The sequence below is a fragment of the Oceanobacillus saliphilus genome, from assembly GCF_023522835.1.
GTDB classification, from domain to species: Bacteria; Bacillota; Bacilli; order Bacillales; family Amphibacillaceae; genus Oceanobacillus; species Oceanobacillus saliphilus.
The window spans coordinates 1-57,671 of record NZ_JALCZU010000010.1 but is presented as its reverse complement, the minus strand read 5'-3'; the positions used below and the strand labels follow the sequence as shown (position 1 = coordinate 57,671).

Below are 57,671 nucleotides of genomic sequence, written 5' to 3'. Positions count from 1 at the left end.
TTGCATTCCATCACTCCTTACTCCATTAAATAGAGAATCATGCTTGTTATTGTTTCCATTCACAAGGAAAACATAAGCCGTTCGCCATAATCCTCTAAAATTCGGGGAGTGACAGGCATACTTCGTACCAGTGCTAGCTTCAGTGTATGGCATAACATATCTGGACCACTTATAGCAACATGATGGGGAAAGAGAAATGGAGATGGCAAGGAAGAAAACACATCGAAATGGAAAACAAAACGAAGCTGAGTTCAAGAATATATGGACTTTTGTCATAAAAGATCCTGTAGAGCAATAGGATAACAATTGCGATACAGGATTTTTTGTTTCATACCTATTACTACTATTCGACAAAATTCGGGAAGTGACAGGCACTAAAGAAAGGGGTATACTACTGCTAGTGAGGTGCAGAGAAAATGGAATTTAATATTGGGCCGCGTATGGTGAAGACTGGCCTTGCGGTTGCTCTAACTTTAGTAATCACAGGAATGATTGGACTTGAGTTGGAACTTGTAGCCGCGATTGCTGCGGTGCTGGCAATGCAGCCTTCGATTATGCGCTCGTTCAACTATATTAAAGAAGTTATCATTTCAAATGGAGTAGGACTTGCATTTGCATTGCTTGGTATATTTTTGGTTGGAAACAATCCAATTTCTGTTGGTGCAGTTGTAATTATATCCATTGCGATCAATGTAAGTCTTGGTTTGAATAAAACCGTTAGTTTGACAGTACTTACAATTGTTACGATAATGCTTGCTAGTGGTGATGGTGTAAATATCATCTACATCATAGAAAGGTTATCGCTTGTAGCTATTGGAGTATTTTCAGCGTTTATCGTCAATGTGCTAGTCTATCCGCCGGACCATCAGAAAATCCTGTTTGGCATGATTAAAAAAGCGAGTGAAAAGACAAATTTCCTTCTTCGCGTCATACCGAATAAAACGATGAGCGTCCCGCAGATGAAGGGCGATGACAGGGAAATTGAAAAACTGATCAATAAAGTCAGAGATTATTTTGAAATTATTTCAGATGAAAGAACCAGTCTATTCATCCGAAACAGAAACGAATTTTTACGGAATATCATTATCTACAAGCACATGATCAGCGTCTTGCAAAAAAAACATACATTGATTTTGCAACTGGAGAAAAACCTGGACAATATCGAAGTAATTTCAAGTGGGAAGTCACATCTGATTAAAAAGCTTGTTAGTGAGATGAATACGTATAGTGAAAATGTCCTGTTATTGTACGAAAATCGAATTATTTTGGATAGTGACCTACAAAAAGAAACAAAGAATGCCATGAGAATTACAATCAATAACTTAATAGAAGCGCTACAGGGCTCTGATTTTGAAAAGTGGACATTTGTTTTTCCGATTGCAAATAGTATTATTGAATTATTTAACGAGCTTGATAAATTGGAAAGATTTGTCCGAATAAAAGAGCTACGTGATAAAAAGAAATAAGGAAAAGCCGATACTAAGAATAACTTGGTATCGGCATTTTTTTATAAAATAAAAACAGTACAAATGTAATTAGCTATTTAGCGCTAGTGCATGTGTAGTAATTGGCATCTAGTCGTTTTGCGCTTTTGTACGTAAGCAATCCTCTTTTTACTCCTCATCAAGAAAACTGATCCAACATCTAATTTTTAAAAGAATATCCTTAACATTCATCATTTCCTGGCCGATATTAAACGGGGGAGTTATTAGACACAGAATGGTATATATGAGGAGACCTTTTAAATGAAAAAAATAGTTAGAATGGATACTTTAAAGAATAAGCTGTTGTCACTATTTTTGGCACTGACGATTATACCGTTAGCAGTGACAATCATCGTTATCTTTTTTACTACGTCCAACGGTTTCAATAAACTGATTACAGATCAGCAGGAAGATATGGAGCATATCATCCAAACCGAGTTTGATAATGTTGCCTTGGATCTTCAGAGAATAACGGAAATCTATTCTCAAAATCTGGACTTCGTACAAGCTTTCGATGAACGTGACCGTGATACACTGCTTGATCTCGTAAATGAAATTTATTCACGGTTGTTTTCCGAACACGGAATTGACGTTATCGAATATGGAGATACAGATGGGATCGTTTTCCTACGTGGACATGAACCGATAGCGTACGGGGATGACAAAAGTGATGTGAACGCGATTCAATATGCTTTAAACGGCGAATCCATCTCAGGCTTTGAATTCGGTGATACAGGTTTGACTGTCCGTGCTTTTTCACCGATATACTTCAATCAGGAAGTAATTGGTACGTTGCAAATGGCAGTTGATGATACATTTCTTGTGCGAATGAATGAAAAATTGCAAGGAGTTACCATTGACCTGTACAATGCAAATGGCTCAATCGTACAATCCTCCGTTCCAGAGAATATCGGTACGGAGCTTACTGAGGCAACCGTATTGGCTTCGATTACAGAAGGAGAAAAAGTTTCTGTAAATAATGACCAAACGATGAATTCCTATTTACCAATGTTTGATCCGACCGGTGATGAAATCATAGGTGTCATCGGGGTTTCGCAAGATATTTCTGCGATACAGGAAACGAATAATCATATTATTTTAATTGCTGTACTCATTTCTGTTGCTGCAATCATTATCGTGATCTTTGTTTCGGTAACGTTCAGCAGATCTATCGCTAATCCTATTCGTATCATTTCTGAATTAATGGTCGAGCTGTCGAAGGGGAATTTGCGATTGGCAATCCCAAAAAGCAAGCGAAACGATGAAATTGGCCAGTTGACAAGTTCCATGCAATTAATGAAAGATAATTTGCATGATACGTTATCACAGGTTGCTGCAGCTTCAACAAATGTAGCATCACAAAGTGAAGAAATGACACAATCATCTGTAGAGGTGAAAAGTGGTTCCGAACAAATTGCAATGACAATGCAGGAAATTGCAGTAGGTACGGAGAAGCAGGCAAACAGTGCAACCACACTTGCCAGTACGATGGTGAATTTTACGACAAGCATTCAGGAAACAGATATCATGGGTGGGCAAATTAGAGAATCATCAATTGATGTTCTGCGTTTAACGGATGAGGGGAAGCAACTAATGGAATCGTCCGATAAACAAATGACAAAAATTGACGGAATTGTACAGGATGCCGTTTCGAAGATGGAAGTATTGGACAAACAATCCGAGGAGATTTCTAGGCTTGTGGAAGTTGTTCAAGGGATTGCTAATCAGACGAACCTTCTTGCACTAAATGCTGCAATTGAAGCTGCCAGAGCTGGAGAAGCAGGCAAGGGGTTTGCGGTTGTAGCCGATGAGGTTCGTAAATTGGCAGAGCAAGTTTCTGAGACAGTAACAGATATAACTGGATTTTCTTCCAATATTCAAGTGGAATCCAGTAATGTTGCAGATTCATTGAAGGCAGGATACAAGGAAGTGGAACAAGGGACAAACCAGATTAAAACAACTGGAGAAACGTTTGCTAAAATAAGCAATTCAGTAAGTGACATGGCTGATAATATCCGAAAAGTATCTGAGAACCTTTCTGAAATTTCAGCAGGAAGCCAGGAGATGAATGCTTCCATTGAAGAAATTGCTTCCGTTTCTGAAGAAGCAGCTGCCGGAGTCGAACAAGCAGCAGCTACTGCAGAACAATCTAGCAGTTCAATGGAAGAAGTGGCAGGAAGCTCCGAACAACTAGCAAAACTGGCAGAAGAAATGAACGAACTAGTTGGCAGATTCAAATTATAACGTGCAATCACGGTCACTCCCCGGATTTTGCCGATTAGAAAAAGAGGGTATTTGATTATGAGTTTGCGCAAATACCTTTGTTGCACTTGCAGCGTTAGGAAAGTTTTATACGTTTCTATCTGCAAATAAAGCCCTGTGAAAATTCGCAGGGCTTTATGATTCGTTTAATATTTTTTCAAGCTTGTCAACATCTTCTTTTGGAGCGAGAACATAGAGGAGGTCACCCTCCATTATTTTAATGCTGCCATTTGGGGAGAGTGTTTCCCCGTCACGAAGGATAAACGTAATGTTGGCATTAGCCGGTAATCCAAGATCTTTAATCTTCTCTCCGTCAACTTTAGAATTTTCATCAATAATAATCTCAACGATTTCAAGTGTGTTTTTTCCAACTGACAATAATTCCATATGATTGATTTCGGTGTTCGTCCCTGGTTTGACAAGTCCGAGCCTATTTGCAAACCATGACATTGTCGTACCCTGCAATAGGGTAGAAGTCAAAACGACAAAGAAGACGACATTGAAAAATAACTGACTGTGTTCAAGTCCGGATATCATAGGAAAGAGTGCCAATACAATAGGTACAGCACCTCGGAGGCCAGCCCAAGAAATCAGTAATTTTTCTCGAATCGTATAGTTCATGCCGATCACGGAGATGAATGAGGCAATCGGTCGGGCAACAAACATTAGAATGAATGATAAAAGCAAGGCTCTCCATATAATCTCCCACTGAAACAGATCACTTGGTATAACGAAAAGTCCAAGCGTAATAAACAGCACAATTTGAGCAATCCAGCTGAAACCTTCATTAAATTGGAGAATGGCGTTTCTTTGTTTCAGTCCGGTATTCCCTATGTAAATCGCCGCAGTATACACAGCTAAAAGTCCACTTGCATTGACCAATGAAGCGACGCTATAGGCAAGAAAAGCAAATGCCAGTGCGTGCAGTGGATAAAGCCCACTGGAAATCAATGTTATTCGGTGCAATGCCTTGCTTCCAAACCAACCGATTAGCAATCCAAGTAAGAGTCCTCCACCCATATTCCATATAAAGCTACCGATTAATCCTAAAAGCCCGCTGTTTTGCATCTCTACGAACGATATTAGTGTAACCGTAAGAAAAACTGCCATCGGATCATTCGCACCCGATTCGGCTTCAAGCGTTGCCTCTAGTCGATCATTGATATTTTTCCCTTGAAGCATAGCAAAAACCGCTGCCGCATCCGTTGAACCAACCAGTGCACCCAATAACAACGATTCTGGCCAGCTCAGATTGAAAAAGAACTTGGCTATCACACCTAAAATCAAGGAAGTGATGAGAACTCCAAGTGTTGCCAGTGATATGGAAGGAATTGCTACAGGTTTTATGCGATTCCAATTAGTCTTTATTCCCCCATCAAATAAAATGATAACCAATGCCATCATACCGATCAATTGTGCCAATTCTGCATCATAAAACTCAAATATATTAAAACCATCACTGCCTATAGCCATACCCAATGCAATGAAGAATAATAGGGAAGGGGTATTTACTTTCGATGTAAACTTCGTACCAAGGATGCTTATAATAAGAATGAGTGAAAAAATAAGTATTAAAAAATTTGAATCAATTAGTTCCGGTAACATGTAAAACCTCCGTCCTGACGATGACTTCACGTTTTGTAACTAGTAAGTCTATACCCATAATGTTGAAATATGACACTTACTACTATTGTCATTCCATGTTTGAATGGGCATAAGCATAATCCAGCCGAACTTATTGAGGTAACCCGATGCAGTTTCTGCATCTATTATTGTGGGCTAGTTAAAATGGACAAAAATCTCTTAAGTAGAGTTTTTGTCCATTTCTTTACGGATAAAAAGTATAAAGCTTTGGAAGACTTGTCAGTTAAAAATACTTTATCTTGCATGTTATTTGATTGCTTTTAGAGTTAATATATCTTTCTGAAATAGTTAATCATTCGTAATTGAAAATGGGAATTCTTCCAATAAAAATTCCAAGATAATTTCCTTTTTAATAATGAGTTTGAGAAGTCTGCTAAGCTGATCTGGTGTTACTGAACTTGAACTGGAATCTGCCGAGAGGGCATTTGCTAGAGCCATCTCCATGTTTGCCACTGCATGCAAAAAGTTTTCTTGAGGCAATTTTAGTCGTCCTTTCCTGCGGTTCTACACGATGTTACCTATTTACCATCTGGCTCAGCTCTTATCCTTATTACAATAACATAAGGTCAAGATAATGAATGAGTTTAGTTTGATTGAAGATAGTAAACTCTACTCGCAATGGCAAGTACATTTATGAGGAGGGCACTTTTTACATTTTTTCTTGTGATCTTTACAGGCTTTTATCGTTTCCTCTAATAGAAACTCCATAATGATTTCCTTTTTAATTGCCAATTTTATTATATTCTCTAGTTTTTCAGTAAATTTAATTGCTTCTTTAGGCGAAAAATCAAGTTTTTTCATTAAATGAACCTCTGCATTGATCGCTTGTGCCAATGAATTTTCAACCTCCGCTACAGATGCAATGAACTCGTTTAGACTTTCCTGACAGGATTTCTTGGGAGGGGGTTTTTTGTGTTCTTTTTTATCCTTGTGATGATGTCTATGATCACAATGACTGGGGGATTTGCAATGACATTTTCTGCTGCTTTTGTAGATAACCATTTTTCAATTGCCTCCTTTCTAGTGGCGTATAGTTTATCTTATGCACACTGAAAATTGGCTGTATAAGCAAACTACCTAAAGGTAAAACAACTTTCTCGGTAATAGAAGTGTAGCGTGTTTATAATTTAAAATTTTGCTAAATTATATCAAATTATTTCGTACATTTTGTAAAAAAGTATGTTCTGTTTCAAATCACGATAGTTTATAAATTCGTGGAATAGGACAAACTCATCTGCCAGTATACTGTAGATGGATATGTCTTTTTGGTAGGTGGGAAAGTGTAGAAATTTTCACATCTACAAATGCAACGAAGGCATTCGTTTTTAAGATTAGTCAAGTTTCTAAATAAAGGAGGTACGTTAATGAGTGAACAGCAGGAGCAGGAAAGAAATCTTCCCGGAAGTATGCCGCAAATGATTACCCATGTAGATCCGTATTTATATGAAATGCTGCGTGGCTGTACAGGTGCTTACGTAGTCATTCAAACAATCAAGGATACTGTTCGTGGAGAGCTGGCACATGTTACCCCTGACCATGTAGTTGTTGTTCATAGTGGTTATCGTTTTTATGTTCGTATTCAGCAGATAATCTGGGTGCTTCGCCATTAAGCGGCTTAAGTATACCAAGATTGGAGGGAAGTCATTTGATTGAACGGATGGATAGAATTGCCATCGAATTACCTCGTCCAAAAGAAGCTGATCCCAATGCTGCATCTGCTGTTCAGGAGTTATTGGGTGGAAGATATGGTGAGATGTCTACGCTAAATAATTACATGTACCAATCCTTTAATTTTAAAAATAAGAGGAAGCTTAAACCTTTTTATGACTTAGTAGCAAGTATTACAGCGGAAGAATTTGGGCATGTGGAACTTGTTGCACATACGATTAATATAATGATGGAAGGGAGTACTTTCACGGCAGACCCAAATGTTACTCCTATGCGAAATGCTAAAGATAAGAGGAGCACGTATCATTTTATTGATACGGCACAAAGTTCCAGACCAGGGGATTCTCATGGTAGGCCGTGGACGGGAGATAATGTCTTTAACAGTGGAAATTTGGTAACCGATTTACTTCATAATTATTTTCTGGAAATAGGTGCTAGAACCCATAAAATGCGTGTATATGAAATGACAGATCATCCGACTGCTCGAGAGATGATTGGATACTTACTTGTCAGAGGTGGCACACATATTATCGCCTACGCCAAAGCACTGGAAGTAGCAACAGGTGTTGATATGACAAAAATGCTCCCGGTACCAAACTTGGATAACCGTGTCTTTGATACTGCCCGTAAATATGAAGCGGAAGGAGTTCATACGAGACTGTATACATTCAGTCAAAAGGACTATAGAGATATTAATAAAATATGGAAAGGGGCACACCCGGAAACAGGTGAACAGTTGGAAGTGATTATCGGTTCTCCAAAAGGTGCACCAGTTCCAGATTATGAAGAGATACCAGAAGAATTTGCCCCGGGTGTAACCCATGAAGATTTTATGGAGATTGCTAAACGACTACAGCGTTCAGCAGGATTGTAGTATAAATATTGTGTTAACGGAGGAAAATATAAATAACAACTGAAGAAAGGAACATGAGCCTTGAATTTCTTTTTATCCTATGCAGAAACTGAAAATTTACGTCATATAATAGGCCAACATGATCAAATTGCAAATAGACTCGAGAGTCTTGCGCAAAATTGCGCTGATCGGGATATGCAAGTTAGATTACGGACAGATGCTGAAGCGGCAAAGCTTGCCCAGCAGCAGCTTTTAACATTCTTCAATTAAATACAGAAGGTAGCGCTTGAGAGAAGTAAGTCGAATTATTCCGGATATTGAATGAAAGAGGTTGCCCTGTCTTTTGACGGAGCAATTTCTTTCGTTATTGAGAACCATTTCCTGTTGTTCACTTCACCTTTCACATCAAATCCTCCAATTAAATAATATTTCTTCTTAGGATTCTCTCTGAAAACATCTCTTATAAAAAAGCCTGTATCACAGGATTTCACTGTAATACAGACTTTTTTAGTTATTAGTTATTGCGGTTGTTGTTATTATTATTGTTGTTGTTGTTGTTGTTACGATTTCTGTTGCGGTTGTTATTGTTGTTGTCATTATCGAAGTTATTGTCGATAAATTCGTTCGCAAATTCAACATTATCAACATTATTATTGTTGTTATTATTGTTGTTATTGTTGTTATTGCGATTTCTGTTGCGGTTGTTGTTGTTGTTGTTGTCCATGATTGTACCTCCATGTAGTTTAATTTTGCAAAACCGTTCTTCAAGTGAAGGATTGGCTTTTACACAATCTATTCTGTACTGAATTATGAAAAATACTCATGAAAATTGGTTTTTCCACAAAAAGTTTAAGGATGGTGGTGATCGCGCGTATCGATTTTCTTCATATGCAGCCAGACACAACGTTGAAACTTTTAAAAATACTTTGAAAAAGGGAGTGTTCATAACAATAAAAAGAATAAAAAGGCAGACACCGGAATCGGAGGTGTGACTGCCTATTTCGTATCTTTAGGTGGCATGCCATCATTTTCATTCATTTCAGAGCTGAATTCCGTTTGGTACTTCCGTGGGAAATATGCGATTTTACTTTCCAGATGCTTTTTATATTTGATTTCCTCCTCTTTCAAATATTTGTGGAAAATAGCCTCTCCAATCGTCAGGAGGACAGCAGAGATAAATGCGGCTGTACCTAACGCAATAATAGGCGTTTGGATAATCGTGTTGGCTACGATCCACACAGCTGCCCAAAAAAATACGAAGTCGGCAATGGAGGCGAAAACATTTCCAACTCTTGGCATGATAAACAAATCGCCAAGATAACCCAACAAAGTAACAATAAGACTTGTTGTTATGATATTTCCAAAGGACATATCAAAAAACAACCCAAGTACAATCCATAGTATTGCCGTTGTCATGAGAAATTTAATTGCTAAAGGACCTGTATGTTTCATAAAATTATATCTTCCTTCCATAACGTATATTATTTCATTAGCTTATCCATGTTTTACGGTAACCATTCATTATTTTACAAGATCAAAAGACTTGACGTGGCTGTTTCTGAAAGTGAATCAGCCTCTGTTATAATTTTATACTTTTGTATCTGTTAAAAACGTGGTTGATAAAAAGCGTTTCGGTGACAATCAAGTTGCACTTATGCAAATAAGAAAGGTATATACTTACCTATTTGTCAAAAAAAAAGCCCCTTTGTAAAAAGGGACTACCATAAAATATATAAGCAAATTCAACCTTATTTTGCGTTTTTTAATCCTTCTTTTATAGAGGATAAAAATTCATTTGCTTTAGCTTCCGGTGCGCGTGTAACGAAACTAACACCGATAAAGAGAATTGTTGAAAGGATAATCCCCCACAGACCGGATGCAAGACCCAGCGGTTTCATCTGGAGAAATTCCAATAGTATAACGACGATTCCTGAAATGATGACACTCGATAGGACACCAGCCGCAGTTCCCCGTTTCCAGTAGAACGTCCCTATGATCGCTGGTACGACAACAATAAGGCCGGCTGAAGAAGCTACCGATAGTACTGCAATCAAATTTAATTGCATTTCGGCAAAAAGATAAGCCAATATTGCAATAATCGGAATAACAATTTTACCAATGCGAAGCTGCATCTGATCGGTCGCATTCTTTTTGACATTGCCATATACATCCTTAGCAAAAAGTGAAGACAATGTTAGCAAAATCGAATCAATAGTAGATATAGCTGCAGCCATAATTCCTACCATCACAATTACGCCAAGCAATGGTGGTACGAGATCCGAGGACAATACCAATGGTGTTGCCATATCTGCATTTTCCAAGTCGGGAAACATGATCGAAGCAGAAAATCCCCATATAACCGCAACAAGTGTATAAATGAATCCAAAGACAAGAAAACCCATGAGCATTGTTTTCAAGCTTTTTAATGAAGCCGGCATATATAGACGTTGGCTTACTTGTGGATTAGATATACTGAAAAAGAACCAAGGGATTGTCAATCCTAGAAAAGTCAGGATGTTAAAATAACCGTTTCCAGGTACTGTTAATAATTCAGGCTGGCTCGTTTCTATTTTTTCAAAGAATCCGCCGAGTCCACCAAGACCATTTATGAGTACAATGACTACGATAGTGGAACTGATAATCATAAATATTGACTGTAGAGAATCTGTCCATGCAACAGATCGTATTCCAGCAATATAGGAAAATAATAGTGCAAGTACGGTCGCTAAAATAACACCGGTAGAATATGGAATCGCATTATTGGATACCCCTTGAAGCAAATATCCTACACCTGAGAGCTGTACCGCACTGTAAGGAATGAGGAATAGACAGTTTGTAATAGCTACTGCTACAGCAACCTTTTTATCATCATATCTGTCACCAAGCATTTGCGAAGGTGTCACATATCCATATTTTTTACCTGCGACCCAAAAACGAGGACCGAAAAAGGCAACAAGGGAAACACCCATTAAGTAAATAAGTTCAAATCCGAGAGCACCGACACCACCGTTATAGGTTAATCCAGCAAGGCCCACAAGCATAAAGGCACTGTATGTAGTTGCACTGTAACTAAGCGCAGATACAAATCCTCCTAATTTCCTGTCTCCAAGAAAATAGCTTTCCATATTATTCTGTTTTCCTTTTCTTGAAAGGTATGCAATAAATAGGGCAATGATGACATAGACTGCAATTGCCCACCAAACCAATGTAGTAGCCATAATTATTTACCCCAATTCTTTGTAAGCAGATAGTTTATGATAATCGTTATGATTGCAAGTACAGACCATACGAGGAAGCTTCCATACCATTTTGCTATATTGGTAAAGAGTGTATATGGAAGGATGTATGCTAGCAATATAATGACAAGAATGAGTAACGCCCATTTTAATTCGTTGGTTTTCATAAAAAACACCCCGCAATTTTAAGTTGTACATATCCGTTTATTTTGGCAAGTAAGGCATCTGGTCAAAGGCTTAGGCAGTTGCCAAGTTTTCTAATCTTTAGGAAGGCAATTCATTCTATAAATTTCAAGCAATTGTAGCTTAGATCGAATGATAAGTTGTGAAAAAATTCACAAAAATAATAATATGTCACAACTACTTTTAATTTTCCTCCTTATGTAAAATTTGTATAACAATTATCATAGCAAAATGTTTCAGTCTTTTCTATCATTTTGTACAGAAGATTTACATTTAACTCGACTTTCGAATCAATAAAATCTCCAACCCTCTTTATTCGACCATGGTTTATTTATTTATTTTTCTAAATCAATTTCATAAATGCTCTTTTTAAAAACACAAGACCAGCAGAATTTTAATAATGAATTTACTCATTTTTTTATTAATTCATCTTTTGTGCCTTCCCGATACCTTTTTTCTAGTTGACAAAGACCAATTCATTGCTCTAAAATAAAAGTGTAGTTTGTGAAATACTTCACAATATGTTTCCTGCGTTTATTTTAAGGGAATAACTACATAGGTATAATCACGATAATTCATTTTTTTTAAAACGAAAAAGGGGTGGATTTTAATGGAAAGATTTAATGACAAAGTAGTAATTATTACAGGTGGCGGTGCTGGTTTAGGTCAAGCAGCAGCATTACAAATTGCAAAAGAAGGTGCAAAACTAACGCTTGTTGACTTAAACGAAGAAGGGCTTGAAGAAACAAAACAACAAATTCTTGCTGAAAAACCAGAAGCAGAAGTGTTTATTGTTCCTGCAAACGTGGCAAATGAAGCAGAAGTGAAAAACTATGTTGACAAGACAGTTGAAAAATTTGGACGTATTGACGGATTCTTTAATAATGCCGGTATCGAAGGAAAGCAAAACTTAACAGGTGATTATGAAACAGAAGAATTCCAACGGGTCATTGATATTAACCTAAATGGTGTATTTTATGGAATGAAATATGTATTACAAGTCATGAAGGAACAAGGAAGTGGCTCTATCTGTAATGCAGCTTCTGTTGGTGGTATCCGTGGTGTTGGAAATCAATCAGGTTATTCTGCAAGTAAGCATGGTGTTGTCGGTTTAACAAGAAATTCAGGTATTGAATATGGTCAATTCGGGATTAACATTAATTCAATTGCTCCAGGCGCCATAATGACAGCCATGGTGGAAGGATCTTTACGCCAGATGGCAGGAGAAAATTGGGAGGAAGCCGGCCGTGAATTTGTTAGCGTGAACCCAATGAAACGCTTCGGCAAACCAGAAGAAGTTGCTAAATTAGTAGCGTTTTTACTGTCTGATGATGCAACATTTATTAATGCACAAGTTATTGCGATTGATGGTGGCCAGTCTTATAAATACTAATCATTAGTAAGGATAGTTTCGAGAAAGTTCGTTCTCTTACAAGCCATGGTATGTTATAAAAAGGGACTGTCTAAAAGAGTAGAGTATATACTTTTGGACAGTCCCTTATTTTCTAATAGTCAATCTTGTTTGCTTTTATTTATTGTCTGTTGTTTCTGTACACGGGAAATGACAGGATTCGAATAAATAAGTTAACATTCCTAATCAAATTCAACGTCGGATTGATAAAAAAACTTTTCAGAAGTACAGAAGTCGATATGCTCCATATGCAAGCGTGGCAAGTTTTTATTTATGAGGGAAGTTTCCAACGGCACAATTCCAGAAATGAAAAATTATGCTCCATTATCTGAGGCAGAAAAAAAGAAGCGCACAAAATCCAAAAAGAAAGGCGGATCGAAATGAAAGCAATGCTGAATAAGTGAAGGGTAGAAAAAAAGCAGGTATCATTTCTGATGCCTACTTTTTGTTATTCTTTCCATTGTTGTTCAACTTGCGAAATTGCCAGTTGCATCACTTCTTCTTCAGATGTGTCTCTGCTTGTTATGACGTTAGTACTGTATAACTTCCCATCATAAACAACTGTTAAATCGATTTGAATCAATTACTCCACCTCCTAAAAGTTATTTACCTCCCATGTCAAAGAAGGAAACATGGGGAATTGTATAAATATTACATTAATATTAATATGAATCTGGATATTTGTATAGGTAATTATATGTAATTTTACGAAAATTTAGTACTGGCTTCATATTGAAGTTTGCATAACATTCATTATTTGCTAAACTTGAGAGGGAATGAAAGGGGATGGGAGCATGGAAAAATTGAAAGTTGGGAGAGCAAGCCTGACATGGTTAAATGGTGGCGTTACTCATTTGGATGGCGGGGCAATGTTTGGTGTCGTCCCAAAGCCATTGTGGCAGAATAAATATCCACCTAATGAAAAGAACCAGATAGAATTGCGAACAGATCCAATTCTTCTAGAAATTGATGGGAAAAATTTTTTAATTGATTCTGGAATTGGCAAAGATAAATTAACAGATAAGCAAATAAGGAACTTTGGGGTTCTTGAGCAGTCAAAATTGGAACAGTCATTGAAGGAATTAGGTTTGACGGTTCATGATATTGATGTTGTATTGATGACACACCTTCACTATGACCATGCTTGTGGGTTAACGAAGAAGATTTCAGAGGATACATATGAATCCGTTTTCAAAAATGCCATCATCTATACATCTGAAGTGGAATGGAATGAAATGCGGAATCCGAATATTCGCTCCGTGAATTCATATTGGGAAATGAACTGGAAGCCTATCGTCAATCAGGTTGAGCCTTTTAAAAAGGAAATAAAGATAGCAGATGGATTACGGATGATACATACAAGTGGTCATAGTGATGGCCATTCCATCATCCTTTTTGAAGATGGAGATGAAACATTTATTCATATGGCCGATATTATGCCTACATATGCACACGAGAATAAGCTATGGGTGCTCGCATATGACGACTATCCAATCCGTTCTGTACATGAGAAAGAAAAATGGTTGGACCTCGGATTCCAAAAAGAGGCCTGGTACACGTTTTATCATGATGCCTATTATCGGGCAGTTAGATACAATAAATCCGGTGAGAAGACGAATGAGCTTAAAAGAGAAAGATATGAATATAGTTAAAAAGACTGGCTTAATAGCCAGTCTTTTTAACTGTTGAGCTAACGATTGCTGACAGCCACATTTTTGCGAAACGATTGCATAAGCTCTGTTGGTAACGCGACCATAAATGAAACAATGTAAGCTTATGCAGTTTCCCTTGTTTCAATAATTCCACCTGTTTCAATATCAACATAAAATTCATATTGTTTATTTTCTCCATCGATATTACGGGTAATTCCTCCACGATATGCACTGTAGAGAAGACCGTTTTTCTCAATTTCTTCAGGTTTCATATAAATCCATGAACCAGAGATTGGTCCTTTTCGTCTAAACATTTCTTTCGCGTTATTCAATGCTTTCTCCGGTGATACTTTTTGATAGTGATTGACTTGCTCTCTTGCCAAATATCCTATGGCAACGCCTACTGCAGCGGCAAGGAGTAATTTTCTTCTGCTCAAATGGTCCACCCCTTGAAAAAAGATTATTTGTATTTAGTAGTAGTATACAGGATTATATTTTAAATTGAAAATCATACATGCGTGATAAGTGGAAAGTTTTAGATATTTTCAGTTATACTGAAGAAGATGTTTTAAAGAATGGTAACATCACATATAATCGCATCATCATGCTCTTTTTGAACGAGAATAACTTTTCAGTTACAAAATTGGAGGGAACGAAATGAAACAGGATACACTAAATCTATTTAAGAATCTTACAGAACTTCAAGGTGCACCGGGAAATGAACATCTTGTCCGTTCTTTTATGAAAAATGAATTGGAAAAATATGCTGATGAAATCATACAGGATAATCTTGGAAGTGTATTTGGGGTAAAACATGGAAAAGGTCCGCGAGTTATGGTAGCAGGACACATGGATGAGGTTGGATTTATGGTAACGCAAATCACCGACAATGGGATGCTGCGCTTCCAGACGCTTGGTGGCTGGTGGAATCAGGTTATGCTGGCACAGCGTGTTCAGGTGATGACAGCGAATGGGCCAGTTATTGGTGTGATCGGTTCTATTCCACCGCATCTTTTGACAGATGCGCAACGCAGCAAGCCGATGGAAATCAAAAATATGCTAATTGATATCGGTGCTGATGACCGTGAAGATGCTGAAAAAATTGGAGTGAAACCTGGTGACAGCGTTGTTCCTGTAACACCGTTCGAACCAATGGCAAACAGCAAAAAGATTCTTGCGAAAGCTTGGGATAATCGTTATGGTTGTGGGCTGTCCATTGAATTATTGAAGGAATTGCAAAATGAAACATTACCGAATCAACTGTATTCAGGTGCTACTGTGCAGGAAGAAGTAGGGTTGCGTGGTTCAAAAGTTTCCGCCAATATGATAAAACCGGATATTTTTTATGCACTTGATGCATCCCCTGCAAATGATGCTTCTGGAGATAAAAAGGCATTTGGTCAATTGGGGAAAGGTGCCTTGTTGCGTATTTTTGACCGGACAATGATCACCCATCGCGGGATTCGTGAGTTCGTTCTGGATACGGCAGAATCCAATGATATTCCTTATCAATATTTTGTTTCACAGGGTGGGACAGATGCAGGAAGTGTGCATCTGTCCAATGAAGGCGTCCCGTCTGCAGTGATCGGTATTTGCTCACGCTATATCCATACATCTGCATCGATCATTCATGTGGATGACTATGCGGCAGCAAAAGAATTACTCGTAAAACTTGTTAAGGCAACAGATAAAAATACGGTCGAACAGATTAAAAAATATTAAGTAATATACAGCAGCTGCCTATTGGGGCAGCTGTTTTATGAGGTGAACGTTATGCATATTGTCGTTGGGTCTAAAAATCCGACCAAAATAGAGGCAGTCAAAGACATATTTCCGGAAGCTGAAGTGACATCATTGGAGGTCGAATCCGGTGTTCGTCCACAACCTTTTTCAGATGAAGAAACAAAGCAGGGGGCAATTAACAGAGCGATGGATTGTATGAAATCTGAGGAAAATGCAATTGGCATCGGACTTGAAGGTGGGGTCATGTACGTCGGTCAGCCATTATATTTATGTAATTGGGGAGCACTTGTCACTCCGGATGGCCATATTTTCACTGGGAGTGGAGCAAGAATTGTATTGCCTGCAGAAATTGAAGAAGGGCTTAAAGATGGGAAAGAACTCGGTGACCTGATGGATGGCTATGCGAAGAAACAAGAGGTCCGAAAAAACGAAGGGGCAATTGGAATTTTTACGAATGATCTTGTATCGCGACAGGAAATGTTTTCCCACGTCGTCAAATTGCTTCGTGGACAGTGGGAGTATTGGTATTGATTCCTAAGTTGCACTTTTACAAGTAAAGAAGTTTGTACTTTTTACTTGCAAAAAATAAGCTTGGGACAAACTAATCCCAAGCTTATTTTTTAGCTTCTTATTCAAAAATATATGCTAGAACATCCAAAGCCTGTTCAACGGTTTCAACGGTAACATTCGCTTTATTCGTCAGTTCCTTTAGAGGGTGAACAAGTGATTCTGGTCTTACGATAATGGTTGGTTTATTCATCGTTATCGCAGCACTTGCATCCATTGCGGTGTTCCATTGCTTGTATTTTTCGCCAAACAATGCAATGACAACATCCGATTTATTCATTAATACTTGTGTACGGAAATTATTCACACTTGATGCTGCATCATCTTTATAAACATCTCCTGGCTGTTCCCCTAAAATATCCTCTCCAACTTGATCAGATCTATCATGATTGGTTTGGGGTGCCACAAATTGAAGCGGAAGGTTTTTCTCTTTTGCAATTTGATAAATCTGATCCCGCCAGTTATCGTGGATTTGTCCAGCTAAATAAACCGTTAATTCCATGTAAATCCCTCCAAAATAAAATAATAGTATCCATCTTTAATAGTAAACAATTTTATAAATATTGCAAAGGAATGATACATATTTGACTAGTTCGTTGTTTAAAAAATTACCATTTCGTTGTATGATGGAAATTGGTAAAAAAGAACTAGTTAGGAGGGTCACGGTGAAATATCCTTTATATATACTTGCAGGAATAATGTTTATTGCGTTTGTACTGGCTGGTTGTACAATATCAGAGGAAGAAGCAACTTCTGAGGCAACGGCAGCTGCTGAACATATCTTCCATTATGAAACTGACATTGATACAAACTATAAAATTGACAAAAATTCTATTTATATACCTGCACATTTGAAAGTGGAAAGCAGTGATGACAGCAATATCATTTTGGTTGATGGTAGCCAAACGTATATTGCTTTCAATAATCTGATTGAACCAGCGGAAAGTGAGTTAAATTTTAACGCAGCAGCCACGGAAGATGCATTGGTGCTTGAATCATTTGCGGATGAGAATCATTTTGGATATATCCGCATCCTTCCTGATGAAGGAGAAGGCTATGAAATGCAGATTGGCGCTGGTGGGGCGAAGATAACAACATTTACTACTAAAGGGAAAATGGCTGCAGATGCAGAGGAACTAATGAAATTGGCGAAATCGATTGTAGATAAGGATTAAGTAAGCGAGCTAAGCGGTGCAGCTATAGCACCGCTTTTTATTTCGTTTGCGGAAATAATGATGGGATTCGCCATCACACCCGACCAATAACGACTTATCGAGACGAGCTTCAACCAACCAAATACATTATTTACCTTCTAAAAATCCAAGATAATTGAATCAATATGAAAACAAAGATATGATAGTGTTAGAAAGGACGTTGATTAATATGAAACATTTAGAATCAGTTGAGCAATTTAACGAGTTAAAAAATAATGAACAGGTTATATTCATTTTCTCTGCAGGGTGGTGTTCGGATTGTCGTGTCATCGAGCCGGTCTTACCGGAAATTGAGGAAGCATTCCCAGCGTATCAATTTGTTGAAGTAAATCGTGATGAATTTATTGAATTGTGCCAGGAACATGATATCTTCGGCATTCCTAGTTTTTTAGCGTTTACAGACGGTAAAGAAACAGGACGATTTGTCAGTAAGGATCGTAAAACGAAAGAGGAAATAGTACAGTTTATCGAAGGGTTATCTACATAATTTCCAAATGGTTTTAAGGAGGTAGCAACATGACAAAAATGACCAGTTTCAAATTGAAAAAAATGCTCGAAGAACGACTTGCAAACGAGAATTACAATACTTCTTTTAACCGTGATACGGACACGTTTCGAATCGAATGGAAGGACACAAAGCTCGGGATTAATATTACATTGCCGAACATGGTTGTAAAATACAACCAGCGTGGCGAAGAGGCAATTGATGAGCTGGAAGAGCATGTAAAAGAAGCGCTCAGAATCATGAATGAAGATCATCAGCTTTCAGGAATGGAGAAGAACATCTTCCCAGTCATGCGCTCTCCTTCCTTCCCAACAGAAACAAAGGCAGGAGCCAAACTTGTCTTTAAAGACCATACAGCGGAGACGAGAATTTTTTATGCCCTCGATTTAGGAAAATCCTATCGCCTCGTTGATGAAGAACTGCTCGAGAAAGAAGGATGGACGAAAGAACGAATTGATGAGATAGCGGCATTCAATGTGCGCTCGCTTTCGGTAGATTATAAACATGACAGTGTAGCAGACAATGACTTTTATTTTGTAGCTACACAGGACGGGTATGACGCCAGCCGGATATTGAATGAAGCGTTTTTGGAAGAAATGAAGGCAAATGCCAAAGGAGACCTTACCGTTTCCGTGCCACATCAGGATGTACTTATTTTTGCTGACATTCAGAATAAAATGGGTTATGATATTTTGGCACAGATGACAATGAAGTTTTTCGCAGAAGGCCGTATTCCGATAACTTCGCTGCCTTTTATCTATGAAGATAAAAAGCTGGAACCGATCTTTATACTTGCAAAAAACAGGCCTGAAAATAGCTAGGAGGATAAGAATGGATATATTTTACAATCCGGATGGTATTGGTGACGTGTTACTGATTCCTATTAAAGACGGGGACAGATACGAAATTACGCATGAAAAATTTGGAGATATTACAAAAATAACTACAAAAGATGGAGATGTTCTTGGCTATAATGTTTTTGAAGCTTCGAAGCATTTGAATAACCTTCAAAAAGGAAAAACGAAGCTTACGGAAGCATTTTTGCAGGAAATCAAACAATTGTTTGAAGCCAATCATTTAAACGACCCCCTTGAATTTGATTTGAGCCCGAAATTTGTAGTAGGGTATGTTACAAGTAAAGGGCCGCATGAAAATGCAGATAAACTAAGTGTTTGCCAAGTCGATGTAGGCGGTGAAACATTGCAAATCGTTTGCGGAGCACCAAATGTCGACGCAGACCAGAAAGTTGTAGTTGCCAAAGTTGGTGCTACAATGCCAAGTGGATTGAAAATCAAACCATCGGAGCTGAGGGGCGTTCCATCCAATGGCATGATATGTTCCCAAAAAGAACTCGGTCTGCCGAATACGCCACAAGAAAAAGGAATCTATGTACTTGATGATTCCTATACGGTGGGCGAAGAATTTGTAATATAACTAGAAAGCAGCCTCCTGAATTTTCGAGGCTGCTTTTTGTTCCATCGCAGGTGAGTATAACCTACCGGCGTTAGTCAAACAGCATTGCGCAGTCCATACGTATCTATTCGAGCGCTCAAAAGACGGAATTCGTAAACAGTAACCCGATTGCGGAACGCTTTTCTTCAGATACATTCCAAATACATCCAAAAACTGCTAAAATAGAGATTGAATGATTTTTAGGTAATAGAAATGAGTGAATGAAGATGTGGAATCAATGGAAGAAAAAAATAAAAAACATATTTACTGAAGAAGTGGAAGTTGAAGTGAAAGAAGTGGTCGAGTTAAGACCTCAGAAACAACAAAATAATGGAAAACAAAGCTTAAAAGCAAAAATGATTTATCAATATCCGGACCGCAATTCCTTTAGGTTTCCGGTAATACCGGATGAGCCGCAAAGAAAACAAGCAGAAGCTTTTCCGGCATATGAGAAGAAGCGAAATAGACCAACCGAAAGATCAGAGAGAAAAACCAAAGAAGACCGTCCAAAACAGGTGAAACGAACCTATAGAGAAGCGTCGATAGAGAACAGAAAAATATATAAAAAGGATCCGAGTGTGCCTTTCCAACTTTCAGATGTCCCATCACCTGTTTATGGCTACCAGAAAAAAGATCAGAAAAAAGAAATAGAGAATATTCCAGCTTTTAAGCGTAAAGAACTTAAAGAGGAAAACATATCAGAAAAAATACAGGTGATTGAGCCAGTTGCTGATGAAAAAGAACTAAAGAAGAATGATGATGGAACATTCATTCTTGATAGGAAATCAGAAGCTGCACAAGCTGTTGGTTCTAAAGGAAATGAGAAATCAACGAATGTGATTGAACTGATTGACAATAAAGAAACCGCAGCAACCCTAGAACAGCCGGAAAGAAAGACTGTTTCGGAGTCTGCACCGCGTGAGCAAAGCAGCAAACGGAAAATTAATCCGATAAGTACGACCGATAATAGAAGATCTTATGAAAAGAAGACGAACGAATCCAGTTCAGAACCATTTAATGTCATCATGACACCTCGAGATAAAAAGAAACTTTTTGACAGGCAGCAGGAACAAAGGAAATTAGAAAAGCGAATTCAAAATCTTTCCTCCTATCCATCGAATGCAGATTCGAATAAAAGGGAAGAAACACATAAGCAAGTACAGCATGAGGATCCAAATCAAGTAGAGCTTCATGCTCGGGCAGAACAGCAGAGAGAGGAACAGTTCAGCAAACAGGCAGCCCAAATAAGAAAAGATTATCAGCAATCCAAATGGGGGCAATCTGTTTCAACTGAACAAATAGAATCGGAACCTGTTCAGGAAGTGCAACAAATACACGTCCCCTATCATTTACTTAATGATCCAATTGAAAAAAATAATGATGATCAACTTTGGGTGGATGAACAGCAACGATTATTGGAGCAAACATTAAAGTATTTCAATGTGCGTGCGAAGGTAGTGAAAGCAACCCAGGGCCCATCCGTTACCAGGTTCGAGGTACAGCCGGAAATGGGAGTGAAAGTAAGCAAGATCAAAAATCTTTCCGATGACCTGAAATTGAATATGTCAGCAAAAGACATACGAATTGAAGCGCCAATTCCAGGGAAAAATACAGTTGGAATTGAGATACCGAATCAAAAAGCGGAAATGGTTGGCTTGCAGAGTATTTTTGAAACGGGAGATTTCAAAGATAGCGAATCTCCTTTAAGTATAGCGTTGGGACTGACAATAGAGGGTTATCCAAAAATAACAAACATCCAAAAAATGCCGCATGGATTGATTGCAGGTGCAACTGGTTCGGGTAAAAGCGTCTGTATCAATACAATTTTAATCAGCCTGATTTACAAGGCAAGCCATGAAGATGTTAAATTCCTGCTTATAGACCCGAAAATGGTTGAGCTTGCACCATATAATGGAATACCTCATTTGGTTGCACCAGTTATAACGGATGTTAAAGCTGCAACACAAAGTCTGAAATGGGCAGTAAATGAAATGGAAGATCGCTATGAGAAATTCGTTGAGGAAGGCGTCCGCGATATTGAACGCTATAATCAGAAAGTGATCAAACAGGGCAGGAGCAATCAGAAAATGCCGTTCATCGTTATTGTCATCGATGAGCTGGCTGATTTGATGATGATGTCACCACAGGACGTGGAGGATTCCATCAGCCGGATTGCCCAAAAAGCGAGGGCTTGTGGAATCCATCTTCTCCTGGCAACCCAACGGCCATCTGTTGATGTTATTACTGGTCTCATTAAAGCAAATATCCCGACAAGAATTGCATTCAGTGTATCATCACAGATTGATTCACGTACGATTATTGACTCCAGTGGTGCAGAGAAGCTTCTTGGAAAAGGAGATATGTTGTTTGTGGAAAATGGTGCTGGTAAAAGTGTTCGACTGCAAGGTCCATTCGTATCTGATGAAGAAATTGAACGGGTAACCAATTATGCACGCAGTATTGCAGAACCGAATTATCTTTTTGAACAAGAGCAACTACTGGAACAAATCAGTGTGGATGAAGATGAGGATGATTTAATGGAGCAAGTGATTCAATTTGTTCTTAATCAACGAAGCGCCAGCACTTCGTTACTGCAACGGCATTTTAAGATTGGTTACAATCGAGCTGCACGTCTCATTGATACCCTGGAAAGCAGGGGATATATTTCCGGTCAGAATGGAAGCAAGGCGAGAGAAGTGCTTATCACACCGTCTCAGCTTGAAGAAATGTAATTATTTGTCCGAATATGAAAAATTCTATATGATATAGAGACCATGGATATTCGATAAGGAGAAAACATTCTATGAAAGAAATTAGTCAGAAACTTACAGGGGAAATTAAACGTCTTACAAATAAAACGTTCAAATTTGATGAGCGAATCAAAGATGGTTGGTTTTCAGCTGTTTACTTTTTAAAAACGAAAGAAATCGCTGAACAGAAATTACCGAATAATTATGTTACCATGCAGTTTTTCCAAAAGGAAAATGCCGTACTATGTGGTACAGATGAAGTTATTGCATTGCTCCATACATTTGCAGATAATCCGGAGTCACTCGAAATAAAATCATTGAAAGATGGGGATAAAATCACCCCTTATGAAACGGTAATGACGATTTCAGGCGCCTATCAGCAATTTGGCTATCTAGAAGGAATCATTGATGGAATCCTTGCAAGAAGAACATCTGTCGCAACAAATGTATACAATGTGGTAAAAGCTGCACGAACCTCCGGAGAGCAGAAACCGGTTATATTTATGGGAGATCGTGATGATCATTATACGACCCAGGCCGGAGATGGTTATGCTGCATTTATTGGTGGTTCCACAGCACAGGCGACCCATGCTATGAATGAATGGTGGGGCAAAGAGGGAATGGGAACAATGCCACATGCGTTGATTCAGATGTTTCGTGGAGATACTGTTGCAGCTGCAAAGGCGTACCATGAAATGTATCCTGAAGATGAATTAGCAGCACTGGTTGATTATAATAACGACGTCATCACCGATTCATTGAAAGTGGCTAGAGAATTTGGTGAAAAACTGAAATCGGTACGTCTGGATACTTCCCGTACGCTTGTGGATAAATATTTTCTGAGAAATCATCATTTAATGGGAACTTTTGACCCTCGTGGAGTTAATCCTGAATTGCTGTTTGCACTAAGGAAAGCACTTGATGAGGATGGTTTCGGACATGTGAAAATCATGGTTACAGGCGGCTTTACCGAAGATCGGATTACCGAATTTGAAAAAGCAGGTGTGCCGGTGGACATGTATGGAGTGGGTAGAAGTCTGTTACGGCTTAACATCGGATTTACCGGTGATCTCGTCCTGTTCAATGGTAGTCCTGAAGCGAAAGAGGGGCGGCGTTACAGACCAAATCCCCGCCTAGAGAAAGTGGACTATTTTCATCCAAATGAATAAGCTATTTATTATAAGAAATCAGAATCAGATTAAGAGTTCAATTTTAACAATCCAATTCATCATTTGCTAACATTTAAGCAGAGGAATAAAAGTGTTTTAAACTGAGTCAATCTTTGCTATAATGAAGCGGTGTGAAAATCCATTCATACAATTTTTGAGATTACCGTTTGTATGAACATGTTGGAGGTTCGTTTATGACAACTTACCATTTTATTGGTATTAAGGGAACAGGAATGAGTGCACTGGCACAAATTCTTCACGACTCTGGTGAAAAAGTTCAGGGCTCTGATGTAGATAAAGATTTCTTTACACAGGAAGCACTGGAAGAAAAGAATATCCCAATATTCCCTTTTTCCGAGAGTAATATTAAAAAAGAATATACCGTTATTGCAGGTAATGCTTTTTCAGATGATCATATAGAAGTTCAGGAAGCAAAAAAACAAGGCTGTACATTTTACAGATATCATGAATTCCTTGGTGAATGGTTAAAGCAATTTACAAGTATCGCTGTAACAGGTGCACATGGAAAGACATCGACGACAGGTTTGCTCGCTCACGTACTTGATGAGTCATTCCCCATTTCATATTTAATAGGGGATGGGACTGGTAATGGTCATGTGGATAGTAAATACTTTGTGTTTGAAGCATGTGAATATCGTCGTCATTTCCTTAGCTATGAGCCGGATTATGCAATCATGACGAATATCGATTTTGATCATCCCGATTATTTTACAAGTCTTGAGGATGTCGTGGATGCGTTTCAATCAATGGCAGACCGGGTTAAAAAATGTATTGTTGCTTGTGGAGATGATGAAGAACTGCAAAAGATTCATACGAAAGTTCCTGTTATTTATTATGGATTTGCTGCAAGTAATGATTTCCAGGCACAGAACGTCAAAGAAACCGACCATGGAACAGAATTTGACGTGTTTGTAAGGAATACGTACTACGACACATTCACAATTCCGATGTATGGAAACCATAATATCCTAAATGCTTTAGCTGTAATTGCGATATGTCATTATGAAGGTATTGATGCAGAGAATATCAAGAAACTTTATTCATTTAAAGGAGTTAAACGCCGCTTTAGCGAAAAGAAAATAGGAGATCAGGTAATCATTGATGATTATGCACATCATCCGAGAGAGATTACCGCCACTATCGAATCTGCAAGGAAAAAATATCCGGGCAGACAGGTTGTTGCTATTTTCCAGCCGCATACGTTTACCAGGACAAAAACATTTCTGCAGGAGTTTGCCGACAGTCTGAATGAGGCTGATGCTGTGTACTTATGTGAAATTTTTGGTTCTGCGAGGGAAGAAGCAGGTCAACTGAAAATTAATGATTTACAGGACTTGATTCTAAACAGTTTCTTACTTGAACTGGATCATGCAGAAGTATTGCAGGAGTATAAAGATAGTGTCCTCATTTTCATGGGTGCAGGGGATATTCAAAAATTTCAAAAAGCATATGAAGAAACGCTTAAAACTTCTGTGCGAAAATAGCATTTTGAAGAACCATCCGTTTAACTGGATGGTTCTTTTGCTTTTTAAAAGAAGGATTTATTACTTATTTGTCGAAATTGTTAAGTGAAAGGGATATACTAGAACTATGTTTTGACAGATGATTAACTTCCACCATACATATGTTTATTCCGGATTTATTAGGGTAATAGTGAAGAAGATATGGTATACGGAAAAGGGAATTATCTAAAACTATCGTTCATGATCTTATTACTACAAACAAGAGGAGCTGAATTTGAAATGGAAATCATGTTTTATATTGCCGCACTTATCGCAGCTATAGCATTTGTAGTGCTGGTAGTATATGTGGTGATCACATTAAAAGCCACGAGACAAACACTAAACGATGTATCAGGTACACTACAGGGTCTTGAAAAACAAATGCAGGGTGTAACTGCAGAGACGACACAATTATTAAATAAAACGAATCGATTAGCTGACGATATTAATCATAAATCCACTAAATTGGATGGGCTTTTTGAAGGTGCAAGAGGAATTGGTGACACAATTAATGAGTTTAACCAAACTCTAAGACAGCTATCCGGGATTATCTCGCGCAATTCCAAAGAAGATCAGGAGAAAGCTGCCCAGGCTGTAAAATGGGGAGCATCCATATTTGAATACTGGAACAAGAGAAAAAACAAATAAAAATTATAGGAGGGAAATGTATGTCTGAAAATAACATCAATACAAAAGACTTTATTATCGGTACATTAGTAGGAACGATAGTTGGCGTATCTGCTGCATTATTGCTTGCGCCTAAATCCGGAAAAGAATTAAGAGGAGATATTAACCAGGGTGCTACACAAATGAAATATCGTGCTGGCGAGTGGAGAGATGTAGCCCAGGAAAAAGGATCTGATTGGAAGGATAGAGCATATACAACTGGCTCGGAACTACGAAAAAAAGCAATGGATACCACTTCACAGCTATCCAAAACAGTAACCCAGAAATCCCAAGACTTAAGAGACAATGTAATTGAAAAAGCAGATGATTTTAAAAACAATGCCACTAAAAAGGCAGTCGATCTAAAAGAGGATGCTTCCACGAAAGCTCAGGAAGTGAAAGAAGATGCCGGTCAAAAATCTCAGGAAGTCAAACAGGATGCGGCAAACCAAACAGAAGAAATCAAAAAGGCAGTAACGGACAAGACTTCAGATCGAGACGATTTAGAAGCAAAAGAAAAGGTTGCCCAGCAAACGGCAACAGGACCTGTGAAAAAGAAACCGTCTGATACTACTAATAAATAGGTTAAATAAAAGAAAGACCACAGTGCCATTTAAACTGTGGTCTTTTACCTGTTTATCGCGTGGATTGATCAGTCCTAACTGTTTATCTAGCAAAAATCCTGTCATTCGAGGAAGTTAGGTGTTATTTTCTCTATCCCATCTGATTTCCAGAACATCTCCCGTATTGATTTCTTCATCAAATGAAGTTTCCTCATTATTTTTATATAGTTTAAAGTTACCGCTCACACGGGATAGGTCAATTTCTACGTAACGAAATATATCCTGGAAGATAAAAGGAATTGCTTTGACCTCCTTCATCACAAGTTCGTCATTTAATTTTAATATACTGTCTAGCTCTAATTCTTCGTTCCCACGTGTAAGCACAAGCAGTTTCTGTTTCAACTCGACAGGTTGCCCATTAAAGGTTACTTTCATGATACTAGTTGATTTTTTATCCAGCTGATGAAGCAAATCCGAAACGGCAGGCGCACTTGCCGAAGTCACATTCAATTTGTCATTGTGTTTCAAGTTATTGTCCGCGGACACTTTTTCCCCGTTTAAGTAAATGTGAGTTTCACCTTTATCAATCGACAGCTTCCGGTTGTTTACCAGTACTGTAAAAGGCTTGGCGCTCGTTATATTTTCTGTAACTGTTGTAAACAGGAATTCTTTAATCGTGTGGCTCTGTTTCCAAACGATGATGTCATTATCTTTTATGACATAATCTTTTGTTTTTAACTGACCATTCACATAAAAAGAAGCGTGCAGTTGGTACGGTTTGTTGTTATAGAAGACAGTCATTGCTGGAGCTTCCCCGATAAGTTCTTCCAATGTTACGCTAGATGCCGCTCCATCTTTTCCACGTATAACTTGTATTTCGTCACCGCTATGCACTAAATTTTCGAGGTGGGCCTTTTTGTTGTTAACATAAATAACTGGTGCTTCTCCAAAGCTGCCTGGAAGGGTTATATCCTGGTCGTTCACTTTAACGATCACGGCCATTCCAGGTTTTCCATACAATTTATTCAAATCAGTTCCTGCCTGGATGAGACAGTCTCCAACAGTTAACTGCTTCATTTCAAACAGCCGAACCATTTGCTCATTAACCCGTACACTGACATAATGGACGGGATTTTGTTTAGCAGCAATGGCAATTCCAATAGGAGTTACAAAATCCGGACCTTGAGGAATAAGCTCATTTTTAATGAGGTTCTGTATGGCATCACTTCCCCTTACAGCAACACGGTTTTCGGGAAGATCCAGCTTATGGGCAAGGGACTTTGTTAAATTTGGAGTTAAACTTCCACCACCGACGAGCATTACGGCCCGGGGAGGTTTAGCGTTTAACTGCATGATTTCATCTGCGATGGCTGCCGCCAGCTTATTAACGTGATCCGAAATATCTTGAACGAGTGTATCATAGGTGATAACGGACTCAAAACCAAGAATATCCGCTACCGTCTCTTCTCCATCATTTACGATTCTACGCTTCGTTTCTTCCGCTTGTGGGAAATCAAGTAAATAAAGATCACTGATTGCTTCGGTTATTTCATCCCCTGCTACAGGAACCATACCATAGGCTGCAACGGTTCCTTTGTCTGTAATAGCAATATCACTTGTGCCTGCACCAACATCTACAAGGGCCACATTAAGGCGTCTCATAGATTCCGGTATAAGGACATGGATAGCTGCGATTGGCTCCAATGTGAGGGCTTCCATCTCAAGATCTGCTCTTGTCAATGCTGCAAGCAAAGATTCTACAACAACCTTTGGAAGAAATGTGGCAATGATTTCAACCGACGCCTCATCACCGCTCTGGTCAATAAGTGAACCTATTTGATCATTATCCAGCGTGTATTGTAGTACCGAATATCCTACACAATAATAGTTCGTATAATCATTATTATTTTCCCGGCTGGCAAGGTTAATCTGGGCAGCCTGTACAGCAGACAGTTCCAAATGTTTTATTTTTTCATTATTGGTGATGGGTTGTTGATGTAGGGGAATAGCAGCAGCTGCTACCACGGTTTTCAATGACCTCCCGGCTGCGGCAACACAGGCCCTCTTTAAAACAGTTTCTGATTGTTTTTCAAGTTTATCCTTTACATGTTTAATAACCTCTGAGACGGCCAGTACATTGTGTATTTGCCCATCCCGCATGGAGCGTTCCGTATGTTCTTTTATATAGTAATCTATCACCGCAAATTTATCTTGCTGTTTTTCAAGCAGTAAACCTGTTACGGAGCGTGTGCCAATATCGAGCGCAAAAACAACATCACTCATACTTAAGCACCCCTTTCTCTAGGCTGGAATGATATTATGTAAAATTATATCTATCTAATTATAAACTTAATGATGACAAATGAAAGAATTTTAGCTATAATTGTCACTAATTATTAAAAAATGTTTATGTTTAAAATTTGTATCAGGGGGCGCATAGGAAATGAGTAATGAAATGGAACAGCTAAGAAAGCAAATAGACGATGTGAACTTGGAAATTCTTGAATTGATTAATCGTCGTGCCGAGCTGAATCAGCAAATCGGTCAGTTAAAAACGAAGCAGAGCATTAAACGTTTCGATCCAGTACGTGAAAGAGAAATGCTTGATAAAATTAAAGAAAAAAATAACGGACCATTCCAGAATGCGACACTTGAGCATATTTTTAAAGAAATTTTTAAAGCCAGTCTTGAACTTCAGGAAGATGATAACAGCAAAGCATTACTAGTTTCGCGTAAAAAGAAACCGGAGAATACTGTTATTGATATTAAAGGTGAAAAAGTTGGTGACGGGCATACGAGTTATGTATTCGGACCATGTGCAGTGGAAAGCTATGAACAGGTCGCTGCTGTAGCTGAATCTGTAAAAAGCAAAGGTTTGAAATTACTGCGTGGTGGAGCGTTTAAACCAAGAACATCACCATATGATTTCCAAGGTCTTGGTGTTGAAGGTTTGCAAATTTTAAAACGCGTTGCAGATGAATATGATTTAGCCGTCATCAGTGAAATCGTTAATCCAGCACATATCGAAGAAGCGATTGACTATATCGATGTCATCCAAATTGGCGCGAGAAACATGCACAACTTTGAATTGCTGAAAGCTGCTGGTGATACAAACAAACCAGTACTATTAAAACGTGGCCTATCAGCAACAATTTCTGAATTCATCAATGCAGCAGAATATATTATCTCACGTGGAAATGGAAATATCATTTTATGTGAACGCGGAATAAGAACGTATGAAAAAGCAACCCGTAATACGCTCGATATATCTGCAGTACCTATCCTGAAACAGGAAACACATCTTCCTGTTATGGTTGATGTTACGCACTCAACAGGTCGTCGTGACTTGCTTCTGCCTACTGCCAGAGCAGCCTTGGCTATTGGAGCAGATGGAGTAATGGCTGAGGTTCATCCGGATCCAGCTGTAGCATTATCGGATTCTGCTCAGCAAATGGATATTCCTACGTTTGATAAATTCTTTGAAGACATTAAGTCATTGGAAAATCGCTTGAAGTAGCAGGTGAAGGCTGGTCATCTATTGATCAGCCGTTCATTCTTACATAGTCAGCGGCAATAACATAGTGAACATTTTTTAGCGGATGTATAAACATACTTACAATGCATACGTGCAGGCGAAGGCACTTGGTCCAGCTTTTTGACAGGTTGCCTTCCTTTTATACACAGAAGTGCTGTTTTTCCATCGATTTTCGAGGTGCAGCACTATTTTGTGGTATAAAATTTTGTAATTTTTTTCATGGTAGAGTATCATATAGAAAAGAATCGATTTGTATACTATTAGGAGGTACTTCAGATGAACATAACGATCTATGATGTAGCAAGAGAAGCGAACGTCTCCATGGCTACAGTTTCACGTGTTGTTAACGGCAACCCGAATGTTAAACCGACAACACGAAAAAAAGTATTGGCAACAATTGAACGCTTAGGCTATCGTCCAAATGCAGTAGCAAGAGGATTGGCCAGTAAAAAAACAACGACAGTGGGAGCGATCATCCCAGATATTTCAAATATCTTTTTCTCTGAACTTGCTCGGGGAATCGAGGATATCGCAACTATGTATAAATACAATATCATTTTAAGCAGCTCCGATCAGAATAAAGATAAGGAACTCCAGTTGATCAATACGATGCTTGAAAAGCAGGTTGATGGGATTCTGTTCATGGGTGGCAATATTACAGATGAGCATATCCATCAATTCAAAACGTCCTCTGTTCCAATTGTGCTTGCATCTACATATGACCCAACTGATACGATTCCAACCGTCAACATCGATTATGAACTCGCAGCCTTTGAGGCAACGATGCACCTAATCGAAAAGGGTCACAAACACCCCGCATTGGTAGCGAGCAAAACAGAATCCAGTGTCAATGCGCTAAAATATAATGGCTATATTCGGGCATTGAAAGAGTCCAATATTGATATCAATGAAGACTATATATTTAAAGGAGCGTATGATTATCGAACGGGACTCGAAGCTGTGGAAAAGTTATTTGCTTTAGATGATAAGCCTACAGCCGTTTTTGTCACTTATGATGAAATTGCATTGGGAGTTATTCATGGTGTACAGGACCGAGGATTAAAAGTCCCTGAAGATCTTGAAGTATTCGGTTTTGATAATACGAGGTTGGCGACGATGGTCAGACCAACACTCACGACGATTGTCCAGCCAACTTATGACATTGGTGCAGTAGCCATGCGTCTGTTGACTAAATACATGAACAAAGAACAAGTCGATGATAAAAATGTTGTATTACCACATCGTATTGAGATCAGAAACTCAACATCCGAAAAATAATGCCGATATAAATAGTAAATCAAATAGTGTTCAAATGTTACCTTAACTGTTGAGATGACAATCGTCTCCATAGGTAACATTATGGACTCTTTTTGTTAAGCAGATCTATGGGGAGATAACTAATATGAGAAAACGTGATCTATTGACTCCAATTGGCATTACTTTAGGTTTTATTATGATTATGTTGGCAATTATTTCTAACAGTGGCACAGAGGGTGTTGCTTCATTTGCCGATATTCCAGCCATTTTTATCGTAATCGGAGGCCTGATCGCATCCATGCTGATTACCTTCAAAATGGAACAAATAAAATTAACAGGGACAATTTTGAAGGAAGCCTTTCACAAAAATGATATGCAATTGGCCGGGCTTATCAATCTGTTTATTCGATTGTCCGAGCGTGCAAGAAGAGAAGGTATTCTGGCGCTAGAAAATGAACTGGAAAATGTGGAGGAGCCATTTATAAAAAAAGGAATACTGCTAGCGGTTGATGGAATTGAACCGGAAGTGATTACTGATATTTTGAACGCTGAAATCACCGCAATGGAAGACAGACATTATAAAGGAAGATTATTGATAGAAAAAGCGGCAGAGTATGCACCTGCCTGGGGAATGATTGGAACATTAATTGGACTTGTCCTTATGCTGAATACCCTCTCAGATCCCAGTACATTAGGTCCGAGCATGGCAGTCGCACTTCTGACTACGCTATATGGAACCGTACTTGCCAATCTCGTTTTTACTCCAATGGCTGCGAAGCTGGAAGCTAAAACCGAGGAAGAGGTTTTTACGAAACAGATAATAATTGAGGGAATCATTGGCGTTCAGTCAGGTCAGAACCCGCGGATTCTTGAAGAAAAACTAAGTGCATTCCTGCCAAAAGATTATAAGGGCAAGAATGAAGCTGAAGACGCAGCAGGTTACGTGGGGGAGAGCGTTAATGAAGCGTAGAGAAATAAGACGTACAACAAGCAAAGGTGCTCCGAAATGGATGGTTACCTATTCTGATATGGTCACACTTGTATTGGTTTTTTTCATTTTACTTTTCTCTGTGTCACAGATTGATCAAGTTAAATTTGATGCGATATCAGAATCATTTCAAAATCGCATGATTTTTGATTTTTTCCCATCTCCGGTACCGATGGAGAATCCGACTGAAAGCACGGATCATATGGAAAGCGGAGAAATGAGCAATGAATTTGATACCCCAACACAAATGGATAATACAACGGATAGAGATGAGCCGGCAGATGAAGTAGATTCTCTGACTGAATTAGTGACAGACGTGGAAAATTATTTGGATGAATACGATTTGAATAATGTCATTTCTGCAAATAGAACGGAACGAGGAGTTGTTCTTGTACTTCAGGAAAGTATCTTATTTGCTTCTGGTGAAGCTAATATTCTGGAAGAGGGTAAGCCATTTCTCGATAGAGTCAGATCTTTGCTGCAGGATATTCCAAATAATATTAAAGTGGAAGGACATACCGATTCACGTCCCATCTCCAATTACCGTTATCCTTCTAATTGGGAACTATCAGGTGCAAGGGCAAGCAGTGTTGTCCGCTATCTAATTCGTGAAAATGAGTTTGATGCTGCCCGTTTTTCTACGGCTGGTTATGCTGATATAAAACCACTGGTACCAAATACGTCGCCGGAAAATTGGAGTAAGAACCGTCGGGTTGAAATTGTCATTCTGGAAAGTAGTAATGAAGATGGAGCTGAAAGTTAATCAGCTCCTTTTTCATTTTGAAAATAAGATATTCCCTTTAATAGAATAAATATGATAGATTGTTTAGCTAATTGTTTTTGTATACTTTAGGAGATTTAGCAGTAGTTGCTTGTTTTTCTCTGTTATTTCTGCTTTTCTTGGAATCACCTGGTTAGCCTCCTCGGTATCGTGCCAAAAGGATGGTAGGTTGATGGGCGATTCGGCTTGCCATTTTGCTAACCATTCTTTAGGGAGAGCTCCTTTTGCGGGCTCACCTGTTTTCATTACATTCCAAACCTGTGCCCAGGCACGAGGTACTACTCTCCACATATCATAACCTCCGCCACCAGTAGCAATCCATCTGCCATTGCAATATTGATGTGCAATTTCATGGGCAAGATGGGGGATCCTTTCAAAAATATTCATCGTACCACATAGATGTGTGAGAGGGTCGAAACAATGCGCATCAGCACCATTTTGGGTAACGATAACATCCGGTCTAAAAAATTCGGCAATCTCCCTCAATGCGGTTTCATAAAGTTCTAGAAAAGATTCATCCTGTGTAAACGCATCAATAGGAAGATTAAAGGAGTACCCATGACCTTGCTTGATGCCCCGTTCATTTACATTACCAGTGCCAGGGAAGAGGTATCTTCCGGTTTCATGAATGGAGAATGTACAGACATTCGGATCATCATAGAATGCCCATTGAACGCCATCGCCATGATGTGCATCCGTGTCTACATATAGAACTTTGAGATTGTACTTTTTGCGAATGTATTTAATTGCTACAGCACTGTCATTATATATACAAAACCCAGCTGCTTTTCTTTCAAATCCATGATGCAGACCACCGCCAAGATTTAACATATGATCCCGTTTTCCAGTCAGTACTTCATCAACAGCAGTCAATGTTCCACCAACGATATAGCTGCTTGCTTCATGCATGTTCGGAAAAATGGGTGTATCCTCGGTTCCCAATCCATACTCAAAACCTTGTTCCTCGCTTAAATTACCTCTGCCTGCGCGTTTGACGGCTTCCACATAATCATGATCATGAAAGAGCTGAAGTTCCTCATCAGATGCCATTCTGGGAGGGATGATATCCTTGCTATTTAGTGTGTCATTCCTTTCCAATAATTCCTTTGTAAGCAGAACTCTTTTTTGATTGAAAGGATGTTCGTTATTAAAGTGATAGGTTAGGAAATCATCCGAAAATACGAAGCCGGTTTTGCAGCTCATCGTCTTGGCTCCGCAATATTATTTGGCCATAATAGCTGATAACCAGCTTCGCGCAGGTCCTGGATAACAGGCATTGGATTTAGGGTTTGGATACGAAAGACGAGTATTTTATAATCTGGATCACTTTTATAAGGATAGATCAGAACAGAGACAATATTCGTTTTGCGCTTACCAAAGATAGCTGCTACTTCAGGGAGAATACCCGGTCGATGGGGGACTTTCACTTCAATTAGAGAGCTTTGAACATGTGTTCCAGTAAGCTGTATTAATGTATAAAGCATATCTTTTTCAGTGACAATTCCTACCAGTTGATGATTGCTGACGACCGGCAGGCAGGCAATTTCCTTATCATAAAAAATAGCTGCTATTTCTTCAACAAAATCCATCGGGTGGATTGTAATAACGGGTTGACTCATGATCGTTTGGATTTCATTTTTCAGTTCACTGCTGTCTGCATCCTTAATAAAAGTAGAAGGACTCGCATCCCTAACATCACGATCAGAAACGATGCCGATCACATGGTTATCTTCATTCACGATTGGCAGATGTCTTATTCTATTTTTCTGCAGAAGCATCAATGCGTCTGCTATCGTAGCAGTTGGAGGTAAGGTGATTACCTCCGTTTTCATAATGTCCTCAACCAGCATCTTATAATCCCTCTCTCATATTTCGATAATTATGTCTTGCCAAAAAGCGAAGTTTATCGAATTGTTTAATTGATTCTTCCGGTACATTTTTTCCGATACGTACCATGAGGCAATTTGCAGGATGTGAAATAATTTCCGGATCATCAGTTGGAGCAGGAAGCAAACCTCCAGCAGCCATCATTTTTTCCATTACTTTGCGATAATCCCATATGCTGAGTTTTGTTCCTTCCAAGTCCCAGTGCCAATAATATTCAGTGGAAATAACGATATAATTTTCCATAAATTCATCCATCATGGACACCTTGATAAGACTCGATGCTATTCTCGCCCCACGGTATGCCGGTATCATTTCAATGGCACCTAATTCAATTAAATCAACCATATTGAACTCTGACCATCTTTCGAGAGGATCTGGATGTAAGTATGTCACATAGCCAATTATGGTGTCCTCTGTTCTAGCTATGAGAATTCTACCTTCAGGAAAATCAGCGATACTTAAAAGCGCTTCGAATTGCTTGTTAGCAGGTCTAAAAGCAGTTAGTTGTTCATGAAAATGATATTTTTTCATCTCTTCAGATTCCAGTGGCCCCTCAATAACAATTGGTCCAAGGTCTGTTTTGTACGTAATCGAATTGTATGTTTTTACATGTTCCATTTGTTCACCACCTGATTATGATGCGCTTACATTTTCCATTATACAGCAAATTTCTTATTATTTTTAGTATTTTGTGAAAATAGTTTGATTTATGGATTACTTTTTACATTAATAAGAGGGAAGCCATTGGTGGCTTCCCTCTTTTAATAAGATTAACTTTCTTCATCGTCTGTATTTTCTTCCTCATCGTTACTGTCATCTTCATTGGATCCGCCATTGTCTTCTTCATCATCTGCTTCATCCGAATTTGTTTCCTCGGAATTGTTTTCATTGGAACTTTCTTCATCCGCAGAAGTTTCTTCCGTATCATTGTCTTCTTCTTGATCTGGTGTTTCTTTTTCTTCTTTTGGCGTCTCTCCAACAATAACTTCACTGGATGCCTTCGATTCCAAACCGAAATAGTCAACGGCTTTAACCGTGTAAACAGCATTGCCATTGCCAATTCCGTAATTGGTAGATGTTGTGCTCCCAATCAGTTTGAAATTTCCACCAGGAGAATCCGAGCGATAGACTCGATAGCCTACCACATCTTTACTTCCTGGTTTTGTCCAAGTCAAATTGTTTCCTTCTTTTTTCACAGATGTTGGTGCATCAGGAGCCTTCCCGTCATCTTCAATACGATTGCTAGTTCCAATCTTACTTGAAGGGATACCAATTTTTTCCCATTTCTCCCGCTCTGTTCTTGGATACAGTTTTGTTAGGTCGGAAAGTTCATCATAACCATTTCTCGCAAGCCAATCCGGATTAAACGTAAGTCCATTTCCTACTACAAACTCAGAAGGTGTATTCGGTCCTGCCATTACGGACTTGCCATCTACAATGACCTGGTTTCCGGTTATTAAACTATCATCGATTTCCGTCGGTACGAATTTGGAATTGAATATGTCTGTTTTAACGAGTCCGGCTTTTTCACATAGCTCGGAAGGGAGCATTCCAGAAATAGCACAATAGCTCCTTTCCACAATTCCGTCCGGACGTTCAAAGCGATCTGTTGGTGCAACGAGATCTGGTCTTATATCTGCAGCTGCATTAATGAGCTGTGACCAAAGTTTGAGATTTCGTTGGCTATAAGATATTGAATAGGGATGATTAATCGGATAAGGTGTATCATATCCGATCCATGTTCCAAATGTTACGTTTGGATTTGTTGCTACAAACCACGCATCGTGGTAATCGTTGGATGTTCCTGTTTTTCCTGCCCAGTCTACACCACTATGTTTAAGTTGCGAATTGACATAGCCTGCAGTACCATTCGAAATGACGTCCCGCATCATGTCCACTGTCAGGTAGTTCGTTTGTGGTGAGAATACTTCAACAGGCTCTGGTACATGTTCGTAAACAACTTCACCATCTTTTGTCGTAATTTTTTCGATCATGTAACCATCCGCAAATTTCCCGTTATTACCAAATGTAGAAAAGGCATTTACGTTTTCTTCAACTGTTATACCATAAGCCATTGCACCGAGAGACAGTGACAGGTTACTATGGTCACCAGGTGTTAAAGAAGTGATGCCCATCTTTTTCAAGTATTGTGTCGCTGGATCATCATCGATTATTTTCAAATACGTATCGGCAGCAGGGATATTATAGGAATTAGCAAAAGCAGTTCGGGCACTCACGATGCCGTAATAACCACCACCATAGTTCTTCGGCTCCCAATTTCCCTGACCAGGAATCGCATATGATCTGTCATAATCAGCAATAGGGGTACCTGGCTGAACAACACCTTTTTCCATTGCAGGCGCATAATCGAGCAATGGTTTTATCGTACTGCCGATGGACCGATATGCCTGTGTAGCGTAATTCAGTTCTGATCCTTCATGATGTCCCCGTCCACCAACAAAGCTAATAATCCTACCGGTACTGTTTTCGATTAACATGCCACCGGTCTGGATAATGTCGGTAACTTCATATGTTTCTCCATTTTCATTTGTTTTCGTAAACGTTCTGTCGTTTCCGTAGTATTGATAATTCTTGGCAATTTCTTGAAATACATCATATATTTCCTTATCAATTGTTGAATGAATTTCGTAGCCATTCATTCGCATTGCTCGGTCAGCAAGAATATCATATTCTTCACTGAGCTCGTCGTTATCTAGTAAATCTTCGGAAGTATAGCCATCTTGTTCAAGTAAAATATTTTTTATAATAGCTTTTGCTCTTTTTTCTATTTCAAAAGTAAGGTACGGGTATGTTTCGTTTGGCGAAGGTTCATCCTCTTTAAAGTCGGCAACGATATCATAGGCCAAAGCTTCGTCCAATTCTTCTTTTGTGATATATTCCATATCATACATCCGGTTCAGTACAGTTTGCATTCGGTTTAATCCGGGTTGAATTCCTGACTCATCCTTTAATCCCCCCGTATTAACAAATGGCGTATATGCTGAAGGACTTTGCGGAAGCCCTGCAAGATATGCGGCTTGAGGAATATTGACTTCATCTGCATTTATTCCAAAAATCCCCTGTGCTGCGGTTTGGACTCCTGCAATGTTTCTGCCAGAAGAATTACGACCATAAGGAATGATATTTAGATAAGCCTCCAGGATTTCATCTTTTTCAAAGAACTGCTCCAGTCGCATTGCAAGCAGAATTTCTTTAGCCTTTCTCTCAAAGGATACTTCATTTGTAAGGATCTGATTTTTAATCAGCTGTTGTGTTAACGTACTACCACCGGTCTGTACGGAGGAGTTTGTAACTTCCTGAACGACGGCACGCAATATTGCTTTTGGTACAACGCCGTTATGTTCGGAGAAATATTCATCTTCTGTTGCTATGACGGCCTGTAGTAGAATCGGGGAAATATCATCCAATGTTGTCTCTTCACGATAAATGTCAGATCTCACATCACCAAAATAGACATTATCAGCAAAGTAGAGCTTGGAAGTTTCCGAGTAATCATAAATATCCTTTGCCATCGTTTCATAACTACGGAGAGGCTCGTCCTTAACGAGTGATGCAAAATAACCAGCACCAATACCTCCAACAAATATGAATAAGACAAGCCCAATTATGATAAAGAATAGGATCACATTCCAAACAACATCATACGTAATTCTGGAAGAACGCTGAATTTTTCCTGTTTTCCATAATGACTTAAACTTTTCCATATATAATAGAAACTTTTCCTTAAAATTCATTTGTAAACCCCCTAAAATTCTTATATAATTATAGCATAAGTGTATTTTATGTTGTATAATTTTCCCATAACTTTATGTTGCAACTAGATTACAAACGTGCTATAAATGTAATGTATAGAAACAACTTGCTATGAAAGATCGCAGTAACTTCGCAAATCCCTATGAAAGAGAGCTGGCGGTAGGTGCAAGCCAGTATAAATTTGCGGGTGAATTACAGTCTGGAGCATTTCTTCTCGGATAAATGTATCGTTTATTACAGAAGAACGGTGGAGACATCGTTAACAATCCCAAGTGGCCATTATTGGCAACAAGGGTGGTACCGCGTGTTAAACTCGTCCCTTATCTATTGATAGGGGGACGGGTTTTTTTGATTTTAAAAATAAGATGGAGTGTGGTAATGTGGATATTTTACAGGATTTAGAAAGTCGTGGCTTGATACATCAAACAACGGACCGTGAAGGATTGGAGAAACATTTACAAGAGAATCAGGTTACATTGTACTGTGGATTTGATCCGACAGCCGACAGCCTGCATATCGGGCACTTAGTTCCACTGACAATGCTGAAACGATTTCAACAGGCAGGGCACAAACCAATTGCACTTATAGGTCAAGGGACAGGAATGATTGGTGATCCAAGCGGGAGATCAAGTGAACGTTCTTTAAATACCAGTGAGGTTGTTAAAGGGTACGCTGATAAAATAAAGGAACAAATCAGAAGACTGGTCGACCTCGATGCAGAGGATAATCCAGTTCAATCAATAAATAACTATGATTGGCTGGGAAGCATGACGGTTATTGATTTTCTTCGTGATGCAGGAAAATATTTCGGAATCAATTATATGCTTGCAAAAGAGTCTGTTTCTGCACGCATCGAACAAGGAATTACATATACTGAATTCAGTTATATGATTCTTCAGTCACTCGATTTCCTCAAATTATATGAAAAGAAAAACTGTACAATGCAAATCGGTGGAAGTGATCAATGGGGAAATATTACCGCTGGAATGGAGCTAATTCGCCGATCCAGAGAAAATGTTGATGAAGAAATTAAAGTATTTGGTCTGACCGTTCCATTAATTACAAAAGCTGATGGTACTAAATTTGGAAAAACAGCAGGCAATGCAGTGTGGCTTGATGCGGAGAAAACATCACCATATGAATTCTACCAATTCTGGATCAATACAGATGATCGGGATGTTATTAAATTCTTGCGCTACTTCACATTCCTCTCTGTTGAAGAAATTAGCGTTCTAGAAGAGGAAGTTGCCAATAGACCGGAAAACCGTGTTGCTCAAAAAAGACTTGCAGAAGAAATGACGAAAACCGTTCATAGTGAAGCTGCATTGGAGCAGGCAGAGAAAATCTCAGCAGCGTTGTTCAGCGGGGATTTAAAACAATTATCTGTTGAAGAAATCAAACAAGGATTTAAAGACGTACCGACGTATCAAGCGGAAAAAGCAGATATTGGTTTAATAGACCTATTAGTGAACAGTTCTATTTCGTCATCGAAGAGACAGGCAAGGGAAGACGTAAAAAATGGAGCAGTATATATAAATGGAGATAGAGTGCAGGAAATAGATTATGTTCTGACAGCAGAGGATCGTATTGAAGATACCTTTACGATTGTCCGACGCGGGAAGAAAAAATACTTCCTAGTTAGTTATAAATAACAACAACAAAGCATTAGAAGTTTTCCGAATCGCAAGTGAAATCGATATTGATTTCACTTGCGGTTTCTTTGTTAAGAACATGGATTATGTGGCGCGACGAGAAAAGCGTTCCATGAGTCTGTTGAACAGTAAACCAGGCTGCAAATACAGGCACTCTTCAAACACAACAAACAAAATCCCCTCAAATCATCGATTTGAGGGGATTTATAAATAATTTTAGGCAACTTGATTAACGAGAGTAGAACTCAACGATAAGTTGTTCGTTAATTTCTGCCGGAAGTTCAGAACGCTCAGGGTAGCGAGTGTAAGTTCCTTCGAATTTCTCAGCATCAAAAGTTGTATATTCAGGTACGAAGCTGTTAACTTCCATAGCTTCTTTAACGATATCAAGTTTTTGTGATTTTTCACGTAAACCGATAACTTGACCTGGTTTTACAGCGTATGATGGAATATCCACGCGGCTGCCATCAACAGTGATGTGACCGTGGTTTACTAGCTGACGCGCTTGTCTGCGAGTACGTGCAAGACCAAGACGGTAAACAAGGTTATCTAGGCGGGATTCAAGTAAGATCATGAAGTTTTCCCCGTGGATACCTTTAATTTTACCAGCTTTAACAAACAAGTTTTTGAATTGACGTTCGTTTAATCCATACATGAAGCGTAATTTTTGCTTCTCTTGCATTTGCAAGCCATATTCAGAAATTTTCTTGCGTTGGTTCGGTCCATGTTGACCAGGAGCGTAAGGACGTTTATCCAATTCCTTACCAGTTCCAGTTAATGAAATGCCAAGACGACGTGATTTTTTCCAGACGGATCCAGTATAACGTGACATAGAGACAATCTCCTTTATTATGTTTTATTTGTATAAAATAAAACGCGCGTGTTCCTTACGCCAGTCCATTTTATTTTCATGTACCATCGCTCCAGCAGCAGAGAGTTACACGATACACCTCGGGGCACTAGCCACACAGGAGGAATAAAATGAGTGCAAGCGTCGGTTCACATAGGCTACCTAATTATTTTACACAAAGTATAGTATATAATTTTACAAGGATAAAGTCAAGAATTGATTTATAAATATATATTCACAGATTTTATGTAGGAAAATAAGACTAGTTATTGTATAATAAACGAAAGATTTTATCTCGGAAATAGTGTTTTAGGATTACAAAAGTACAGAAATAGCTCTTTTATACTAGTATATATTTATAAATCTGAACAGTAACAGGTGATAAAAATGATTTCAGTTCAAAATCTGAAAGAAACCGTAAATGAGTCCTATTTTGTAATGCTCTCGAAAATGTTGGAAAGTGATTACAGTAGACACGAGATTATGTCTATTGCAAGTGAACAAATGATGCGGTTTCTCAATGCCTCACATGCAGCTGTTTATTATTATGATGAAATAAACAACAAATATCAATTAACAAATCATGAATTTCCCCACTTCAGAAAAACGATCCCAATAAAAACGCATTTTATTGGGAAAGATATTTTACGTGAGGAAATGTCTGTTACAAACTTTAAAACATTTCAGTATACAACGATTGATCATGAGATTTTTCTATTCGTTTTTGGATTTTCTACAAGCATGATTCCAACTGAAGAGGTTTTCGCACTTATTGAAAAAAGCACAACCGATTTCCTTACGATGATTAATCAGTTTCGTGTTAAGGAAAGAAACACAACTCATTATCATGAGTTATATGAACTGAGCAAGCGTATTTTTACGACAAATGATATTACAGCCATTTTAACGGAAATTTCATCATCCTTAAAAAGAAATTACTCGGAGATTAGTTATACGTTTCTTTTGTCTCAGGATGTTGAGGTATCCTCGACTTTACCTGTAAAGAGTATTGAATATAATATAAGCGCCTCCGAAAAGCTGAGTACAAAAGCATTTTTGACGGGGGAGTTGCAGGCAGAAAGCATTCCTGATAATGACGTTTCCTATATATATGCTCCACTGTCAGGAAAGCAGGGGATTTATGGGGTTCTTGAAATCCGTACTTCAATTATAAACCAAATTCCAAAAACAGAAGAGAAGTTCATCATCGAGTTTGCTAATCTGACAGGGAAGGCTATTGAAGCTGCTAAATTGTTTCAAAGTTCCAAGCATCAAGTGACAGATTTGACAATTATAAATGCTACTTCACATCAATTAAACTCAAATTTGGATCTTCCTGAAATTATAAACCTTCTGAAAGAGCAGATTCTTAGTACATGTAATGCTGCTGAGATCGGGTTTATTCAGTTCTTTGATAATAAAACAAAAGTCTTGTCAGGTAGTTCAGCGTTTTTTCATTCGGATGAAAGCAGTTTGTTTATGGACTATTTGCACGAAGAAACAAAATCCTATAGAGAGGCTTTGTTCACCGGGAACTTTTCAGATGGGATATCCCCCTTTCCATATCGTTCTGTAATGGCCTTTCCAATGATACAGGCAGGGAATATAATTGGACTTGTGGTGATTGTGCATAAGGAATCCTATCATTTCAGTTTTGATCAATATAAATTAATTCAGGCAATTATTCAGCATTCCACGCTCGCAATGGCCAATACAATTTTAAAGTATAAACTTGAACAGGCAGTGATAACAGACTACCTGACTGAGTTATATTCACGAAACTTTTTGGAAGAAACCATCCAAAGGCATATGTTGGAAGGGGACAGAGGTGTACTCATCTTGTCGGATATCGATGACTTTAAAAATATCAATGACACTTACGGGCATCATGTAGGTGACCAGGTCCTCATTCAAGTAGCAAACATATTGAAAAGCAATATTGGCACTGGTAATATTGCTGCGAGGTGGGGTGGGGAAGAAATGGCTATTTATGCACCAAATATGACACTTGAAGAAGGGTATACGCTTGCCAAAGCTGTATGTATGCAGGTTGAGCGGATGACAGATCCAACTGTAACACTATCAACTGGCATATCGGCATGGAGCGAGAGTTGCGATCGGAATATGCTTAAGTTGTTCATGCGTACAGACAAAGCGCTCTATGAAGCGAAAAGTAATGGTAAAAACCAAGTAATTAAAAACTAGCAGCTTAAGCTTGGCTGCTAGTTTTTTTATCTGCATATGTGTGACATAAAAATTTTGGAATTTTTGTAATCGTATCGTTATTGAGTTGCTAGTTTAGGTGTTTTTCCAACGTGTTAACGAATTTCTCTAGATATATTTGATCTGTTTCATCGAATCGATCTGTGATAGGGCTGTCTATGTCAAGAACACCGAACACATTATCCTTGATTATAATTGGAACAACGATTTCAGATTGGGTCGCACCATCACATGCAATATGCCCTGGAAACTTGTGCACATCAGCGATACGCTGTGTTTTCCGTTCTTTAACTGCTGTACCGCAAACACCTTTTCCAAAGCCGATGCGTATGCATGCAGGAAGGCCCTGAAATGGTCCAAGCACGAGTTGATCTTCTTTCCAAAGGTAAAAACCTACCCAATTAACCTCTGAGAGGAATTGATTTAATAATGCGGAGGCATTTGAGAGAATTGCTATCTCGTCATTTTCCCCTTCATTCAATGCATCCAACTGTTTAATCAACAGTTCGTAATCTTTTGCTTTCTCACCTGAATAGAGTGTAGTTTGAAACAATTTATATTCCTCCTTAAAGTATCTGTATGTGTGGCAAAGTTCGACACGTGTATGCTTTTTGTCGAGAAGAAATTGCAGGAATTTATAGTTTCATTGTCGTAATCATGTAATAATAAGGATGTTTCTTTACGCATGCATCATAAGGAGATGATAACAATGAAAAAGAACCCGACCAAGCAAAAAGTAATAGATGCCGCTTCATCATTGTTTTTCCAAAAAGGATTTCATGGTACTTCCGTCCGCGACATAGCAGAGAGAGCGTCTGTTAATGTTTCATTAATCAGTTACTATTTTAAAGGCAAGCAGGGCCTTTTGGAATACGCAGTGACCAATTATTATGAAGAATATCTGAGAACGCTCGAAGAATCATTGGAAAAGACAACTGCCCATTCGCCTTTGGAAAAACTGAACAATTTGATTTTTACTATTATACATTATAAACAAAGTAATCACCAATTGACATGCTTTATTCAACGAGAGCTTTCACTAGACTCCGTGTTTGTACGTGAAATGGCGGTAACTTATCTGGCCAAAGAGAATTATTATATTCGCCAAACTTTTTTTGATGTGCTTCATGGTCGTGTGAAAGGAGATATGCGTCACTATTTGCTTATGCAGCTAAAAGGAATGCTCATTACCCCGTATATATTACATAGCGAATGGAAAGAACAGGTCATCGGCGAATATTCCCACCAAATTTTTGTGAAAAAATATGTAAATACGATTCAGCTATGGATTGATTTTATAGTGGAGAAGGAAATTTATTCAAAGTGAACGATGGCGATAGAGAAAACGTTTAAAAAAACGTGACGAATTAGCAATTAATTTGCATTTTTTTAGCCAAAAACGCAATATCCATGGTATCATAAGTAATATCTCTAGAATAGTAAAGATATTTTTAAAAAAATCCAAAATATAAATAAAAATACAAATAAAATTAAACATTTGATAGGGAAACCTCGTTTATGGAAACTGGTTGGGAGGCATTTTATTTTATGGTTTTCATTATTGGAACAATTTTAGCAATCATCGTATTAATCATTATCGGACTACTCTTAAGGAAAAGGATTTATGACTGGGTGGATCGCCTGGAAAGTTGGAAAATGGATATTATGGGACGAAATGTCGCATCGCAGTTAAGTAAGATTAAATCCTTGAATCTTTCCGGTGAAACGCAAGAAAAGTTTGAAGCCTGGAAAGAACGTTGGGAACATATTATTACCCGGGAACTTCCAAACATAGAAGAACATCTATTCGATGCCGAAGAAGCTGCTGACCGTTTTCGAATCAATAAAGCAAAATCAATATTGAACGAAGGCGAAGAGACGCTGCAAGGTATTGAAAAGAGTATTGAAAACATACTGCAGGAGCTTGATGAACTTCTTGAATCTGAGGAGACAAGCAGAAAAGAAGCAGAAGAACTGTCCCCGTTAATAAAAGGATTACGTAAATTGCTTTCCCAAAGCCGGTATCAATATGGAAAAGCTGAAAAGTATTTTGATGATGCGCTCGATAAGATGGAAGCTCAATTGTCAGCATACTACGAACTGGTGGAGTCAGGCGATTATATAGAAGCAGGCAAACAGATTACAGAACTAAAATCTGAAATCCAAATAATGGAAAAAACAATTGATGCATTTCCAACCATCTATAAAAAGTATAAACATGATATGCCTTCTCAGTTGGACAATATGCTCTCGGGCCTGAAAGACATGAGAACAGAAGGTTACCGGATTGAACATCTAGGTTTTGAAAAAGAAATTCATACATATCAGGAAAGACTTTCAGAAATGCTCCTCCAATTGGATAATGGGGACATGACTGATTCAGAGCAAACAATAGTGGATATGGAAGAGAGATTGCAGGAAATGTATGAGATTTTGGAAACAGAAGCACATGCGAGAAATTATCTGGAAACACATATCCCTAAGTATGAGCATTCTCTAGATGAACTTATCGGTACCTTTGACGAGACAAAACTTGAAGTAGAGCAAATAAAAAAAGCATATTATGTAGAAAATAATGATATGGAAAGATTTTTATCGGTAGGGAAGACAATCTACAAATTGAAGGAACAGCTTGAGAAACTTTCTTTTGAAATGGAGAAGAAAGATAAATCTCATTCCGAATTGCGTGAACAGGTGGAAGATGGCTTTAAAAAGATTGAAGATCTGCGAATAAAGCATGAAGAATTTAAGAAAATCATACAGAACCTGCGTAAAGATGAACTGGAAGCAAGAGAAAAGCTTGCAGAGATGCGTCACCAGCTTTCCTATTTGAATAGAAGATTGAAGAAAAGCAATATTCCAGGGGTCCCAAGTTATATTTGGTCCAGTTTTGAAACAGCACTGAATAAAAATGAGCAGGTCATCAAGACATTGGAAAAGTACCCATTGGATATGGTAAATGTCCAACAGGCATTAACAGAAGCAAAACAGTCACTTGAGCAAACAGCAGTACAGGTGGAATTGATGCTTGATCAGGCGTATCTCACGGAACAGGTTATTCAATACGCAAACAGATACCGAAGCCATAACCCAATTCTCGCTGCAAAACTCCATGAGGCTGAGCGTCTATTCAGGGCATATGAGTATGAACTGTCTTTAGAACACGCAGCAAAAGCAGTAGAAGAGGTAGAGCCAGGTGCATTAAAACATATCGAAGAGAATCAGACAGTAATGAATAAATAAGAACAAAACAGTTTACCTTAACTATAATTCAAAAGTAATAACCGAAGAGGCTGTCATTAAGAGACCGGATTTCCCAGTTTCTTAGGTCAGCCTTACATTTTGTGTTTCAATCAGTGAGGAGTTTATCAAAATGATTTATTTGGACAACAGTGCTACTACGAAACCGGATCCAGCTGTACTTCAAAGTTTCCAGCAAGTGTCAACTAACTTTTTCGCGAATCCTTCATCTATCCATCAGCTTGGTGGAAGTGCTGAGAAACTTCTTTTAACGGCTAAAAAACAGGCGGCTGAAATTCTTGGAACGGCACCTGAAGAAATTGTTTTTACTTCAGGTGGGACGGAAGGAAATAATACTGCCATAAAAGGAATTGCATTTCAGCATCAGGGCAGGGGCAAGCATATCATTACCTCAACTATTGAGCATCCATCCATAGATGAGACATGCAAAAGTTTGGAAACACTGGGTTTTGAAGTGACTTATTTACCTGTCGATAATAATGGTGTAGTATCAGTAGATGATTTAGAAAATGCTATACGTTATGATACTATTTTAATAAGTATCATGCATGTCAATAATGAAACAGGCTCGATACAGCCGGTGGAAAAGATAGGAGAAATCGCAAAAAAACACCCGAAATTGTTCCTGCATGTTGATGCCGTGCAGGGGCTTGGGAAAGTTCCTTTGAAATTAAAAGATAGTGGCATTGATTTATGTACCTTCTCAGGTCATAAAATACATGGTCTGAATGGAACGGGGATGTTGTATGTAAACAAGCGGACAAAACTGCTTCCATTATTTCATGGTGGAAACCAGGAACAGTCATTACGTTCCGGAACTGAAAATCTTGCAGGGGCTGTTTCGTTCGTTAAGGCACTACGTTTAATTAAAGAACGTGAAAAAAATGAAATGCAACATTTGTACCACATGCAGCAGTACTTGATTCGTGAATTAAATTCAATGGATGGGGTAGTGGTAAATACACCTGAAAATGCAGCACCACATATTATCAGTATGTCAGTTCCAGGAATAAAGCCTGAAGTGATCATTCATATGCTCGGCGAACAGGATATCTTCATTTCAACAAAGTCTGCCTGCTCATCAAAGCTGAAGGATGAGAGCAGAGTACTTGCGGCTTGTGGATTTGGTCGAGATAGATCGACAACTGCACTTCGTGTGAGCCTGTCCTATGATAACACGGTGGAAGAAATGAAACGATTTACAGAAGCATTCGTAAAAGCAATCAAACAATTTAAAGAAGCACTGGAGTAGATGACGATGCAATATGATTATATTTTGATTCGATATGGTGAAATGGCTCTAAAAGGAAAAAATATTAAACAGTTCATTATTCGTTTGCAGGAAAATATCCAACAGAAAATTAAGGAATTTCCCGACGCAAAAGTAAAACGCACCCAGGGGAGAATGTTCGTATTGTTAAACGGACATGATCCGGAGCCTATCATGGATAAGCTTCGAAAAATCTTCGGGATACACAGTTTAAGCCTGGCAATCAAAGTAGATAATGACCTGGAGAAAATAAAGGAAGCAGCTTTATATGCGTTGAAAAAAAACGAGGACGTAAGAAAGTTTAAGGTTTCCGTTAAGCGGATTGCAAAAGATTTTCCTGTACGATCACAGGAAATGAATCAGGTGCTTGGTAAGCATTTGCTAACAAATACCGAAGATATAACTGTGGATGTGCATCATCCTGACTTGGAACTGAAAGTGGAAATCAGACTTGAAGCAACCTATATTACATCAAGTGTTGTTCCAGGACTTGGAGGTTTACCTGTTGGAACTTCTGGTAAATCCCTCTTGCTGTTGTCAGGAGGAATTGATAGCCCAGTTGCCGGTTATCTTGCCATGAAACGGGGTGTCCAGCTGGAAGCAATTCATTTTCATTCTCCTCCTTTCACAAGTGAACGTGCGAAGCAGAAAGTGCTTGATTTGACAAAACAACTTACCAAATATGGTAAGTCAATTAAAGTCCATATCGTTCCATTCACAAAGCTCCAGCAGGAAATCTTCCGCGAAATGCCGGATGATTATGCAATGACGATCATGCGTCGGATGATGTTTCGGATCAGTGAACGTGTCTGTCATAACGAATCTATCCTGTCTCTGACAACGGGTGAAAATCTTGGTCAGGTTGCAAGTCAGACGATGGAAAGCATGCATGCAATCAACGAAGTTACGAACTATCCAATTATCCGTCCGCTCATTGCAATGGATAAACAGGATGTTATTCGAATCTCAGAGGAAATCGGAACGTATGAAACATCTATTTTACCGTATGAAGATTGCTGTACGATTTTTGTTCCTAAATCGCCAAAGACAAAGCCGAGGAAAGAGAAAGTAAACTACTATGAATCCAAGTATGATTTTACTGCTTCGATTGAAGAAGCGATAAACGGTATCGAGACGATTAAGATTAATGATGAGAAAAAAGTGGAGGATTCATTTACTGATTTATTCTAATTCTAACAACAACTACCAATTTTATTTTTGCATGGTTTATCTCCCTCTGTGACATTCTATAAGTACCAAGGAGGTGAACTAACATGGCAAATAACAATTCTTCAAACCAATTGCTAGTTCCAGGTGTACAACAAGCACTAGACCAAATGAAAATGGAGATCGCTCAAGAATTTGGTGTTCAACTTGGTGCTGACACTACTTCTCGTGCCAACGGTTCTGTTGGTGGAGAAATTACAAAACGTCTTGTTTCTATGGCTGAGCAACAATTTGGTGGAACTCCACAATAATTAAATAATAAATGGTTGGAGCTATCCTTGTAATCAAGGGTAGCTCTTTTAAATGTTGGAACTTATTTTATGGATGCGAAAGTTTAGATGCTTTTCTATAAAAATGTCCGTTTCACACGATCCCAATACGTATTATTCTTGAGTTTGACAGTTTTAACTACTTTGTCATCCATAGATACTTCAATCGATTGGACTTTCCTTATAGGCAATGCTTCATTATCCAGGCTTATGATTGGATGATCATTTCCGTCCTGAATGATATCCAATTTCAACTGGCGAGTCTTATCTAAAATAAAGGATGAGCCAAGTGTACGGTATTGATTATTATTTAATGAGGCTATTTCAGACACCTGATAGCATGGGATGAGTGGATCAATGACTGCACCATGGGCTGATTTCGTATAGCCTGTACTTCCTGTAGGTGTCGCTACAATTAACCCATCACCGCGAAAAGTTTCAAAATGTTTGTCATCAATATGGACATCAATAACGATCGTTTTCACAATAGTGGAGCGGATCGTTAATTCATTCAAACAATAAAAAGTTGTACCTTCATTTACTTTTGTTTTAATGATTGGAAAACGTCTCACTTCTAATTCATCGTGTTTAAGAGAGTGGAGCATTTCATCAAAATGATCGATGTTGAAATCACAATACAATCCAGATTGACCTTCCGGGCTCATTCCGATATAAATACAATCCTGGCGAAAACCAGTTTTTCGTACCGTCTGAAGGAATGCACCGTCGCCCCCTATACTGACGATAATACTTGCATCACGATGATCATTTACAATCTGAAAGCCGTTTTCTTCCGCTAGGCGTTGCAGTTTCTCCACCTTCGTATCCGTTTTTCCGTCTTCATGATAATAAAAGAATAAATCTTTGTTTTTCCCCATTTTAAACCCTCCAACTATCATCTTTTCTTCATCATATCATTTATAAATGATTTATCCCAATGAAGAATAGGAAACGTTTAAAAATGGTTGAATTGTTGCAGAATAGAAGTGAAAGGCATAATTTGGAAAGAGGGAAAAAATAAATGCTGCTCGCAATATCCGGTGTAATCTTGGTTTTCGTATTGGTATTGGTATTGTTCTATTCAAAAGTACGCATTTCCATTCAGTATACATATGTAGAGAACAACCAGCATGTAACGATATCCATATTTATATTTATGATTAGATTCTTTAAAAAGAAATATGATTTGAGAGCTTTCGTGACAGATAAAAATCTATTGGAAGAAATTAAATTTGATTCTTTTTCTGCAAAAATAAAAGCATTGCATCAAACATGGAAAGAAGCAACTCAATTATTGACGGATATGTTAAAGAAAGTCCATTTGCATCATTTCAGCTGGATAACGACAGGAGGCACAGGAGATGCGTTTACCACTGGTTTAGCAAGTGGTGGTATTTGGTCGATAAAAGGAATCATCACTGGATATTTGCTGGAGAAAGTTAGATTGGATTGTCATCCCTATATTTATGTGGAACCCCAATTTCAGCAGAAGTTCTTACGGACGGACGTTGACTGCATGTTTTCCATCCGTTTCGGGCAAGCTATACAAGCTCTTATAAAATTAAATAGAAAATAAATCAATTTACTTAATCAGGAGGCAAATCATGACCGAAGAACATCCGATTGAAGGCTTAATGACAACAGCGATGCAAAATCTGCAGAAAATGGTAGAAGTAAATACAATTATAGGTGACCCAATTAAATCACCGGATGGAAGCCTCATCATTCCTGTTTCGAAACTGGGCTTTGGATTTGCAGCAGGTGGCAGTGAATTCCATCCCAGTCAAGCAGAGGGAAATTCAGATGCTACACTGCCATTTGGCGGAGGTAGCGGAGGCGGTGTATCGATTACTCCCGTAGCTTTTTTAATTGTAAGTGAACAAGGCGTAAAAATGGTCCATCTGGATCAAAATACGCATCTTTATGAAAAAATGCTTGATTTCGCCCCACAAGTAATTGAAAAAGTGCAGCAAATCATTAATGATACAAGTGGTTCTAAGAAAGAAGGCAAGGCAGACAAAACCAATCCATCTCACTTTGATATATAATCTAGATTGTCATAAAGGAAGGTATGTAACGCTTTTCAACTATTTTGAAAGCAATCGATTCACATAAATTTAACAGTTTCTCACTCCCTTTTGGTGGACATATGTATCGGTAATCCTCCATAATAAATATAGATTTATAAAAGGAGGAATTTATTCTATGGCAAGTGTTACTTTCAAACAGGAACCAGTTACATTAGTTGGTCCCGAAATCAAAGTAGGAGACAAAGCACCTGAGTTTACAGTGTTATCCAATGGTCTGGAGGAAGTCAGTTTAAGTGACTACAGTGGCAAAGTAAAATTGATCAGTGTCGTGCCTTCCATCGATACGGGAGTTTGTTCCGAACAAACAAGACGTTTTAATGAAGAAGCAGATAAGCTTGATAATGTTCACGTACTGACAATCAGCATGGATCTTCCTTTTGCTCAAGGGCGCTGGTGTGCTGCCAATGGCATTGAAAAAGTAGATACACTGTCCGATCATCGTGATGCAGATTTCGGTGAAAAATATGGCACATTAATGAAAGAATTGCGTTTATTAGCAAGATCTGTTTTTGTTGTTGACTCGAAAGATGAGGTAACATATGTAGAATATGTATCAGAAGGAACTTCCCATCCTGATTATGAAGCTGCATTAAAAGCGGCAAGAGAAGCGAACTAAGAAGAAATCTCCATGACATAAGAAATGACAGTGGCAGGGTTTATCCTCCTATGAAAACCGTCACCTCAGGCTTAGGAGTGCCTTTTTTAGATTATTAAACCTCCCTAAGAGTCAATAGTCAACAAAATGGGTGCTCCGTGCATGTGGCGGATAGGAAGATAAACTTTCCTATCCTCCTAAATGAAGCGAGGCGATTCGTCAGCGCTTTTCAATTATGGAGTGGTGGTTTTTTAAAAGATAGGTTGCTCAATATTTCACCAAATGAGAAATCCTACTTCCTAATTCTTTTACATATACCATTTCTATTTGGTACAATAGTAAAGTTGTGTTGCGAACGAATGGAGGTGTGATCATGGAAAAGTCAACTGTTGAAGTCTTATTTGAGTGGATGGATGAAACCACCGAACTAATTCAACAGCATCGAAATGAACCATATTTAGAGAGTTTATCCATAACAATGGAGTTTCTGCTCGATGAAGGAGCATCCGAAGATATGGATGACATTCTATCACATAAATTACAACAAGCTTTTTCAAAAATAAATTTTCGGTCCTATGAGACGGAAGAGGTACGTAAGGCGATTCAGCTTACTATTCTAAAAGGGATGAAAGGCTCGACGCAACAGCAGCATCTCATGACGCCGGACACGGTCGGTCTGATTGTCGGATATCTTGCCGATAAACTGACGAAGCAAAAAGATAAATTTCGAGTCTTTGATCCTGTAAGTGGTACGGGTAATCTGCTCACGACCGTTCTTGGTCAGCTAAAACAGGAAGTTCATGCTTACGCAAGTGAAGTAGATCCAACACTTATACAGCTGTCAGTTTTGAATGCAAACCTGCAGAAGAAACAGATCGAGTTTTTTCATCAGGACAGTTTATCCCCTTTTCTAATGGACCCAGTAGATTTAGTAGTTGCCGATCTCCCTGTCGGTTATTATCCTGATGATAGGAGAGCGAATGATTTCCAATTAAAAGCAGACTCCGGGCATTCTTATGCACACCATCTTTTAATTGAGCAGAGCATGAAGTACACAGTAGATGCAGGCTATTTGATTTTAGTAGTTCCTGAATTTCTTTTTGATAGTGATCAATCAGATAAGCTGCACGATTATCTTCAAAAGTATGCTCATATTATCGGAGTAATCCGATTGCCGGAAACTGCATTTAAAACAGAAAAAAGTGCGAAAAGCATATTGATTTTGCAGAAAAAAGGTAAACATACAAGTACGCCGAAGCAACCGCTGCTTGTACAAATGCCATCCTTCAAAAATTCCAATGCAATGGCTGACATTCTTGGGAAAATGAATGCATGGTTTGAAACAAATAAATAAATATAGGAGTTGACATCATTGAGTAACGTATTAGCAATTAATGCAGGTAGTTCTTCTTTAAAATTTCAATTGATTAAAATGCCGGAGGAAACTGTTGCAGCAATAGGTTTAGTGGAAAGAATCGGCATGAAGGATTCTATTTTCACTATCGAAGCAAATGGTAACAAAGATAAAAAAGTAGCGGATATTCCAGAACATGGGGTTGCCGTAAAAATGCTATTGGAATCATTAACTTCCACTGGTGTTATTAAATCCTTTAACGAAATTGATGCTGTCGGACATCGTGTCGTTCACGGTGGGGAACATTTCAGTGATTCCGTCCTGATTACAGATGACGTCATTGACAAGATTGAAAAAACATCAGAATTAGCACCATTGCATAACCCAGCTAACTTAACAGGTATTCATGCCTTTAAAGAAATTCTTCCAAATGTTCCAATGGTCGCTGTTTTTGATACGGCATTTCACCAATCCATGCCGAAGTCATCTTACTTATATAGCTTACCAAGAGAATACTATGAAGAATATGGAATTCGTAAATATGGGTTCCACGGGACGTCACATAAATATGTATCGGAACGTGCCTCTGATTTAATGGGTGTACCACTTGATAATTTACGTTTGATTTCATGTCATATCGGTAATGGCGCAAGTGTCACTGCAATTAAAGATGGCAAGTCCATTGATACGTCCATGGGCTTTACACCACTTGCTGGTGTAACGATGGGTACAAGATCCGGGAACATAGATCCTGCCCTCATTCCATACATTATGGACAAGACGGGTAAAACAGCAGATCAAGTGATCGATGTGCTGAACAAAGAAAGTGGAATGCTGGCATTATCCGGCTTTTCAAGTGATTTGCGTGATATTGAAGAAAAATCCGAAACCAATCCACGCGCAGGTCTAGCATTAGATGTTTTTGCTGGAAGAATTCATAAATATATTGGATCCTATGCTGCGAAAATGAATGGGGTCGACGCGATTATCTTTACTGCAGGTGTCGGGGAAAACAGTGTAACGATACGAGAAAAAATCCTTAACGGCCTTGAATTCATGGGGATTTATTGGGATCCTAAATTGAACAATGTGCGAGGTAAAGAACAATTTATCAACTATCCCCATTCACCGGTTAAAGTTATCATCATCCCTACGAACGAAGAAGTGATGATTGCAAGAGATACAGTTAGATTAAGCAACTAATGATTAAAGGCTTTGTCATGAATTTCCATGACAAAGCCTTTTAAAATAATTTAAAAATGGGTATATGTATAATCAGGAGGTGAAATTCAATGGCAAGCAGTGACAATGTACCTTTAGGGTGTATGGTAATTTCAATTAGCGATACGAAAACAGAGAAGACGGATCAGGCTGGGGATCGGATAACAAATCTGCTCGAAAAGTCCGGACATCATGTTAAGTTTAAGGAAATCATTAAAGAAAAATCTGAAGATATTCGAAAGATGATTGATGCCGGATCGGAAAATCCGGAAATAGATGTCGTTATTACGAATGGTGGGACCGGATTATCATCAAAACATAAAGCTATTGAAACGATAGGCGACATGCTCGAGAAAGAAATGCCAGGTTTTGCAAGTCTGTTGCAGAAAGTCAATTATGAAGAGACTGGAGCAGCAGCAATTCGATTACGCTCAATAGCAGGGGTTAGAAGAAACACAGCGATATTTGCTTTGCCTGGGAAAGTAAAGGAAGCGGAACTGGCGATGAAAAAAATAATATTGCCTGAACTCAGGTCAATTTGTCATGATATAAAAAAGGACGTCGAGATGGTACAACTATAGCGCTTCTGGAAGGTACCCAAAAGCGCTATAGAGCTTATTTTATCGAACTACCAATACGTCACAGGATGCATATCTTGTGATGCTTTCAGAAACACTACCGATAAGGAATCTTTCGACAGCATTCATCCCAGTAGCTCCACAAATGATTAAGTCTGCTTTAAAATTTTGGGCGATATCTTTACTGATTTTTACCTTAGGAGAACCGTATTCAATACATCTTACTAAGTCGGTAACTTCAGCAGCTTTGGCATTTTCAACATACGAATCAAGCAGTTCTTTTGCATATTCTTCAGCACGTTCGGAAAGTGTACGATCATAAGCCTCTGCAGTAGCAAAAGTTCGAGAATCAACCACATGAGCGAGAATCAGTCGTGCTTTATTTCGCTTCGCAATGTCCAGCGACTTTTGAAAAGCCTTTTCAGCAGCTTCAGATCCGTCAACAGCAACGAGAATATTTTTATATTCCATCCTATATCTCCCCTTTCATATTAATTATATACCCTAAATGAAAACGCTACAATCCCATAATTGCCAATATTTTTACAACATTGTTACGGTTATTCGGGAATACTATCTTTATGGAGGTGATGACTGTTGTCCAAAAAAGCAGGCAAGAAACAATCCCATTACGAAGATGACAAAGGTGTAGATGCAGTACGAAATCAATTGAACGAAAGCTATCAGAGTGGTGTTGTTGAACAACTGCATAACAATAAGAATATCCATACCTTCAACAACCGGAAAAATTAAGAGAACATTTGTACTTCCTTATCTTTCTGGAAAACGTGGTTGAACCAATCTTTTGGTGACAGGCTTATTAGACTTATGTGGGCAGGTAAGGTTATATGAGCTTACCTGTCTGTAAATAAAAGCGAAGTCCATTTAGAAAACGAAGGCATACGCCAAGCCTTTGGGTGTTGCTTTAGTTGCCAAAAAAGAAGGAGCGAACCATTCTAATCTCCTTCTTATAATTGGTGCTTTGAAGCAAGCCATCTGCTATAATACAATTATTATATTTAAATTATTTAGAATATATGCATAGATTGGAGGGTGACAAAAATGAGAATTGGAATACCGAAAGAAATCATGAATAATGAAAACAGGGTAGCGATGGCCCCATCAGGCGTACTGTCATTGAAAAATGGGGGACATGATATATTTGTGGAAGCAGGAGCTGGGAAAGGGTCAGGTTTTACCGATGACCAGTATATCGCTGCAGGAGCAGTCATTGTGAACGGTGCTGAAGAAGCATGGTCACAGGAAATGGTGATGAAAGTAAAAGAACCATTGCAGGAAGAGTTCGATTACCTTTTTGAAGGACAAATTCTATTTTCCTATTTGCATTTAGCAAATGAACCACAATTGACAAAAGCATTAATTGAAAAGAAAGTGATCGGAATTGCTTATGAAACGGTTCAGCTTCCCAATCGTTCGTTGCCATTATTGACTCCGATGAGTGAAGTGGCGGGAAGAATGGCTACACAAATTGGCGCTCAATTCCTCGAAAAGTCTAAGGGTGGAAAAGGGATCATATTGTCTGGCATACCAGGAGTCAATCGAGGAAAGGTTACCATTATCGGTGGAGGTGTTGTAGGGACAAATGCAGCTAAAATTGCCATCGGTCTTGGGGCAGATGTAACCATTATCGATTTGAATCCGGAACGCTTGCGTCAGCTTGATGATATTTTTAGCTCATCAATCAATACATTGATGTCCAATTTTTGGAATATCCAAGATTCTGTCCGAGAGTCTGATCTTGTTATCGGTTCGGTATTAATTCCGGGGGCAAGGGCACCAAAACTTGTGACAGAAGAAATGGTAAAACAAATGTCGGAGGGATCTGTGATTGTTGATGTTGCAATTGATCAGGGCGGAAACTTTGAAACGAGTGATCGCATTACCACACATGATGACCCTACGTATACAAAACACGGCATACTTCATTATACAGTTGCAAATATGCCTGGTGCAGTACCACGTACATCGACAATTGGCTTGACGAATGTAACCGTCCCATATGCGTTGCAATTGGCAAATAAAGGGTATAAACAGGCGTGTCTCGAAAATGAAGCATTGCTTAAAGGCATCAATACGTTTGATGGATACGTTACGTATCAGGCAGTTGCAAAGGAACACGGTCTCCAATTTGATGATGCACATGTTCTGCTACGGAAATAGCAAAAGAAGAGCGCATCGCTGCACTCTTTTTTGCTGTCTAGCGTACAATGTCAAATACTTTTTTTAAGTTTTTGGGTAACTCTAATACACCTACCATAATTTGAATTTTTTTACAAATAGCATTTAACCAAGT

At 38.6% G+C, this 57,671-nt stretch carries 57 protein-coding genes and 1 other annotated feature (1 of these 58 running past the window's edge); of the genes, 37 read left to right on the top strand and 20 right to left on the bottom strand.

What is annotated here, in order from left to right:
- On the bottom strand, positions 1-6 hold the 5' portion of the coding sequence (locus MN204_RS15820; protein ID WP_249872060.1) for a class II fumarate hydratase. The gene continues 1,380 nt to the left of window position 1, outside the view; the window shows 6 of its 1,386 coding nt (coding positions 1-6); its start codon is at positions 4-6; the stop codon falls past the left edge of the window.
- Between the two features lie 410 nt (positions 7-416).
- Here MN204_RS15820 and MN204_RS15815 point away from each other — a divergent pair, with 410 nt between their 5' ends.
- Together MN204_RS15815 and MN204_RS15810 are read left to right on the top strand one after the other, a co-directional pair.
- A complete protein-coding gene (locus MN204_RS15815; protein WP_249872059.1) occupies positions 417-1,466 on the top strand; it encodes an FUSC family protein in 1,050 nt (349 codons plus the stop codon).
- A gap of 279 nt (positions 1,467-1,745) precedes the next feature.
- Positions 1,746-3,728 carry a methyl-accepting chemotaxis protein gene (locus MN204_RS15810; protein ID WP_249872058.1) on the top strand — a complete coding sequence of 661 codons (1,983 nt, stop codon included), beginning with the start codon at positions 1,746-1,748 and terminating at the stop codon, positions 3,726-3,728.
- A 153-nt stretch (positions 3,729-3,881) separates the two neighbouring features.
- Here the strand turns inward: MN204_RS15810 and MN204_RS15805 are convergent, their stop codons facing one another.
- The 3 genes from MN204_RS15805 to MN204_RS15795 all read right to left on the bottom strand — a co-directional run bounded on the left by MN204_RS15805 (position 3,882) and on the right by MN204_RS15795 (position 6,392).
- Positions 3,882-5,351: a potassium/proton antiporter gene (locus tag MN204_RS15805; protein WP_249872057.1), complete on the bottom strand. Its 1,470-nt coding sequence runs from the start codon at positions 5,349-5,351 to the stop codon at positions 3,882-3,884.
- Between the two features lie 327 nt (positions 5,352-5,678).
- Positions 5,679-5,870, bottom strand: coding sequence for a hypothetical protein (locus tag MN204_RS15800; protein ID WP_249872056.1), 192 nt, complete (start codon positions 5,868-5,870; stop codon positions 5,679-5,681).
- 129 nt (positions 5,871-5,999) lie between these two features.
- Positions 6,000-6,392, bottom strand: a complete 393-nt coding sequence (locus MN204_RS15795) for an alpha-helical endospore appendage domain-containing protein (RefSeq protein WP_249872055.1) — start codon at positions 6,390-6,392, stop codon at positions 6,000-6,002.
- Positions 6,393-6,754: 362 nt separating this feature from the next.
- Here MN204_RS15795 and MN204_RS15790 point away from each other — a divergent pair, with 362 nt between their 5' ends.
- From MN204_RS15790 to MN204_RS15780, 3 genes are read left to right on the top strand one after another with little or no spacing between them, the layout of a single operon-like run.
- Complete coding sequence (locus MN204_RS15790; protein WP_249872054.1) at positions 6,755-7,000, top strand: DUF2642 domain-containing protein; 246 nt, start codon at positions 6,755-6,757, stop codon at positions 6,998-7,000.
- A 47-nt stretch (positions 7,001-7,047) separates the two neighbouring features.
- The gene (locus MN204_RS15785) at positions 7,048-7,932 is read left to right on the top strand and encodes a manganese catalase family protein (protein WP_438804714.1); all 885 of its coding nucleotides are present in this window, start codon (positions 7,048-7,050) and stop codon (positions 7,930-7,932) included.
- A gap of 60 nt (positions 7,933-7,992) precedes the next feature.
- Positions 7,993-8,181, top strand: coding sequence for a hypothetical protein (locus MN204_RS15780; RefSeq protein ID WP_249872052.1), 189 nt, complete (start codon positions 7,993-7,995; stop codon positions 8,179-8,181).
- A gap of 244 nt (positions 8,182-8,425) precedes the next feature.
- Here the strand turns inward: MN204_RS15780 and MN204_RS15775 are convergent, their stop codons facing one another.
- From MN204_RS15775 to MN204_RS15760, 4 genes are all read right to left on the bottom strand, one after another.
- Positions 8,426-8,635: a hypothetical protein gene (locus MN204_RS15775; protein WP_249872051.1), complete on the bottom strand. Its 210-nt coding sequence runs from the start codon at positions 8,633-8,635 to the stop codon at positions 8,426-8,428.
- 272 nt (positions 8,636-8,907) lie between these two features.
- Positions 8,908-9,363 (bottom strand): YndM family protein, encoded by a 456-nt coding sequence (locus MN204_RS15770; RefSeq protein WP_249872050.1) that lies wholly within the window; start codon positions 9,361-9,363, stop codon positions 8,908-8,910.
- A 296-nt stretch (positions 9,364-9,659) separates the two neighbouring features.
- Positions 9,660-11,129, bottom strand: a complete 1,470-nt coding sequence (locus tag MN204_RS15765; RefSeq protein WP_249872049.1) for a sodium:solute symporter family protein — start codon at positions 11,127-11,129, stop codon at positions 9,660-9,662.
- Between the two features lie 2 nt (positions 11,130-11,131).
- Positions 11,132-11,314 (bottom strand): hypothetical protein, encoded by a 183-nt coding sequence (locus MN204_RS15760; protein WP_249872048.1) that lies wholly within the window; start codon positions 11,312-11,314, stop codon positions 11,132-11,134.
- A gap of 626 nt (positions 11,315-11,940) precedes the next feature.
- Here MN204_RS15760 and MN204_RS15755 point away from each other — a divergent pair.
- Positions 11,941-12,723, top strand: a complete 783-nt coding sequence (locus MN204_RS15755) for a glucose 1-dehydrogenase (protein ID WP_249872047.1) — start codon at positions 11,941-11,943, stop codon at positions 12,721-12,723.
- 466 nt (positions 12,724-13,189) lie between these two features.
- Here the strand turns inward: MN204_RS15755 and MN204_RS15750 are convergent, their stop codons facing one another.
- Entirely contained in the window at positions 13,190-13,324 is a 135-nt protein-coding gene (locus tag MN204_RS15750) for a BA3454 family stress response protein (protein WP_249872046.1), read from the bottom strand.
- Between the two features lie 211 nt (positions 13,325-13,535).
- Between MN204_RS15750 and MN204_RS15745 the strand changes: the two genes are divergently transcribed.
- Positions 13,536-14,393 carry a YtnP family quorum-quenching lactonase gene (locus tag MN204_RS15745; protein ID WP_249872045.1) on the top strand — a complete coding sequence of 286 codons (858 nt, stop codon included), beginning with the start codon at positions 13,536-13,538 and terminating at the stop codon, positions 14,391-14,393.
- A gap of 122 nt (positions 14,394-14,515) precedes the next feature.
- Here MN204_RS15745 and MN204_RS15740 read toward each other — a convergent pair whose 3' ends face one another.
- On the bottom strand, positions 14,516-14,830 hold the full coding sequence (locus tag MN204_RS15740) for a PepSY domain-containing protein (RefSeq protein WP_249872044.1): 315 nt from the start codon (positions 14,828-14,830) through the stop codon (positions 14,516-14,518).
- Between the two features lie 220 nt (positions 14,831-15,050).
- Here MN204_RS15740 and MN204_RS15735 point away from each other — a divergent pair, with 220 nt between their 5' ends.
- Both MN204_RS15735 and MN204_RS15730 read left to right on the top strand, forming a co-directional pair.
- Positions 15,051-16,115 carry a M42 family metallopeptidase gene (locus MN204_RS15735; protein WP_249872043.1) on the top strand — a complete coding sequence of 355 codons (1,065 nt, stop codon included), beginning with the start codon at positions 15,051-15,053 and terminating at the stop codon, positions 16,113-16,115.
- A gap of 51 nt (positions 16,116-16,166) precedes the next feature.
- A complete protein-coding gene (locus MN204_RS15730) occupies positions 16,167-16,667 on the top strand; it encodes a DUF84 family protein (RefSeq protein ID WP_249872042.1) in 501 nt (166 codons plus the stop codon).
- 97 nt (positions 16,668-16,764) lie between these two features.
- On the opposite strand, the gene MN204_RS15725 is transcribed toward MN204_RS15730, so the two are convergent.
- Positions 16,765-17,205: a YtoQ family protein gene (locus MN204_RS15725; RefSeq protein WP_249872041.1), complete on the bottom strand. Its 441-nt coding sequence runs from the start codon at positions 17,203-17,205 to the stop codon at positions 16,765-16,767.
- A 163-nt stretch (positions 17,206-17,368) separates the two neighbouring features.
- On the opposite strand from MN204_RS15725, the gene MN204_RS15720 reads away from it, so the two are divergent.
- The 9 genes from MN204_RS15720 (at position 17,369) to MN204_RS15680 (ending at position 26,566) form a co-directional block, all read left to right on the top strand.
- Entirely contained in the window at positions 17,369-17,878 is a 510-nt protein-coding gene (locus tag MN204_RS15720) for a hypothetical protein (RefSeq protein WP_249872040.1), read from the top strand.
- 154 nt (positions 17,879-18,032) lie between these two features.
- Positions 18,033-18,404 carry a thioredoxin family protein gene (locus tag MN204_RS15715; RefSeq protein ID WP_438804712.1) on the top strand — a complete coding sequence of 124 codons (372 nt, stop codon included), beginning with the start codon at positions 18,033-18,035 and terminating at the stop codon, positions 18,402-18,404.
- Between the two features lie 29 nt (positions 18,405-18,433).
- Positions 18,434-19,243, top strand: a complete 810-nt coding sequence (locus tag MN204_RS15710) for a DUF1444 domain-containing protein (protein ID WP_249872038.1) — start codon at positions 18,434-18,436, stop codon at positions 19,241-19,243.
- 10 nt (positions 19,244-19,253) lie between these two features.
- Entirely contained in the window at positions 19,254-19,856 is a 603-nt protein-coding gene (gene ytpR / locus MN204_RS15705) for a YtpR family tRNA-binding protein (RefSeq protein WP_249872037.1), read from the top strand.
- Between the two features lie 245 nt (positions 19,857-20,101).
- On the top strand, positions 20,102-22,606 hold the full coding sequence (locus tag MN204_RS15700) for a DNA translocase FtsK (RefSeq protein WP_249872036.1): 2,505 nt from the start codon (positions 20,102-20,104) through the stop codon (positions 22,604-22,606).
- A 71-nt stretch (positions 22,607-22,677) separates the two neighbouring features.
- Entirely contained in the window at positions 22,678-23,793 is a 1,116-nt protein-coding gene (locus MN204_RS15695; RefSeq protein WP_249872035.1) for a nicotinate phosphoribosyltransferase, read from the top strand.
- A gap of 194 nt (positions 23,794-23,987) precedes the next feature.
- The gene (gene murC / locus MN204_RS15690; protein ID WP_249872034.1) at positions 23,988-25,298 is read left to right on the top strand and encodes a UDP-N-acetylmuramate--L-alanine ligase; all 1,311 of its coding nucleotides are present in this window, start codon (positions 23,988-23,990) and stop codon (positions 25,296-25,298) included.
- Between the two features lie 258 nt (positions 25,299-25,556).
- A complete protein-coding gene (locus MN204_RS15685; RefSeq protein WP_249872033.1) occupies positions 25,557-25,964 on the top strand; it encodes a DUF948 domain-containing protein in 408 nt (135 codons plus the stop codon).
- 20 nt (positions 25,965-25,984) lie between these two features.
- Positions 25,985-26,566 (top strand): YtxH domain-containing protein, encoded by a 582-nt coding sequence (locus MN204_RS15680; protein ID WP_249872032.1) that lies wholly within the window; start codon positions 25,985-25,987, stop codon positions 26,564-26,566.
- Positions 26,567-26,680: 114 nt separating this feature from the next.
- Here MN204_RS15680 and MN204_RS15675 read toward each other — a convergent pair whose 3' ends face one another.
- Positions 26,681-28,828: a cell division protein FtsA gene (locus MN204_RS15675; protein ID WP_249872031.1), complete on the bottom strand. Its 2,148-nt coding sequence runs from the start codon at positions 28,826-28,828 to the stop codon at positions 26,681-26,683.
- Positions 28,829-28,988: 160 nt separating this feature from the next.
- Between MN204_RS15675 and MN204_RS15670 the strand changes: the two genes are divergently transcribed.
- The 4 genes from MN204_RS15670 to motS all read left to right on the top strand — a co-directional run bounded on the left by MN204_RS15670 (position 28,989) and on the right by motS (position 33,088).
- The gene (locus MN204_RS15670) at positions 28,989-30,062 is read left to right on the top strand and encodes a bifunctional 3-deoxy-7-phosphoheptulonate synthase/chorismate mutase (protein WP_249872030.1); all 1,074 of its coding nucleotides are present in this window, start codon (positions 28,989-28,991) and stop codon (positions 30,060-30,062) included.
- A gap of 294 nt (positions 30,063-30,356) precedes the next feature.
- A complete protein-coding gene (ccpA, locus tag MN204_RS15665; RefSeq protein ID WP_249872029.1) occupies positions 30,357-31,358 on the top strand; it encodes a catabolite control protein A in 1,002 nt (333 codons plus the stop codon).
- A gap of 124 nt (positions 31,359-31,482) precedes the next feature.
- Entirely contained in the window at positions 31,483-32,307 is an 825-nt protein-coding gene (gene motP / locus MN204_RS15660; protein ID WP_249872028.1) for a flagellar motor protein MotP, read from the top strand.
- A complete protein-coding gene (gene motS / locus MN204_RS15655) occupies positions 32,297-33,088 on the top strand; it encodes a flagellar motor protein MotS (RefSeq protein WP_249872027.1) in 792 nt (263 codons plus the stop codon). The genes motP and motS overlap by 11 nt, the downstream gene beginning before the upstream one ends.
- A gap of 63 nt (positions 33,089-33,151) precedes the next feature.
- Here motS and MN204_RS15650 read toward each other — a convergent pair whose 3' ends face one another.
- The 4 genes from MN204_RS15650 to MN204_RS15635 all read right to left on the bottom strand — a co-directional run bounded on the left by MN204_RS15650 (position 33,152) and on the right by MN204_RS15635 (position 38,748).
- Entirely contained in the window at positions 33,152-34,309 is a 1,158-nt protein-coding gene (locus MN204_RS15650; protein ID WP_249872026.1) for an acetoin utilization protein AcuC, read from the bottom strand.
- Positions 34,306-34,956: an acetoin utilization AcuB family protein gene (locus tag MN204_RS15645; RefSeq protein WP_249872025.1), complete on the bottom strand. Its 651-nt coding sequence runs from the start codon at positions 34,954-34,956 to the stop codon at positions 34,306-34,308. Before MN204_RS15645 ends, MN204_RS15650 begins: the two co-directional genes overlap by 4 nt.
- 1 nt (position 34,957) lies before the next feature.
- Positions 34,958-35,611 carry a GNAT family N-acetyltransferase gene (locus MN204_RS15640; RefSeq protein WP_249872024.1) on the bottom strand — a complete coding sequence of 218 codons (654 nt, stop codon included), beginning with the start codon at positions 35,609-35,611 and terminating at the stop codon, positions 34,958-34,960.
- Positions 35,612-35,763: 152 nt separating this feature from the next.
- Complete coding sequence (locus MN204_RS15635) at positions 35,764-38,748, bottom strand: transglycosylase domain-containing protein (RefSeq protein ID WP_249872023.1); 2,985 nt, start codon at positions 38,746-38,748, stop codon at positions 35,764-35,766.
- A gap of 121 nt (positions 38,749-38,869) precedes the next feature.
- Positions 38,870-39,091, top strand: a binding site (T-box leader).
- Positions 39,092-39,147: 56 nt separating this feature from the next.
- On the opposite strand from MN204_RS15635, the gene tyrS reads away from it, so the two are divergent.
- Entirely contained in the window at positions 39,148-40,419 is a 1,272-nt protein-coding gene (gene tyrS, locus MN204_RS15630) for a tyrosine--tRNA ligase (protein ID WP_249872022.1), read from the top strand.
- A 229-nt stretch (positions 40,420-40,648) separates the two neighbouring features.
- Here tyrS and rpsD read toward each other — a convergent pair whose 3' ends face one another.
- Positions 40,649-41,251: a 30S ribosomal protein S4 gene (gene rpsD / locus MN204_RS15625; RefSeq protein ID WP_249872021.1), complete on the bottom strand. Its 603-nt coding sequence runs from the start codon at positions 41,249-41,251 to the stop codon at positions 40,649-40,651.
- A gap of 405 nt (positions 41,252-41,656) precedes the next feature.
- Here rpsD and MN204_RS15620 point away from each other — a divergent pair, with 405 nt between their 5' ends.
- Positions 41,657-43,474, top strand: a complete 1,818-nt coding sequence (locus tag MN204_RS15620; protein WP_249872020.1) for a sensor domain-containing diguanylate cyclase — start codon at positions 41,657-41,659, stop codon at positions 43,472-43,474.
- Positions 43,475-43,562: 88 nt separating this feature from the next.
- Here MN204_RS15620 and MN204_RS15615 read toward each other — a convergent pair whose 3' ends face one another.
- Positions 43,563-44,045, bottom strand: a complete 483-nt coding sequence (locus MN204_RS15615; RefSeq protein ID WP_306798729.1) for a free L-methionine (R)-S-oxide reductase MsrC — start codon at positions 44,043-44,045, stop codon at positions 43,563-43,565.
- Between the two features lie 156 nt (positions 44,046-44,201).
- On the opposite strand from MN204_RS15615, the gene refZ reads away from it, so the two are divergent.
- From refZ to MN204_RS15590, 5 genes are all read left to right on the top strand, one after another.
- A complete protein-coding gene (refZ, locus tag MN204_RS15610; RefSeq protein ID WP_249872019.1) occupies positions 44,202-44,819 on the top strand; it encodes a forespore capture DNA-binding protein RefZ in 618 nt (205 codons plus the stop codon).
- A 191-nt stretch (positions 44,820-45,010) separates the two neighbouring features.
- Entirely contained in the window at positions 45,011-46,735 is a 1,725-nt protein-coding gene (ezrA, locus tag MN204_RS15605) for a septation ring formation regulator EzrA (RefSeq protein WP_249872018.1), read from the top strand.
- Between the two features lie 130 nt (positions 46,736-46,865).
- Positions 46,866-48,005, top strand: a complete 1,140-nt coding sequence (locus tag MN204_RS15600; RefSeq protein WP_249872017.1) for a cysteine desulfurase family protein — start codon at positions 46,866-46,868, stop codon at positions 48,003-48,005.
- Between the two features lie 6 nt (positions 48,006-48,011).
- Entirely contained in the window at positions 48,012-49,214 is a 1,203-nt protein-coding gene (thiI, locus tag MN204_RS15595) for a tRNA uracil 4-sulfurtransferase ThiI (protein ID WP_249872016.1), read from the top strand.
- A gap of 83 nt (positions 49,215-49,297) precedes the next feature.
- Complete coding sequence (locus tag MN204_RS15590; RefSeq protein WP_249872015.1) at positions 49,298-49,501, top strand: alpha/beta-type small acid-soluble spore protein; 204 nt, start codon at positions 49,298-49,300, stop codon at positions 49,499-49,501.
- 95 nt (positions 49,502-49,596) lie between these two features.
- Here MN204_RS15590 and MN204_RS15585 read toward each other — a convergent pair whose 3' ends face one another.
- Entirely contained in the window at positions 49,597-50,397 is an 801-nt protein-coding gene (locus MN204_RS15585; protein WP_249872014.1) for an NAD kinase, read from the bottom strand.
- Positions 50,398-50,540: 143 nt separating this feature from the next.
- Between MN204_RS15585 and MN204_RS15580 the strand changes: the two genes are divergently transcribed.
- The 6 genes from MN204_RS15580 to MN204_RS15555 all read left to right on the top strand — a co-directional run bounded on the left by MN204_RS15580 (position 50,541) and on the right by MN204_RS15555 (position 55,360).
- The gene (locus MN204_RS15580; protein WP_249872013.1) at positions 50,541-51,095 is read left to right on the top strand and encodes a DUF2953 domain-containing protein; all 555 of its coding nucleotides are present in this window, start codon (positions 50,541-50,543) and stop codon (positions 51,093-51,095) included.
- Between the two features lie 28 nt (positions 51,096-51,123).
- Positions 51,124-51,567, top strand: a complete 444-nt coding sequence (gene ytfJ, locus MN204_RS15575; RefSeq protein ID WP_249872012.1) for a GerW family sporulation protein — start codon at positions 51,124-51,126, stop codon at positions 51,565-51,567.
- Between the two features lie 157 nt (positions 51,568-51,724).
- On the top strand, positions 51,725-52,225 hold the full coding sequence (gene tpx / locus MN204_RS15570; RefSeq protein WP_249872011.1) for a thiol peroxidase: 501 nt from the start codon (positions 51,725-51,727) through the stop codon (positions 52,223-52,225).
- A 352-nt stretch (positions 52,226-52,577) separates the two neighbouring features.
- Positions 52,578-53,558, top strand: a complete 981-nt coding sequence (locus MN204_RS15565) for a class I SAM-dependent methyltransferase (RefSeq protein WP_249872010.1) — start codon at positions 52,578-52,580, stop codon at positions 53,556-53,558.
- An 18-nt stretch (positions 53,559-53,576) separates the two neighbouring features.
- Positions 53,577-54,761 carry an acetate kinase gene (locus tag MN204_RS15560; RefSeq protein WP_249872009.1) on the top strand — a complete coding sequence of 395 codons (1,185 nt, stop codon included), beginning with the start codon at positions 53,577-53,579 and terminating at the stop codon, positions 54,759-54,761.
- Between the two features lie 89 nt (positions 54,762-54,850).
- On the top strand, positions 54,851-55,360 hold the full coding sequence (locus MN204_RS15555; RefSeq protein ID WP_249872008.1) for a MogA/MoaB family molybdenum cofactor biosynthesis protein: 510 nt from the start codon (positions 54,851-54,853) through the stop codon (positions 55,358-55,360).
- A gap of 39 nt (positions 55,361-55,399) precedes the next feature.
- On the opposite strand, the gene MN204_RS15550 is transcribed toward MN204_RS15555, so the two are convergent.
- Positions 55,400-55,828: a universal stress protein gene (locus MN204_RS15550; protein WP_249872007.1), complete on the bottom strand. Its 429-nt coding sequence runs from the start codon at positions 55,826-55,828 to the stop codon at positions 55,400-55,402.
- A gap of 126 nt (positions 55,829-55,954) precedes the next feature.
- Between MN204_RS15550 and MN204_RS15545 the strand changes: the two genes are divergently transcribed.
- Both MN204_RS15545 and ald read left to right on the top strand, forming a co-directional pair.
- The gene (locus MN204_RS15545; RefSeq protein ID WP_249872006.1) at positions 55,955-56,110 is read left to right on the top strand and encodes a hypothetical protein; all 156 of its coding nucleotides are present in this window, start codon (positions 55,955-55,957) and stop codon (positions 56,108-56,110) included.
- A 309-nt stretch (positions 56,111-56,419) separates the two neighbouring features.
- The gene (gene ald / locus MN204_RS15540) at positions 56,420-57,538 is read left to right on the top strand and encodes an alanine dehydrogenase (protein WP_249872005.1); all 1,119 of its coding nucleotides are present in this window, start codon (positions 56,420-56,422) and stop codon (positions 57,536-57,538) included.
- Positions 57,539-57,671 lie beyond the last annotated feature (133 nt).

What these genes read in the sequence shown, in the direction of transcription:
- MN204_RS15700 (WP_249872036.1), top strand. Translation starts at nt 20,102, where the DNA reads ATGTGGAATCAATGGAAGAAAAAAATAAAAAACATATTTACTGAAGAA.
- MN204_RS15810 (WP_249872058.1), top strand. Translation starts at nt 1,746, where the DNA reads ATGAAAAAAATAGTTAGAATGGATACTTTAAAGAATAAGCTGTTGTCA.
- MN204_RS15770 (WP_249872050.1), bottom strand. Translation starts at nt 9,363, where the DNA reads ATGAAACATACAGGTCCTTTAGCAATTAAATTTCTCATGACAACGGCA.
- MN204_RS15670 (WP_249872030.1), top strand. Translation starts at nt 28,989, where the DNA reads ATGAGTAATGAAATGGAACAGCTAAGAAAGCAAATAGACGATGTGAAC.
- MN204_RS15565 (WP_249872010.1), top strand. Translation starts at nt 52,578, where the DNA reads ATGGAAAAGTCAACTGTTGAAGTCTTATTTGAGTGGATGGATGAAACC.
- MN204_RS15710 (WP_249872038.1), top strand. Translation starts at nt 18,434, where the DNA reads ATGACAAAAATGACCAGTTTCAAATTGAAAAAAATGCTCGAAGAACGA.
- MN204_RS15730 (WP_249872042.1), top strand. Translation starts at nt 16,167, where the DNA reads ATGCATATTGTCGTTGGGTCTAAAAATCCGACCAAAATAGAGGCAGTC.
- MN204_RS15620 (WP_249872020.1), top strand. Translation starts at nt 41,657, where the DNA reads ATGATTTCAGTTCAAAATCTGAAAGAAACCGTAAATGAGTCCTATTTT.
- ytpR (WP_249872037.1), top strand. Translation starts at nt 19,254, where the DNA reads ATGGATATATTTTACAATCCGGATGGTATTGGTGACGTGTTACTGATT.
- MN204_RS15805 (WP_249872057.1), bottom strand. Translation starts at nt 5,351, where the DNA reads ATGTTACCGGAACTAATTGATTCAAATTTTTTAATACTTATTTTTTCA.
- MN204_RS15640 (WP_249872024.1), bottom strand. Translation starts at nt 35,611, where the DNA reads ATGGAACATGTAAAAACATACAATTCGATTACGTACAAAACAGACCTT.
- MN204_RS15635 (WP_249872023.1), bottom strand. Translation starts at nt 38,748, where the DNA reads ATGAATTTTAAGGAAAAGTTTCTATTATATATGGAAAAGTTTAAGTCA.
- MN204_RS15765 (WP_249872049.1), bottom strand. Translation starts at nt 11,129, where the DNA reads ATGGCTACTACATTGGTTTGGTGGGCAATTGCAGTCTATGTCATCATT.
- MN204_RS15790 (WP_249872054.1), top strand. Translation starts at nt 6,755, where the DNA reads ATGAGTGAACAGCAGGAGCAGGAAAGAAATCTTCCCGGAAGTATGCCG.
- ccpA (WP_249872029.1), top strand. Translation starts at nt 30,357, where the DNA reads ATGAACATAACGATCTATGATGTAGCAAGAGAAGCGAACGTCTCCATG.
- MN204_RS15815 (WP_249872059.1), top strand. Translation starts at nt 417, where the DNA reads ATGGAATTTAATATTGGGCCGCGTATGGTGAAGACTGGCCTTGCGGTT.
- MN204_RS15760 (WP_249872048.1), bottom strand. Translation starts at nt 11,314, where the DNA reads ATGAAAACCAACGAATTAAAATGGGCGTTACTCATTCTTGTCATTATA.
- MN204_RS15775 (WP_249872051.1), bottom strand. Translation starts at nt 8,635, where the DNA reads ATGGACAACAACAACAACAACAACCGCAACAGAAATCGCAATAACAAC.
- MN204_RS15755 (WP_249872047.1), top strand. Translation starts at nt 11,941, where the DNA reads ATGGAAAGATTTAATGACAAAGTAGTAATTATTACAGGTGGCGGTGCT.
- MN204_RS15725 (WP_249872041.1), bottom strand. Translation starts at nt 17,205, where the DNA reads ATGGAATTAACGGTTTATTTAGCTGGACAAATCCACGATAACTGGCGG.
- MN204_RS15550 (WP_249872007.1), bottom strand. Translation starts at nt 55,828, where the DNA reads ATGGAATATAAAAATATTCTCGTTGCTGTTGACGGATCTGAAGCTGCT.
- MN204_RS15590 (WP_249872015.1), top strand. Translation starts at nt 49,298, where the DNA reads ATGGCAAATAACAATTCTTCAAACCAATTGCTAGTTCCAGGTGTACAA.
- MN204_RS15555 (WP_249872008.1), top strand. Translation starts at nt 54,851, where the DNA reads ATGGCAAGCAGTGACAATGTACCTTTAGGGTGTATGGTAATTTCAATT.
- motS (WP_249872027.1), top strand. Translation starts at nt 32,297, where the DNA reads ATGAAGCGTAGAGAAATAAGACGTACAACAAGCAAAGGTGCTCCGAAA.
- MN204_RS15585 (WP_249872014.1), bottom strand. Translation starts at nt 50,397, where the DNA reads ATGGGGAAAAACAAAGATTTATTCTTTTATTATCATGAAGACGGAAAA.
- MN204_RS15675 (WP_249872031.1), bottom strand. Translation starts at nt 28,828, where the DNA reads ATGAGTGATGTTGTTTTTGCGCTCGATATTGGCACACGCTCCGTAACA.
- ytfJ (WP_249872012.1), top strand. Translation starts at nt 51,124, where the DNA reads ATGACCGAAGAACATCCGATTGAAGGCTTAATGACAACAGCGATGCAA.
- MN204_RS15645 (WP_249872025.1), bottom strand. Translation starts at nt 34,956, where the DNA reads ATGCTGGTTGAGGACATTATGAAAACGGAGGTAATCACCTTACCTCCA.
- MN204_RS15735 (WP_249872043.1), top strand. Translation starts at nt 15,051, where the DNA reads ATGAAACAGGATACACTAAATCTATTTAAGAATCTTACAGAACTTCAA.
- MN204_RS15685 (WP_249872033.1), top strand. Translation starts at nt 25,557, where the DNA reads ATGGAAATCATGTTTTATATTGCCGCACTTATCGCAGCTATAGCATTT.
- tpx (WP_249872011.1), top strand. Translation starts at nt 51,725, where the DNA reads ATGGCAAGTGTTACTTTCAAACAGGAACCAGTTACATTAGTTGGTCCC.
- rpsD (WP_249872021.1), bottom strand. Translation starts at nt 41,251, where the DNA reads ATGTCACGTTATACTGGATCCGTCTGGAAAAAATCACGTCGTCTTGGC.
- MN204_RS15580 (WP_249872013.1), top strand. Translation starts at nt 50,541, where the DNA reads ATGCTGCTCGCAATATCCGGTGTAATCTTGGTTTTCGTATTGGTATTG.
- MN204_RS15650 (WP_249872026.1), bottom strand. Translation starts at nt 34,309, where the DNA reads ATGAGCTGCAAAACCGGCTTCGTATTTTCGGATGATTTCCTAACCTAT.
- MN204_RS15795 (WP_249872055.1), bottom strand. Translation starts at nt 6,392, where the DNA reads ATGGTTATCTACAAAAGCAGCAGAAAATGTCATTGCAAATCCCCCAGT.
- ezrA (WP_249872018.1), top strand. Translation starts at nt 45,011, where the DNA reads ATGGAAACTGGTTGGGAGGCATTTTATTTTATGGTTTTCATTATTGGA.
- thiI (WP_249872016.1), top strand. Translation starts at nt 48,012, where the DNA reads ATGCAATATGATTATATTTTGATTCGATATGGTGAAATGGCTCTAAAA.
- motP (WP_249872028.1), top strand. Translation starts at nt 31,483, where the DNA reads ATGAGAAAACGTGATCTATTGACTCCAATTGGCATTACTTTAGGTTTT.
- MN204_RS15680 (WP_249872032.1), top strand. Translation starts at nt 25,985, where the DNA reads ATGTCTGAAAATAACATCAATACAAAAGACTTTATTATCGGTACATTA.
- MN204_RS15785 (WP_438804714.1), top strand. Translation starts at nt 7,048, where the DNA reads ATGGATAGAATTGCCATCGAATTACCTCGTCCAAAAGAAGCTGATCCC.
- MN204_RS15745 (WP_249872045.1), top strand. Translation starts at nt 13,536, where the DNA reads ATGGAAAAATTGAAAGTTGGGAGAGCAAGCCTGACATGGTTAAATGGT.
- murC (WP_249872034.1), top strand. Translation starts at nt 23,988, where the DNA reads ATGACAACTTACCATTTTATTGGTATTAAGGGAACAGGAATGAGTGCA.
- refZ (WP_249872019.1), top strand. Translation starts at nt 44,202, where the DNA reads ATGAAAAAGAACCCGACCAAGCAAAAAGTAATAGATGCCGCTTCATCA.
- MN204_RS15695 (WP_249872035.1), top strand. Translation starts at nt 22,678, where the DNA reads ATGAAAGAAATTAGTCAGAAACTTACAGGGGAAATTAAACGTCTTACA.
- ald (WP_249872005.1), top strand. Translation starts at nt 56,420, where the DNA reads ATGAGAATTGGAATACCGAAAGAAATCATGAATAATGAAAACAGGGTA.
- MN204_RS15600 (WP_249872017.1), top strand. Translation starts at nt 46,866, where the DNA reads ATGATTTATTTGGACAACAGTGCTACTACGAAACCGGATCCAGCTGTA.